The sequence below is a fragment of the Mesorhizobium sp. WSM4828 genome, from assembly GCF_055811175.1.
In genome coordinates this window covers 1-53,504 of the sequence record NZ_JBVVQK010000023.1, presented here as the reverse complement: position 1 = coordinate 53,504, position 53,504 = coordinate 1, and the positions used below count along the sequence as shown (strand labels likewise).

The window sequence follows — 53,504 nt, the reverse complement described above, 5'->3', positions numbered from 1 at the left end:
GGAAGACGAGCCGAAACTGGTCAATGCGGTGCTTGATCGCGTGTCGCGCCGGGTGCGCGGTGAGGGCCGCGGCAAGGACGCCCTATGACTGCCGTCGTCGCCGCTGAGGCGGGCAGGGAAGCGCGTCGCACCGCCTTCATCCTTGCAGCCTCGCAGGCGATCATCGGCTCGGCCGCACCCATCGCCATTTCCATGGGCGGATTGGCCGGGCAGTACCTGCTCGATGCTGACAAGTCGCTGGCAACCGCGCCGATCACCGGTTTCAATGTCGGCGTGGCGCTCGGTTCCCTGCCGGCCGCGGCCATCATCCGCCGGCTCGGCCAGCGCGACGGTTTCATGACCGGCACGGCGGTGACAGCACTTGGCGGCCTGGTCGCCACGTTGGCGTTGTTTCATGCCAGCTTCTGGCTGTTCGCTTTCGGCTTGGCCGTGATCGGGATCGGCGGCGCCTTCGTCCAGCAGTTCCGCTTTGCCGCCGCCGACAATGCGCCGCCTGAATTCAAGGCGCGTGCCATCTCCTTCGTGCTGGCCGGCGGCATCGTCACCGCCATACTCGGGCCGCAGATCGTCATCTTCACCGGCGATCTGTTCTCGCCGGTGAAGTTTGCCGGCTCGTTTGCCTCCATCCTGGTGCTGGCGGGGGTTGGCGCCGCCATTCTCTCTTTGTTGCGCATCCCAGCGAAGGCAACCGAGAAGGTGGAAATTGCCGACAGCGACGCCCGGCCGCTCTCAGAAATCGTCACCAGGCCACGCTTCATCGCGGCGTTGTTTTGCGCCATCGGCAGCTACGCACTGATGAGCTTCGTGATGACCGGCGCGCCGCTGGCCATGGTCGGCTGCGGCCTTTCGACCGACGACGCCACGCTCGGCATTTCCTGGCACGTCATGGCGATGTTCGCGCCGAGCTTCTTCACGGGGTCGCTGATCCATCGTTTTGGCGGGGAACGGATCGTGGCCATCGGCCTGGTGCTGCTCATTGGCTGCGGCATAGTCGCGCTGTCGGGGTTGGCACTGTGGCAGTTCTGGACGACGCTGATCCTGCTCGGCCTTGGCTGGAACTTCAGCTTCATCGGTGCCACCGCCATGGTGGCCGACAGCTACCAGCCATCCGAAAAAGGCAAGGTCCAGGGGTTCCACGATTTCGTCCTGTTCGGCTCCGTCGCCTTCGCCTCGCTGATGTCGGGCGCGGTCTACAATGCCTGGGGCTGGGAGATGCTGAACTGGATGATTTTCCCGGTTGTCGCGCTGTGCTTCGTGGCGCTGGGCGTGTTGAAGATGACGGGCTTGCGCGCGGCCAGCTGACGTCACGCTGTCGGGACGAGGCAACAGCGGAGTCACTCGCATCCGAACAAAATTATTGCGTCCATCCCCCTTCTTATGAAACCGTGTACCCCGACGTGACATCGAAGCCATGCTCATATGCGGCAGCCGTATTCCAGTTCACAGCAAGGGATTTGTGAGATGTTTTCAATCAAGGTTCTGGCCGGCGCTGTACTGGCGCTCGGCATCACGGCAGCCTCGGCAAGCGCCCAGGTGGTGGTGTCGTCGAAGATCGACACCGAGGGCGGCGTGCTCGGCAACATCATCCAGCTGGTGCTGAACGCCAACAATATCCAGACCACCGACCGCATCCAGCTCGGCGGCACGCCCGTGGTACGCAAGGCGATTACAGCCGGCGAGATCGACATCTATCCCGAGTACACCGGCAACGCCGCCTTCTTCTTCGAGAAGGCCGACGATCCGGTGTGGAAAGATGCCGCCAAGGCCTACGAGACTGCCAAGAAGCTCGACTACGACGCCAACAAGATCGTCTGGCTATCCCCGTCACCGGCCAACAATACCTGGGCGATCGCTCTGCGTAAGGAGGTCGCCGATAGCAACAAGCTCGTCACCCTCTCCGACTTCGGCAAATACGCCTCGGGCGGCGGCAAGGTGGTGCTGGCGGCCTCCGCCGAGTTCGTCAATTCGGCGGCCGCGCTGCCCGCTTTCCAGAAGACCTATGGCTTCACGCTGAAACCGGACCAGTTGATCACGCTGTCGGGCGGCGATACGGCGGCCACCATTGCCGCTGCGGCCAACCAGACCAACGGCGCCAACGCCGCCATGGTCTACGGCACCGACGGCGGCATCGCGCCTTCCGGCCTCGTCGTGCTTGAAGACGACAAGGGTGTGCAGCCGGTCTACCAGCCGGCGCCGATCATCCGCGAGGCGGTGCTGAAGGAGCATCCCGAAATCGAGACGCTGCTGAAGCCGGTCTTCGCCAAGCTCGATCTCGTCACGCTGCAGGAGTTGAACGGCCGCGTGCAGGTTGGCGGCGAACCGGTCAAGGGCGTCGCCGAGGACTTTTTGAAGAAGAACGGCTTCCTGAAGTAAGGCGATTCCGACGCGCCGCTTTCGAGGTGCGCCGGATCGGCCGATGGGGGAGGGCGTGCGCATCAGGTTCGACAAGCTCGGCGTGGTCATCGCGGCGATATCGGCCTATGCGGCTTTTGCGGCGCCATTCGCCACCTTCCGCGCCAATCGCATCGTACCTGGCGAGGCTCGCTCGATCCTCGAATCTTTGCCTGCGGCGGTCGGTCCGCTATTGATGGCGATTGTTGTCGCAGCGGCGCTCATTGCGCTGCTGAAAACGCCGCTTGCCCTGCGCCTCGCCGCCAGCGTGGTTGCACTTGCGGCGCTGGCGCTGCTAATCGGCGTTGCCGGCAGCTTCCTGACGCCCGCCGGCAACACCTTCGCCCGTATCTCGCCGGCTTCCGGCTTCTGGCTGCTTATCTTCGCCTTCACGCTTCTGCTCGCCGACGTGCTTACAAGGCTGAACCTGTCGCCGCAGGCACGGGTCGGCGTGCTTGTTGTCGCCGCAGCGGCGATCGGCCTGCTGCTGGTCTCGGGGAGCTGGAACAGCCTGTCGATCCTCAAGGAATATTTCAATCGCGCCGATAGTTTTTGGGCGGAAGGCTCCAAGCACGTGACGTTGGCGCTGGGTTCACTGGCGGCAGCAGTGATTATCGGCCTGCCGCTTGGCATCCTCTGCCACCGCGTTGAGAAATTGCGGGCCGGTGTGCTCAACGTACTGAACGTCATCCAGACCATTCCTTCGATCGCTCTGTTCGGCCTCTTGATCGCACCGCTCGGCTGGGTTGCTTCGCATGTGCCGGGAGCTGCCGCGCTCGGTATTCGCGGCATCGGCACAGCGCCGGCTTTCGTCGCCCTGTTCCTCTATTCGCTGCTGCCGGTGGTGGCCAACACCGTGGTCGGCCTTGCCGGTGTGCCGCGTGCCGCCAACGACGCAGCGCGCGGCATGGGCATGACCGACCGCCAGCGGCTGTTGGACGTCGAGTTTCCGCTGGCCTTCCCGGTGATCCTCACCGGCATCCGCATCGTGCTGGTGCAGAATATCGGCCTCGCCACCATTGCCGCGTTGATCGGCGGCGGCGGCTTTGGCGTATTCGTATTCCAGGGGGTCGGCCAGACGGCGATGGATCTGGTGCTGCTCGGCGCCGTGCCGACGGTGGCGCTGGCCTTCGCCGCCGCCATCATCCTCGATGCAGTCATCGAAATGAGCGCCAGCAAGCGCAGGGTTGAAACGGCATGATCGAGATCGAAGGCATCACCAAGCGCTACGGCGAGACGACAGTGGTCGACGACGTGTCGATAGTGATCGAGCCGCGCAGCATCGCCGTCATCGTCGGCACCTCCGGCTCCGGCAAGACGACGCTGCTTCGCATGATCAACCGGCTGGTCGAGCCGACGTCGGGCGTGATCAAGCTCGACGGCGTAGACAACCGCTCGGTGCCGGATTACGAACTGCGTCGCAGCATCGGCTATGCCATCCAGGGCCACGGCCTGTTTCCGCATCGCACGGTGGCGCAGAACATCGCCACTGTGCCGGTATTGCTTGGCTGGGATGCCAACCGCATCAAGGCTCGAGTCGACGAGCTTATGAGGCTCTACCAACTCGACCCCGAAGCCTACGGGCCACGCTATCCGCATGAGCTTTCTGGCGGCCAGCAGCAGCGCGTCGGCGTCGCCCGCGCGCTTGCCGCGGAACCCAGCGTGCTGTTGATGGACGAGCCGTTCGGCGCGCTCGATCCGATCATCCGCACCAAGGCGCAGGAGGATCTGCTGGCGATCCAGAAGCGCTTCGGCACCACCATCATCCTTGTCACCCATGACATGGAGGAGGCCGTTCACATGGGCGACAAGATCGCTGTGATGGATGGCGGCAAAGTGGTGCAATATGCCGGGCCGGCCGAGATACTGGCAAAACCGGCCAGTGCGTTTGTCGAAACCCTGGTAGGTGCCAGCGAAAAACCGTTTCGACTGTTGTCGCTTGGCCGGGTCCGCGACGCGGTGGAAAAAGGCACCGCCGAAGGTGAGGCGATCCCCGGTGATGCCAGCCAGCGCGACGCGCTCGCCGAACTCCTGTGGTCGGGCCGCCCGGCGCTGCCGGTGAAAGATACCGAAGGCAAGCCGCTTGGCCGCGTTACGGTGGACGGGCTGGTTAAGCGCGCGGCGAGGCCGGCATGAAGGTTTGGCTTCCCTCGCTGCTCAGGCTTGCCCTGGTGGTGGTGCTTATTGCCTTCGTCACCAATCCCGGCTGGTTCGAACCGCTGCTGAAGCCGCTGACAGAGAACAATGCGCCGGTAATCTATAATCAGGGCAGCCTTTTGACGTTGACGCTGCTGCATCTGCGGACCGTCCTGATCGCAACGGTTGCCGCGACGATCGTTGCGGTCGCGCTCGCCATTCTGGTCACCAGGCCAGCCGGCGCCGAATTCCTGCCGCTGTCGCGCAGTCTGGTCAATATAGGCCAGACCTTTCCGCCGGTGGCGGTACTGGCGCTTGCCGTGCCGGCGGTCGGCTTCGGCGAAAAGCCGACGCTGATTGCGCTGTTTCTCTATGGCTTGCTGCCGATCTTCGAGAACGCGCTGACCGGCCTGACGACGCTGCCGGCCAACGTCGTCGAGGCGGCGCGTGGCGCAGGCATGACTGGCTGGCAAAGGCTGGTCAAGGTCGAGCTGCCGCTCAGCGCGCCGATCATTCTCGGCGGTATCCGGCTGTCGGTGGTGATCAGCCTCGCCACCGCAACCATCGGCTCGACGGTGGCGGCGAGGACATTGGGCGAGGTGATCATCGCCGGCCTGCTGTCGAACAACCTCGCCTTCATCCTGCAGGGCGGCCTGATCGTCGCCGCCCTTGCCGTGCTGATCTATGACGGGCTGTCGGCGATCGAGCGCTATACGGCTCGGCGCATGGGGCGCGAGGCCGAGTAGCGTCTCGGGGCGAAGTTCGCTTCTTTCAGCGGCCACTCGAACGCGCCGGATGATCGAGCGTCAGTTCGAGCGCGGTGCCCGTCTCGCCGGCGATCCAGCGGCGGCGGATGATGGCGAAATCGTGCTGTGTGTCGGCTCTAATCACAGAGACCAAGTCGCCCACCGCGCAATCGCTGTCGAGATCGAGGGCTTCGACAGTCTCGGCAATGTCTTGCTTGCCGACATAGTGTCTCGCAATGGCTGTGAGCACGATGATCACTGGCCCACCCGTTGCGCGATCTTCGGGACTCGGCGATTGATGAGTGCGATGCCCCGATCTTTCAGCAGGAGTTCTTGCCATGACCGCGCGTTTCTCCAAGATCGTCATGTGTCTGTGTCTGGCGGCTTTCGCCTTCCTCGTCGCCTTCGGCAACATCACCGATTACGGCTCAAACTTCGCCTTTGTCCAGCATGTGCTGAGCATGGACACGACCTTTCCCGGCAACGCACTGATGTACCGCTCGATCACCAACCCGTCGCTGTGGACGGCTGGCTACTGGCTGATCATCATTGGCGAGGCGCTGACCTGTCTGCTCTACCTGATCGCCGCCTGGCAACTCTGGCAGGCGCGCAACGCCAGCGGACAGGCTTTCAACGACGCCAAGAAGTTCGCCATCATTGCCGCCACCATGGGTTTCCTCGTTTGGTATTTCGGCTTCATGGTCGTTGGCGGCGAGTGGTTCGCCATGTGGCAGTCTTCGACATGGAATGGTCAGGAAGCGGCGTTCAAATTCTACATGACCATGCTGGTGGTGCTGGTCTTCGTCATCCAGCCGGACGGCGACCCGCGCAAAGCCTGACGACCGTTCGCCGATTTCGATCGATCTAACCGGGCGGCAGTGTCGACAGGCGCACTGCCGTCCAGCCTTTTGGACGAAACCCGGGATCTTTTGGGCGAAAGCCGGACAGAAACCGAACAATATCTTGACGTTCCGAGCCCTGTTTCGCATAAGCCGCTGCGAAGGGACGGATTCCGGTTGCGGAAAATTCGTCCCTGTCTCAACGGCCCGGGGAGGGGTTCTTTTGGGCCACCAATCGAGGAAAATTCGGCAATGACCATAATTTCAGCTGTCATCGCCTGCGGTCTGCTTTCAGTCCTTTACGCCATCTGGGCGACACGTTCGGTCCTCGCGGCCGATCAGGGCAATGCACGCATGCAGGAAATTTCCGCGGCCATCCGCGAAGGCGCCCAAGCTTATCTGGCGCGCCAGTACACCACCATCGCCATCGTCGGCGTCGTGGTCCTGCTGCTTGCCTGGTGGCTGCTTTCGATCACCGCCGCCATCGGCTTCCTGATCGGCGCCGTTCTATCGGGTGCCGCCGGCTTCATCGGCATGCACGTCTCGGTGCGCGCCAATGTGCGGACCGCGCAGGCAGCTTCCAACAGCCTCGCTGCCGGCCTCGAGATCGCCTTCAAGTCGGGCGCCATCACCGGCATGCTGGTTGCTGGCCTGGCCCTGCTCGGCGTCTCGATCTACTACCTGATCCTGACCCAGTTCATGGGTCTGCAGCCAAACGATCGCGTCGTCATCGACTCGCTTGTTTCGCTCGGCTTCGGCGCCTCGCTGATCTCGATCTTCGCTCGTCTCGGCGGCGGCATCTTTACAAAAGGCGCCGACGTCGGCGGGGATCTCGTCGGCAAGGTTGAAGCCGGCATTCCCGAAGACGATCCACGCAATCCGGCGACCATTGCCGACAATGTCGGCGACAATGTCGGCGATTGCGCCGGCATGGCCGCCGACCTGTTCGAGACCTATGCGGTGACCGTGGTCGCCACCATGGTTCTCGCTGCCATCTTCTTCGGTGGCACCGCCGTTCTCGGCGCGGCCATGCTCTATCCGCTGGCCATCTGTGGCGCCTGCATTCTCACTTCGATCGTCGGCACCTTCTTCGTCAAGCTCGGTTCCAGCGGATCGATCATGGGCGCGCTCTACAAGGGCCTGATCGTCACCGGCCTGCTGTCGATCGTCGGCCTTGCCGTCGCCACCTCGGCATGCATCGGCTGGGGTGAGATCGGCACCGTCGCCGGCATGGCCATCACCGGCACGAACCTGTTCATCTGCGGCCTCGTCGGCCTTGTGGTGACCGGCCTCATCGTGGTGATCACCGAATATTATACCGGCACCAACAAGCGTCCGGTGAACTCCATCGCCCAGGCCTCGGTCACCGGTCACGGCACCAACGTCATCCAGGGCCTCGCGGTCTCGCTGGAAGCGACGGCGTTGCCGGCGATCGTCATCGTTGGCGGCATCATCTCGACGTACCAGCTCGCCGGCCTCTACGGCACGGCGATCGCGGTGACGACGATGCTTGGCCTCGCCGGCATGATCGTCGCGCTCGATGCCTTCGGCCCGGTCACCGACAATGCCGGCGGCATTGCCGAAATGGCCGGCCTGCCCAAGGAAGTGCGCCAGTCAACCGACGCGCTCGACGCTGTCGGCAACACCACCAAGGCGGTAACCAAGGGCTACGCCATCGGCTCGGCCGGCCTCGGCGCGCTGGTGCTGTTTGCGGCCTACTCTAACGACCTGAAGTTCTTTGCCGCCAATGGCGACAAATACCCGTACTTCCAGGGCATGGGCGACGTCTCCTTCGACCTCTCCAATCCTTACGTCGTCGCCGGCCTGATCTTCGGCGGCCTGATCCCGTATCTGTTCGGCGGCATCGCCATGACCGCGGTCGGCCGCGCCGCGGGCGCTATCGTCCAGGAAGTGCGTAAGCAGTTCCGCGAGGATCCGGGCATTATGGCCGGCACCTCGAAGCCGAACTATGCGCGCGCCGTCGACCTTCTGACCAAGGCAGCGATCCGGGAGATGATCGTTCCGTCATTGCTGCCGGTGCTGGCGCCGCTGGTGGTCTATTTCGGCGTCCTCCTGACCTCCGGTTCGAAGGCATCCGCCTTTGCCGCGCTCGGCGCCTCGCTGCTCGGCGTCATCGTCAACGGCCTGTTCGTTGCCATCTCGATGACCTCCGGCGGCGGTGCCTGGGACAACGCCAAGAAGTCGTTCGAAGACGGTTTCGTCGACAAGGACGGCCTCAAGCACCTCAAGGGCTCCGAAGCGCACAAGGCCTCGGTGACCGGCGACACGGTCGGTGATCCCTACAAGGATACTGCCGGCCCGGCGGTCAACCCGGCGATCAAGATCACCAATATCGTCGCGCTGCTGTTGCTGGCCGTGCTCGCGCACGGCTAAGCTCAGCCGCTACGACTCAAGACAAAACCCGCGGGATCGCTCCCGCGGGTTTTTCATTGCCTGAGATGTGCCGCTTACGGGGAAGCGAAAGGAACGAAAGCCGATACCGCCGGGGTGGATCAGGTGCCGCCGAGCGTGCTGCCGCCGCTGGCGCCGGGAACACCAGGCGCCAGCTTGCTGGCGCCACTGATGATCTGGCTGAGGAAGTTCTGGTCCTTACCGCCGGTCGGCGTGGTGCGCGAGATGAAGTCGAACACCTTGCCGTCCTTCAAGCCGTAGTTGGCGATCTGGGTGACGCGCCCGTCATCGCCAAAATAGACCGCCAGCACATGCTGGTCGACCAGCCGCGGCTTGTCGAAGGCAACATAGCGCTTGCGCGTCTGAGAAATGTAATAAAAGGCCTCGTTATCGAAGGTCGCCTTCGTCGAGGGAGTGCCGAGCGCCAGCAGCACCTGTTCGCGGCTTGAGCCGACCGGCACCAGGTCGATCGACTGCTGGTCGATGACGTAGCCTTGCGTCAGCGTCTCGCTCGGATTGAGATCGCCGATCATCTTGGACGAATTGCAGGCGGAAAGTGCCGCAGCGATCACCAGCAGCGAAACCGCACCGCCGGGCCTGGGCAGGAAAGTCGACTTGAATTTCAGCGCGCGCAACTACAACTCCATAAGCTGGCCGCAACTTGCGCTGGGCCGCAAAACCGGTAAACCAGCTTGCTTGCCGATGCAACAAGGCCACTTCAACAAACGGTCCCGGGAGACCACCCTCTAATGTTCCAGCGCCTCTTTGGCCGCGAACGTCATGCCAACCGCGCTATCACCGAGGCGCTTTACGCACAAATCGTGGCGGCGGCGCGGCAAACGGTGTTTTATTCCGCCTGGAACGTGCCGGACACGCCGCTCGGCCGCTTCGAGATGCTGTCCTTGCACATGTTCCTGTTCCAGCACCGGTTGCGCGGCGAGGGCGGTGCCGCGGCAGAGGTAGCGCAGGTGGTGATCGACGAGTTCTTCATGGATGTCGAACATTCGTTGCGGGAACTTGGCATTGGCGACGTCGGCGTGCCGAAGCGCATGCGGAAACTGGCGAAGATGTTTTATGGCCGTACTGCCGCCTATGATGATGCGCTGCAACGAAATGACCATGATGCGCTTGCCGCCGCCCTTGCCCGCAATGTCCGGCCGGATGCCGGCGCCTGGCCGCAAGCGTCGCAACTGGCACTTTATGCCGCCGATGCATCCAGGCAACTCGCGGAACAGCCGACCGAATCGATCGTTTCCGGCACGGTGGCATTTCCCGTGGCCAACGCTTGAGCGACGGCAGGCCGAATGAAGGTGGCGAAGTGGAGGCGAAGATGAAACATCCTGATACCCACAGCCCAGTGTCATTCCGGGCAAACGTCGCCCGGCTGCCGCAAAAGGGGCTGCCGGTGGTGATCGATGCCGACGCCGGGCAGCGCGCCCTGCTGGCCGCCGAGCACGAGCTGCTTTCGGTCGAAAACTATCGCGTCGAACTCCTGGTCGAGCCCTGGAAGCGCAACGGAGTGAAAGTCAGCGGCCATGTCGAGGCCGATATAACGCAGGCCTGCATCGTCACCCTTGACCCGGTCGAGGCGCATATCGACGAGCCGGTCGAGGCGCTGTTCCTGCCAGAGCAATCCAAGCTCGGGCGGCAAGGTTTCGACGGCGGCGGTGAGATCCTGCTCGACGCCGAAGGCCCGGACAGCCCGGAAACCTTTTCGGGCGATACGATCGACGTCGGGGCGCTTGCCGAGCAGTTCTTTGGCTTGGCGATCGATCCCTATCCGCGCAAGCCCGGTGTGTCGCTGGAAGCAGCCGGCGATGCCGAGCCTGTGGAGAATGAATTCCAGCAGAAGCTCAGATCACTGTTGGGAAAATCCTGATGGCTGACCCAATTTGAGAAAAGTTGGTTGTGCGGCAGCCCAAAACCGTTATTTTCGCCGAACCTTCGCGAGCCCCGTACCTTGGCAAGCCCGCTGGCCAAGCAACCGTGAGATGAACACCGCGTGATCAGGATTTCCATCGATGCCATGGGCGGCGATCACGGGCCAAGCGTGGTCGTCCCGGCGCTCATGACTGTCGCCACCCGCCGTCCGGATATACGCTTCGTCATTTATGGGCGTGAAGAAGTGGTAAGGCCCGAACTCGCCAAATTCCCCAAGCTGGCGGAAGTGAGCGAGTTCATCCATTGCGAGATTGCAGTGCGGATGGACGACAAGCCGAGCCAGGCGCTGCGCCATGGCCGCTGGAAATCATCGATGTGGAAGGCCGTCGAGGCAGTCAAGGCAGGCACTGCCGACGCCTGCATCTCAGCCGGCAATACCGGCGCGCTGATGGCAATGTCGAGATTCTGCCTTCGCACCATGGCGACCATCGATCGCCCGGCAATCGCGGCGCTCTGGCCGACATTGCGCGGCGAAAGCGTGGTGCTGGACGTCGGCGCCACCATCGGCGCGGATGCGCATCAACTGGTTGATTTTGCCATTCTGGGCACCGGCATGGCGCGCTCGGTTTTCGGCATCGAACGGCCGACCGTCGGTCTGCTCAATGTCGGCGTCGAGGAGATCAAGGGTCAGGAGGAGGTCAAGGAGGCGGGCCGTATGCTGCGCGAGGCCAACATGGCCTCGATGAACTACCACGGCTTTGTCGAGGGTGACGACATCGGCAAGGGCAGTGTCGACGTCGTCGTTACCGAAGGATTTGCCGGCAACATCGCGCTGAAGACGGCGGAAGGCACGGTCAGGCAGATCGCCGGCTATCTGCGCGCGGCGATGAACCGGACGCTGATGGCCAGGATCGGCTATATCTTCGCCAAGACCGCCTTCGATCGCCTGCGCGAGAAGATGGATGTCGGCCGCTCCAATGGCGGCGTCTTCCTCGGGTTGAACGGCATCGTGGTGAAAAGCCACGGCGGGGCTGATTCGGATGGCTTTGCGGCGGCGATCGAGCTTGGCTACGACATGGTGCGCAACAATCTGCTTGATCGCATCGAGGCCGATCTCGACCTGTTCCATGCCCGCAATCCGAATGCCCAGACAATCCGGAAATCCGACGTCGTCATCGACGCAAAGGAATAGGAAAGAGCATTGATCAGATCAGTCGTGCGCGGCACGGGCGCCGCGCTGCCCCGCCGCATTATGAAGAATGCCGATTTCGAAGGCATGGTCGAGACGTCGGACGAGTGGATCGTCCAGCGCACCGGCATTCGCCAGCGCCACATTGCGGCCGACGACGAGACGACGGCCTCGCTGGGCGAGGCGGCAGCGCGCGCAGCCCTCGACAGCGCCGGCCTGACGGCTGACGACATCGACCTGATCGTGCTGGCGACCTCGACGCCCAACAACACCTTTCCCGCGACGGCGGTCGAGATCCAGAACCGGCTCGGCATGCACCACGGTTTTGCCTTCGACCTGCAGGCGGTCTGCTCCGGCTTCGTCTATGCTGTGACGACCGCCGACCTCTATATCCGCGGCGGCTTGGCCAGACGGGTGCTGGTGATCGGCTCGGAAACGTTTTCGCGTATTCTCGACTGGAGCGACCGCTCGACCTGTGTCTTGTTCGGCGACGGCGCCGGCGCGATGGTGCTGGAAGCAGGCACGGGGGCAGGCGGCATCGCCGACCGAGGCGTTCTGGCAGCCAGCCTGCGCTCCGACGGCATCCACAAAGACAAGCTTTTCGTCGACGGTGGGCCGTCGACCACAGGAACGGTCGGGCACCTCAGGATGGAAGGCCGCGAAGTGTTCAAGCATGCGGTCGGCATGATCACCGACGTCATCGAGGCGACGTTCGCACAGGCCGGCATCGGCGCCGCCGATCTCGACTGGTTCGTGCCGCATCAAGCCAATAAACGAATTATTGACGCTTCGGCCAAAAAGCTCGGGATAGAGGAGCGGAAGGTGGTGGTGACCGTCGATTTGCACGGTAATACCTCGGCGGCTTCCGTGCCGCTGGCACTGTCCGCGGCCGTCGCCGACGGTCGCATCAAAAAGGGTGACCTGGTGCTGCTCGAGGCGATGGGCGGGGGCTTCACCTGGGGCGCGGTTCTGCTCCGCTGGTAAGTGCCGAACTATCGGGTTCGGGTCCTTGACCTTGACGGATCAATTACTTAGGTTCTGCCGTTGCTTGTATCGATTTATGTTTTTGAGCTGATGGGACGGTTCGTATGGGGGGAAAGACACTTACGCGCGCCGACCTCGCCGAAGCCGTTTACCGCAAGGTTGGGCTGTCACGTACTGAATCGGCCGAGCTTGTCGAGGCGGTGTTGAATGAGATCTGCGAAGCGATCGTTCGCGGCGAGACGGTGAAGCTGTCGTCCTTCGCGACCTTCCATGTCCGCTCCAAGAACGAGCGCATCGGGCGCAATCCAAAGACCGGTGAGGAAGTGCCAATCCTGCCGCGCCGGGTGATGACCTTCAAATCATCGAACGTGCTGAAGAACCGTATCCTGCGCTCCCATCAAAGCAGCAAAGCCAAGGGCAGCAAGTAGACGTCCACTCCCGCTTTGCCGAGAATCATGCTCAAGGCTTCGGTTGAAAAACGAACCCTGCTTTTGCGCCGGGCTTGAATATTGTTTCATAAACCGCTGAAATAAGATGCGATTCGGTAGGCCGGATCGGTATTTGGGTGTGATCCGTTCCGGCGGGACGGGAAGCTGCTCTCCTTGTTAAGCGTGATGTCGCCCGAACCGGTTCCCGCCTTTCGCGATCATGTTCTAGCGTGAGGATTCGCCCATGGACAAGAGCCCCGATGCTTTCCGCACCATCAGCGAAGTCGCGGAGGATCTGGATTTGCCGCAACACGTGCTGCGCTTCTGGGAGACGCGTTTCAACCAGATCAAGCCGATGAAGCGCGGCGGCGGCCGCCGCTACTACCGTCCGCAGGACGTCGAGCTGATCAAGGGTATTCGCCATATGCTCTACGATCAGGGCTATACGATCAAGGGCGTGCAGAAGCTGTTGCGCGAGAACGGCAACCAGTTTCTGATCGCCGTCGGCAGTGGCGACATGGCGGCGGTCGAGGCGATCTCGCAGCGCCGACAGGCTGACACGGTACCGCTGACGCAAGCGGCGCAGCCGCGCGGCCCGGACGACGAAATGCTGGTCGGCCAGCCGAGGGTGAAACCCAGCCGTCGTTTTTTCGGCATAGGCAAGACCGACGAGGAAGGCCCGGTTCCGCCGGACACGTCAAAACTTTCCCGTGACAATCGCGCTTTGCTGCAGGAGGCGCTATTCGACCTCCTGGAATGCAAGCGCCTGCTCGATCAGGTTCGCTAGAGCCCGCCGGGTTGACCGGAACGGTCTTCGGGGTCATGCGTTAGGCTTCCTTCTGCAGATGAAGGAAGTACGTCATGGCATCGCTTCGAGCATCTCCGACACCGATCTGAACAAGCAGGTCGCGGCCTTGACCAGGGAACTGGCCACCTTGAAGAAAGCCGTGTTGAAGCAGGGCGGCGCCTTTTACGAAGACGGGCGCGATACCGCGTCGGATTATTATTCGGATATCACTGAGCGGCTCGGTCACGCCTTGCCGGCAATCAGAAGGCAAGGCCGGGCGATCGAGCAGACCGCCCGAGATCACCCGGCGACAGCGGCCGCTGTCGGGCTGGTTCTGGTCGGGCTCGTCGCCAGTCTGTTCCTCACTGGCCGGCAGCAAAACGCGCCGCGAGCGCGTTCAAGGTCGGCACGTTGAGATAGGCAGACGGCGGTGGTCGGCGGACCGCCGCCATTTTTCGCCGACACGGCAAACCCGGCAAGCGCGCCGCCCTTAATCAAGGACCAGAACGCCTGCTTGCCGGTCGTTCGCCCGAGGGTGTTTTCAGTACTTCTTCGCCACAACCTTCTTGTGGTGGTGGCGGTAGTGGTGGACGCGGTGATGGTAGTGATGGCGGTGATGCTTCTTGACGGTGGTGTGCATCGTCGTTGCATTCGCGCTGCTTGCGCCGATGATCGGCATTGAAAGGGCAAGTGCGATTGCAAGTCCAAGGGCGGAGAGAAGAGGCTTCTTCATGACATCGTTTCCTTTTTGCGCAGGCGGAATTTGAGCGTCACTGATTCAGGTCGGTGACTCGAGCGCTGCAGTTGGGACTATCGCCTTGGAGTTTTTCGGCAGTTTTTCCGGCCTGTAGAATTTTGTTTCCGGACTGTGTCTGCCGACGATCCGGCCAGATGTCGGCTCGCCGGCATCCGCCTTCATTCCGGCGTCGGTTCACGATGCCGTGACGCTATCTTTGATGCTTGGCAAATCACCGGCGAGCGGGCATTCTCCCGATCGTCTCAGGCAACAACATGATTTGATCTAACTCTTTCATCCCACGGAGTTGCCAATGCCCCAAATAGCAAAACGCGAACCTTACTCCGAACTGGCGGCGAGCGCGGTTACGCCTGAACGCAGTGCTGTCCGAACCGCCCGGGAAGCCCGTGGATACAGCATCGAAGAGCTGTCCCTGGCGTGCGGGCTGGCAGCCTATGAGATTGCCGACATTGAAAGCGGCAAGGATGCCGATCCCTCGAAACGTCGGCGTATTGCCTCCGCGCTTCAGTTTCCGGAAAGCGCTCTGTTTGATGAAGCCGTGTTGCCCGCCAAAAGGCGATCCGTGTCGTAGCGGCGTGCCATGCTTTTATTCCACGAGCTCGCCATGGGTCGCCCTGGCGGGCTTCGTTTTTTCGGCCGCGTAGTAGACTTGCCGGCCGCCACGGCGACGCCAGACGGAAATTGCTGGAGATGAGCCTCGAATCCGTTCGCGCCTTCTTCGCCGCCCACGCGCCCGACATTGACGTCATCGTCACGGAGGCAAGCTCGGCGACGGTACCTCTTGCCGCCGAAGCGCATGGCGTAGCGCCGGCGCAGATCGCCAAGACGATCTGCCTGCGCGCCGGCGACCAGACGATGCTGATCGTGGCCGGCGGGGTCTCCAGGCTGGACAACCGCAAGTTCAAGGACCGGTTCGGCGGTAAGGCGCGAATGCTGGACGCCGAGCAGGTGTTCGCCGCGACCGGCCATCCCGTCGGCGGCGTATGTCCGTTCGGCCTGCCGTCACCGCTGCCGGTCTATTGCGACGTCTCGCTGCGCGCCTTTGACGAAGTCGTCCCCGCCGCAGGCGCAACCAACGCCGCCGTGCGGCTCAGCCCGCAACGCATGGCGGAACTCGTTGGCGCCGAATGGGTGGATGTTTGCCAGTAGCCATTTATCTGGGTCGTGGGACCCGCTGAGCGTTACCGCTATTCGGTCTTCTGTGGCTCTTCTTTCTTGATCGTCTGAGCGTCCGTGGCAGTCGACATATCGGCCTTCTCGACGCTCGCTGTCTTCGTCTGCGTGTCAACCGATGCCTGGACCTTGGAATGCGCGGGGCAGTCCGCAGAGGCAGCTGATATGGACATGGTCAGTGCCGCGGCCATTGCGAGGAATGTCTTCATGATCATTCTCCTCTTTCGTTCGATGGGTAAAGTTAGCCCGTCTGGCACCGACCGCAAAATCACATTTGTTCACACGCGCTCTTGCGCACACGGAAGCCTACGCTGGGCCAGTAATTCAAATGGCTGCGCGGATAGCCGCTTGCCGTATCAAAGCCCACCGGCTGCGGCCGGAGGATTCTTGGCGTTAAAGATCTCGCCGCTCAGAGCCAGTCTCAAATCTTCGGCGCTGAGCTGACCACTTTCGAACAAATCCATCACCCTGCGGCCGAGCACGTCTCTGCCTGGATCGCCGTCAGCGAGGCCCAATTCACGGCATCGGGCATCGAGTGCTTTGGTTAACATGGTCAGCTCGGCAGGACAGGCAACTCCTTGAAGCGACATTGCATCTCTCCCGAAAGGGCGAAAGCGCGTGGCATCTTCGAAGCGTCCGCTCGCCCTTGCAACTGCGGACGACGGCGATTCAACTAAAACCAACCTTTTTCGAACTCAACATTCAAACGTACCAAAACGCCGCGCGCTCCAATGGAAGGATCCTGCTACAATACGGTATGGCCGTCCGAATAGCGGTTGTCCTCGCGCTTATTTTCGCCTTTGCCTATGGTTTCGCAAAACTCGCGGAATATTATGGCAGCGTTCGCGACCGGCCCCCTCCGTGTGAAGAATTGCCCTATCCTGATTGTCCTGACCAAAAAGCTCCTCCCCGGGAAGAAACTACGCCTTGAGCGCGCGCCTGTTCAGGCCAGGCCAGCCGTCCGCATTGAATTAGTTCGTTCCAACCGACGGTTGGTGGACGCAATGCAGCTGATGCGCCTAGGGTTCACTACGATCCGCGCGCACCGGGCATGCCCAACCCCCGAGTCACCCCTGCCTGATGCAAGGCGCCTGATCGAGTCCCGCCGTTCTGGCATGTGCGGCGGGACCTTTTTTATTGAACACGGCTCACGGTGAAGGTTACCAAACCATACCTAGCCACTACCGCGCGGTTTCTCGGCGGGCTTTTGGCTAGACTTCAGCATCCCTGCCTCGCGCACGAGTGATGCGTGATCGATTCCTCATGAGATCACGCGCCTGCGTATGCTGCGCTGGCTGCAATGCGGCTATTGTCTGTATAGCCAGTTTGGGGGAAAACTGGCTAAGCCTTTGGATTTTAATGGTCGGAGTGGCCGGATTCGAACCGACGACCCCTTGACCCCCAGTCAAGTGCGCTACCGGGCTGCGCTACACTCCGGACCGGTCGCGATGTATCGTGATAGACCGGCTCCGGTCAACCGAATTCGGTTGCTGTCCTGCCTGAAGCAACAGCAACGGGTATTGCCGGTCGCTGCGCCGCCCGCAACTGCCACTGGTGGCGGTATTCGAGCGCGATGGCACCCCAGATCAGGCCGAGTAGCAGGTAGACATGGCGCCAGTGGTCGATGTCGATGAAGGTGCCGAGCCCGATATTGCCGATGAAGGCGACATAGGCGCATAGAAGATAAGGCTGCCAGGGCCGGTTGCGCAGCAGAATTCGGAAGCCGGCGGCGATCGTCCAGCACGTCAGCGTCAGGAACGACACGAAGCCGAGCCAGCCGTAATCCATCAGCATCTTCAGCCAGATGTCGTGCGTGTCCTCGCCGAACATCTTGCCGAAGACGAGCGGGCCGATGCCGAACGGATGCTCCAGTGCCATCTGAAAGCCGATCGTGTAGCGGGCGAAGCGGCCGAGGCGGGCGGTGTCGTAGCTTTGTTCGAGTTGCGCGCGGTTCGAGAACATCTCCGCGACGCCCGGCAGTTGCAGGATGACGATCATCGCGATGACCAGCAGTCCGACGGCGGCGATGGTCATGACCACAACGCGCAGCCTGAACTTGCCGCTGGCGCTCTGCAGGAACAAGGCACCGGTCAGCAGGATCGCCGAAACGGCGAACATGCCCCAGGCGCCGCGCGAAAAAGAAAAGAAGATGCCGGCGGTGATGATCAGCAGCGGCACCGCCAATAGGGGCATGCGCGCGACCGAGCCGGTAAGCAGCAGGTAGAGCAGGTAGATGCCCGGCAGCACCAGGAAAGGCCCGAACACGTTCGGGTCCTGGAAGGCGCCGGCGGCACGGTCGTATTTGGTGAAGATCTCCGCTCCTGGAAAGGCATGGAAATAGCCGGCTATGCCGACCAGCGAAGTCAGCACCGCCGACACCACATAGGCGACGAAGATCACCCGGTAGAGACTGGGCCGGACGGCCGTTACGGAAGCGAAGAAAACCGCGGTGAGGGCCAGGAACAGCGAGACGGCGAGATAGAGCGGCGTGCCGGCGAGGTCCGACATCTGCGTCATCGAGATCATACCGCCGATGTTCATGATAACCAGCAGCACTAGCAGCGGCACGGCCGCGCGCTGTATCCGCAGGCCGAACAAGGGCCACACCACGATCAGCCCGATCATATAGAGGTCGTACGGCGCGGGCTCGGCAATGACGAAGCCGGACAGGAAGACGCCGAGGAAAACCGCCCCCGACGCAATCAGTGCAATCAGCTTGGCGTTGACCGCCGCCGCCGGCAATTCAGAAGCCGTCGCGCTCAATACGCGTTTTCCGTATTGAGCAGGCGGATCGGCGTCAGGCACAGGATTTTTAAGTCGAACAGGAGCGACCAGTTCTCGATGTAATAGAGGTCGTATTCCGTCCGCATGCGAATCTTCTCGTTGGTGTCCATCTCGCCGCGCCAGCCATTGATCTGCGCCCAGCCAGTCACACCGGGCTTGACCTTGTGACGGGCGAAATAGCCGTCGACCACCTCATTGTAGAGGAGGTTGTGCGACTGCGCGGCAATGGCGTGCGGACGCGGCCCGACCAGCGACAGCGAACCGAACAGCGAATTGAAGAACTGCGGCAGTTCGTCGATCGAGGTCTTGCGGATGAAGCGGCCGACGCGGGTGACGCGTGGATCGTTCTTGGTCACGGTCTGCTTCGCCGTCGGGTCCGCCTTGTCGGTGTACATCGACCGGAACTTGTAGACGTCGATGATCTCGTTGTTGAAGCCGTGCCGCTTCTGGTGGAACAGCACCGGCCCCTTGCTGTCGAGTTTGATCGCGATTGCGGTCGCCAGCATCACCGGCGAGAACACGATGATGCCGATGATCGAAAAGACGATGTCGAACGCGCGCTTGGCGACCGAATCCCAGTCGTTGATCGGCTTGTCGAAGATATCGAGCATCGGCACCGAGCCGATGTAGGAATAGGCGCGCGGCCTGAACTGCAGCGCGTTCGAATGCGCCGATAGCCGGATGTCGACCGGCAGCACCCACAGCTTCTTCAATAACTGCAGCACGCGCGATTCGGCGGTCAGCGGCAGCGATACGATCAGCATGTCGATGCGCGCGATGCGGGCAAATTCGATGAGTTCGGAAATCGTGCCGAGCTTGGGATAACCGGCGACAACCGGCGGCGACCGCTTGTCGCCGCGGTCGTCGAAGATGCCGCAGATGCGGATGTCGTTGTAGGGCTGCCTTTCCACCGAGCGGATCAGTACCTCCGCCGCCTTGCCGCCGCCGACGATGACGGCGCGGCGCTCCATCCGCCCGTCGCGCGCCCAGCGCCTGATCAGCTTCGACATCACCAGGCGGAGACCCAGGATCAACACGAAACCGACGACGAACCACGTGCCGAAGAGCAGGCGCGAATAGTCTTCCGACATTTTCATGGTGAAGGCGGTGAGCGCCATCAAGGCGAATGTTCCGGCCCAGACCAGCAGGAGACGGCCGAAATTGGCGATCGGCCGCATCAGCGCGACGATCTGGTAGCAGTCTGTGACGTCGAACAGAACGACCGCGAGGAACGAGGTGGCGGCGATCGTCAGTGAGTATTGCCAGGCAAGATAGTTGAAAAAACCGACATAGTAGAAATAGACGGCAAGACCTGACACCATCAGCAGCGCGAATTCCACCATGCGCAGGACGCCGCTCACCATGATCGGCGACATCGTATCGCGCCGGTATTGCGAGGCGACCTGGCGGGCAACATCGTTCATGCCGCCGGCCGTATTGTTCTCGGCAGGGGCGTCGAATTTGCGCACCGCGTCTAGCGAAAAACGGCGCGCGGGGTCGATTTCGTTCATGGGGCGTCCGTAGGTTTCCCTCAGGTGAATAGCAAAAGAGAGCTAAGAAACCCTTGAAACAACAGATGGCTTTGGAGACGCTTTCACCAGGAGCAGCCCGGTGGAAACCCGTTGCTCTATTTTTTGAGCGCGGCGAAATAAGCCTTTTCGATTTCGGCGGCCATTACATCGGCGCCGAAGCGTGCTTTGAGGTCGGTGAGGCCGGGCATCAGGCCTCTGTAGGTGTCGAGATCGGCCAATGCGGCGCTTATCTTATCGGCAAGTTCGCGCGGGTCGGGCCGGATCAGGGCAGGCGAGCCGGTGTCGAAGATTTCCGGTATGCCGCCGACCGACGTCGCGATGATCGGCTTGCCGGCGGCGAGCGCTTCCAGAACGATATAGGGCATGGCTTCCGCGCGCGAGGGAACGACGACCAGTTCGGCCAGCGTGAAGGCGAGCCTGGCCGGCATCGGCGCCAGGAACCCGACGTCCAGGCCGAGCTGATTTACCTGGGCGCGATAGCGCGGCAGGTCGTCGCCGTCGCCGACCATCAGCGCCGTCAACGGGCGACCAAGTCGGGTCGCGGCTAGCCCCAGCGCATCGATGAAGATGTCCGGGCCTTTGAGGTCTCGCATCATGCCGATATAGAGGAGATCAGCCGCCTTGTGCTCGGTCCGCACCAGCTCGAACTCGGCGGCGCGCAGGCCGTTGTGGACGAGAGCGTTCGGAATGGGCGGCTCGCCGATCTTCCGGCGATAAGTCCGCCGCTCATAATCGGAAACAAACAGCAGGCAATCGGTGAAGCGAGCCATGAAGCGCTCGAGCGCGAAGAACAGCTTCCCCATGGCGGTGGTCTCGTCATAGTGAAGCGAGCCGCCATGCGGCGAATAAAGGCGGGCTACGCGAGACCTGGATACCCGCAACAATGAGCCGAACAGACGGGCATAGGCGCCACCTTTGGCGCCATGCCCGTGCAGCACGTCCGGCCGCAATTCTTTTATGATCCTGTAGGTGCGCCGGGCCGAGGCGAGATCGCCTGGCCCGACATGCCGCTGCATCGGCGTGCGGTGAATGCCGAGCGCCAGGCTGTCTTTCATCTGTTCGAACAGCCGTTCCTCGAAATCGCCGCCCGTCGTCGAATCGCAGACGATGCCGACGGCATGGCCGGCGGCGACCTGAGCCTCGGTCAGGTCGCGCACATGCCGGAAGATGCCTCCGACCGGTGAGCGAAAGCAGTGGACGATCCTGAGTGTGTCCGCCACTTGGTCAGCACATCAAAACAGGCGTTCGCGAACATAGACTGTATCGCCGGGCAACAGCGGGTCGGAGGTCACCACGCGTCCGGTTATTACCTTGCCGTTGATGTCGCGGGTAATGTCGACGCTTTCCTGGTTGGCGCGCGGCGTGAACCCGCCGGCGATGGCGACGGCTTTCTGCACGGTCAGGCCTGGAACATAGGAATACTGCCCCGCCGCACCCACTTCACCCATGACGAAGATCGGCCGGTAGCGATCGATTTCGACCGAAACATCGGGATCCCGCAAATAACCCTGGCGCAGTTTCTCGGCGATCTCGCCCTCGAGCTGCTGGGCGGTGTGGCCGCGCGCCGGCACGTTGCCGACCAGCGGCAGCGAGAGATAGCCGGACTGGTCGACGCTGTAGGTATTGGTCAGTCCTTCCTGCTCGAACACGGTTACGCGGACACGGTCGCCGGCGCCGAGGCGATAAGGCTGGTCGAGAACTTCATGGAATGCGGCCGGCGTCGGCCGGTAGCTGGAGCAGCCCGAAAGCATCGATACGGCAAGCAGCGCGCGGAAAAGGGGAGCAGTGCTTTTCATGAGCGGACACGTACCTTTGAATAGCCGGCGACTCTGCGGCAAACCTTAACGATCGAGCTCGGTTATCATCCTGTTAGGGTTAATGGCCGGTAAAGGCGCGCGGCCGATACGGGCCGGATCGACAAATGCAGATGGTTTTCAGCCTCTTGTTTGCGGCTTGTTAGTAGAGCCTGACAGGTTCTTACCGCGATATTAACGGCTGAGTTACCATAGTTGTTTACGGTGCATGCTGACTCAGTACCGGAGCAGGGATGCATGTCCGTTCAATCCGCGGCCGCAGATGTCGACGTCGATCTCAGGCAGCTTTTCGCCAGCCTGGCGCGAAACTGGCTGCGGATCCTTTTCGTCGCGCTGGTTGTAACCGGCCTGGCCTTTGCGCTCGCCTGGCTTGCAACGCCCGAATACAAGGCGGCAGCCAAGCTGGAGATCGGGCCTCGAGAATCGGAGTTCACGCGGCCAGCCGGGGCCAACGGCAACGAGCGGTCGATTCCCGACGAAGAGGCTGTGGCCACCGAGGTCCAGATCATCTCGTCCCCCGACATCCTCAAGCAGGTGGCGACGAAGCTCAACCTGGCGAAATTGCCCGAATTCGACGAGGCGCTGAAGATGTCGACGCTGAGCCGCGCCCTTGTCCTTGTAGGCTTGAAAAGCGATCCGTTCGAGATTCCGCTGGAAGAGCGCGTGCTGGACGCAATGCATGAGAAGCTCAACGTCTATGGCGTTGAAAAAACCCGCGCGATCGCAATCGAGTTCTCGTCAGAGGATCCAAAGCTTGCCGCCGCGATCCCGAACGCCATTGCAAACGCCTATATCGCCTCCAAGGGCAATGCCAAGCTCGAATCGAATTCCGCCGCCACCGACTTTCTGGCGCCTGAAATCGCGGATCTGCAGAACCGGGTGAAGGAGGCGGAAGCCAAGGTTGCCGCATTCCGTGCGCAGTCCGATCTTTTGATGGGCGGCAACAATTCGGTGCTTGCCACTCAGCAGCTGTCCGAATTGTCGAGCGAACTGTCACGGGTGCGCGCCAACCGCGCTTCGGCGGAAGCGACCGCTGACGGCGTGCGTAGGGCGTTGCGCAATGGCGGCTCGCTGGATGCCGTTCCGGAGGTGTTGTCTTCCGAACTGATCCAGCGCCTGCGCGAGCGGCAAGTCGAACTCAAGAATAACATCGCCGACCTTTCCACCACCTTGCTCGACAACCATCCGCGCATCCGCGCGCTGAAGTCGCAGCTCGCCGATCTCGACCGCCAGATCCGCAACGAAGCGGAAAAGATCATGAAGGGTCTGATGGCGCAGGCCGAGACGGCGAAGGCGCGAGAGGCTCAACTCGTGGCAGACGTTAACACGCTGAAGGCGGCGTCCGCCCGCGCCGGCGAAGAGCAGGTGGAACTCGATGCGCTGCAGCGTGATGCCGCGACCAAGCGTCAGCAGCTCGATCTCTATTCGTCCAGCTATCTCCAGGCGGCCGCACGCAAGGATCGCAACTACCTGCCCGTCGACGCTCGCGTATTTTCGGAGGCCCAGGTGCCGGCCGAACCCTATTTCCCCAAGATTGGTCCGATTGTCAGTGCGGCCTTTGTCGGCTCGTTGCTCATCATGGCGATCGTCACGCTGCTGCAGGAACTGTTTTCCGGCCGCGCCATGCGTCCGGCCGCCGGTGCCCATTTCGAGCGCATCGAGCAGGTTGCGATGCCGGCTGTCCAGGCCGAACGCGTAATGGCCGAGCCCGACCCACCGATTGCCCGGCCCGAACCGGCAGCCGCCGAGATCGATGAGACCGACGACGACAAGATTATCGAGACCAAAGTGGAGCCGGAACCCGTCGCGGTGGCGGAAGCGGCTGCCGAGAAAATCGAACCGGAGTACTCTGAAATGGCTGCTGCAGACATTGAACCGGCACGTTCTGTCCTCGGCGAGGTCGACATCGACAAGGCCGCGGAAAAACTGATCGCCACCGGTGCCGCCCGCGCCATATTCGTGTCGCCGGAAGGCGACGAGGCGGCCGCCTCGGCGGTGCTGGTGGCGCGCGCAGTCTCCGACGCCGGGCTACGTGTGCTGCTGCTTGATCTCACCGCTTCGGGTGCCGCCTCGCGGCCGATGCTGGACAGCGGGCTGTTTCCGGGCATCACCGATCTGCTCGCCTCGCAAGCGCAGTTCAGCGATGTGATCCACCCCGATCTCTATTCGGACTGCCACGTTATTCCGGTCGGCACAGCCGATCCGGTCCGCGCCATGCGCGCCGCCGACCGGCTGCCGATCATCATGCAGTCGCTGACCACCGCCTATGATCTGGTCGTGGTCGAATGCGGGCCGGCCGACGCGCAAGGCATCAGCCGCCTGGTGGGCGAGGGGACCGAGGTCCTGCTCTCCATGCTGGAGCCGGACGACGAGGTGACGCAGGCCGCGGTCGCGCTCATCGAGAGCGGCTATCCCGACCTGACGCTGGTCACACCGATCGGCCATGTGGCGCCGGGGCCAATGCCGGGACGGCGCTCGGCCGCCTGAGGTAGTTTTCTCAAATCGAAATCAGCTGTCGTCTTCGCCTGCGGCCGGTGCTGTCCGCCCCACCGCTTTGCGGCGCAGCAGCTTGGTCAGCTTCCAGACCATTGGGCTGTGCTTGATGAATGCCTTCAGGCTTGCGCCGTGCCTGAGCGCAAGCGCCAGCGCACGACCCTTCAGCGTCAGCGGAACCAGCACCTCGAAATGCTGCGTTTCGACATCGCACCACAATCGCTTGTAGGGTTCGTCGCCGACCGAGAAATCATAGATTTTGAAACCCGCCTCGCAGGCTTCCTGGATGTTCTCGAAGAACAGGAAGTCGCCCGGGCTGGTGTGTGCGAGGTCATCCTCGGCGATCGCCCCGAATTCGCAGATCAGCCGCTTGCCCGAGCGGCTCGATCCGGTGACAGCACGGAGCTTGCCGGCGACTTCCAGCCCATGCAGGACGAAGGACGGATCTTCTTCTTGAAGCGCGTCGGTAAACAGCGAGCGGAAAAAAGCGCGCACCTCCGCTTCACCGAAAACATTGGCGATACCCATCTTGCGAAAGCGGAATTCCTTCATCTCGAAAAAGGCATCGAGCAGCATGTGCACCTCGTCCGCGGTCCTCGCCTCGATGCGACGATAGCTGCCGACGGCCTCGAACTTGCGCGCCTGCGAGCGATGCTTCTTGCGCCTGCGCTTGCCGCTCACGCGGGTGAGCAGCGCATCAAATCCTCCTACAAGACTGGCGGCCAGCGACAGATTGGGGCTCGAAAAATGCGGCAAGGCGGAGAGCGGGTTGGCAACGCCGTCGAGATCGGGCAGCAGCCGCTCCAGCGCGACAAGATCGATGTCGCGCCGCGCCTTGGCAATCGCAGCCAGCATCGAGCGGATCGCCGCACTATCGGCATTCGCCAGCCATTGCGGGTCGGCGGCGGCAAAATTGCCGTTAGCATGGCGGCCGCCCATGAAGCGGGCGATGCGGAACGCTCCACTGTGGGTGACCTCCAGCGCCAACGAGAAGACCGGCCTGTCGTCGGCGCGCAGCGTCGCAACGACAACGTCGGCGCCGGTATGTGCGGCCCAGTTCAGGATCCAGCCTGCGCTCTGCGCCGGGGCAAAAAGCGCCGAATGGCAGAATTCTGCGTACGCCGCCAGCGCCGCACCATCGGCGACCGAGGTTGACAGGCCGGCCTTGCCGGCCGGCAAGGCACACGGCGACGCCTCGCTGCTTGCCAGCCGATTGCCGTCAAATGACGCGGTGGCGTCAACCATACCTCAATCCTTAGGGCGTATTCGTCGCGATTGGGGGTCCGCGCAGGCGCATTCCATGCTTGATGAGCTTAGGCGCAAAAGGTGAATGAATGATCGACGGGGGCGAGGCAATCCGCAAACTGGCGCTCAATCTCGCCCGTTATTCCGGTCTCGCTCCGCTGGCTAAACCATTTATCGGCGGCCTCGGCGCCATCCTGATGCTGCATCGGGTCACCGCGACGCCGGAAAAGCCGAACGGCGTCAACCGCCACTTGAACATCGCGCCTGGGTTTCTCGACGCCGTGATCGCCGACATGAAGGCGAACGGCTACAGTTTCGTCACGCTGGACGAGGCCATCGAGCGCATCAAGGCTGGCGACAAGGACGGCCAGTTTGCGACGATCACCGCCGACGACGCCTATCGAGACAACATGACCGAGGCGCTGCCGGTGCTGGAGAAACACGGCGCGCCGATCACCATCTATGTCGCGCCGGGACTCATCGACGGCGCTGCCGATTTGTGGTGGGACGTGGTCGAGGACATCGTCAATGCGCGCGATCGCCTGACTCTGACGACGCCGGATGGCGCAGTGACGATCGACTGCTCGAGTCCCGGAAAAAAGGTCCAGGCCAATGCGCGCCTGCACGCTCATCTGACGCTGAAGGTGCGCGAGCAGGACCAGCGCGCGGTGTTGCGGGATCTGGCGCGCTCGAACGGCATCGTGTTGGGTGGTCCGCGCCCGAGCACGCTGATGAACTGGGACGAGATCCGCACCATGGCCGAGCACCCGCTGGTGACGATCGGCGCACATAGCGTCAATCACTGCAATCTGAAGCGGCTTTCCGAGAGCGATGCGCGACATGAGATCGGCGACGTCAAGCGCATATTGCAGGCCAAACTCGGCGAGGAGCCGCGCCATTTCGCCTATCCCTACGGTTATGCCAGCGCCGTCGGCCGCCGCGAAGTCGGCCTAGTCCGCGATGCCGGCTATGCCTCGGCGGTGACGACCCGCCACGGCATACTCCGCGCCGAGCATGCCGGCTTCCTGCATGCCCTGCCGCGCATTTCGGTCAATGGCCGCTATCAGAGCGTCGCCCACATCCGAACAATGTTGTCGGGCGTCACGACGCCGCTGGCCAATGCCGGCAAGACGGTTGTGACGATCTAACTGTTGCCTCGCCCCTTCGGCCGCGGCTCCAGGATCAGCCATTTGATGATGCCCATCGCCGGCAGCACCCACAAAAACCCGCTGAGCAGGAAGAAGAGGAAGTGCGCCAGCGGCCCGGACTGCGACAACTGCGCAACCGCCACGATCGAGGCGACCAGCGCATAGACTGTGACCAGCACTACCAGCAGGAAGCTTCCGATCAGCTTTTTCAGGCGAATGGGCATGGCGCGATCTCGTTGACCGCTATCGCTTAGGCCGAACATTCGATGCGCGCAACCCGCCGGAAACGGCGCGACGGCGTGCCGCGCTGTCTGGTCTTGCAAGCCGGGTTGCGATGGTTCACCAATCCGCGACTTCAACTGCCGGGACAAATCCATGGCTGCTGCCATATCCGATGCCGCGCCTTTCGCCGCCCGCGATCGCGACCTTCGCAACCGCGCGCTGGTACGCGGTTGGCTCTATGTCGTGCTCCTAGTGCTGTTTGCGCTGGTACTGGTCGGCGGCGCTACAAGGCTAACCAATTCCGGCCTGTCGATCACCGAATGGCAGCCGATACACGGCGTCATCCCGCCGCTCAATGATGCGGAGTGGCAGGAGGAGTTCCTGCGCTACCAGCAGATCCCACAATATGCCGAACTCAACAAGGGCATGAGCATCGAGGCGTTCAAATCGATCTTCTGGTGGGAATGGGTGCACCGCATCCTGGCGCGTAGTGTCGGCGTGGTCTTCGCCTTGCCGCTGCTGTTCTTCTGGGCGACGCGCCGCATCGAGCGGGGCCTCGGCACGAAATTGTCGGGCATCCTCCTTCTCGGCGCCCTGCAGGGCGCGATAGGCTGGTGGATGGTGGCGTCCGGGTTGGCTGACCGCGTTTCGGTCAGCCAATACCGGCTGGCGATGCATCTGACGTTGGCGGCACTTATCTTCACGGCGACCATGGTGGTCGCGCGTGGGCTGGCGCCGCACTCGGAACCTGCCGCCGACCGCTCGACGCAACGTCTGGCCGGCGTCCTGGTGCTGCTGGCGCTGGTCCAGATCTATCTCGGCGGGCTGGTCGCCGGGCTAGACGCCGGCTTGAGCTACAACACCTGGCCGCTGATGGACGGCAAGCTGGTGCCCGGCGACCTGCTGCTGCTCGAGCCGGCATGGCGCAATTTCTTCGAAAATCCGAAGACGGTGCAGTTCGTCCACCGGGCCGGCGCCGAAACGATCTTCGCGGTCGCGCTCTGGCACATGATTGCAACACGCCGGCGCCTGCCGGGCACGACGCATGCCCGGCGTGCGACGCTGCTGTTCCTGATTGTCGTGGTGCAGGCGTCGATCGGCATCGGCACCCTATTGATGCAGGTGCCGCTCCACATGGCCTTGGCGCATCAGGCATTCGCGCTGGTTCTGCTCGGCTTCGCCGCCGCGCATTGGCGCGGTACCAGGGGCGCTTACCCGCTGCCCCACGAGATTGCTCTCAGAGGCTGAGCCGCACCCGCCGGATTGCCGCGGCAATCGCCAGCTCGCGGTTTTCGTCGACCGCGTTGCGATCTTCATGGTGCCATGCAGCCGACAGGCAGCCAAAGGCGATAGCGTGGTCCAGTATGGCGGGCGCCGTCTGGCCGAGCGTTGCTGCAAAGACTTGCGCCATATGGGCGATCCGCCGCGGATCGAGGCAAAGATCGTCTCGGTCGAGTGGGTTGTAGAACATGTTGGCGGCATCAAAGCCCGGGTCGCCGAAAACGCCCTTCGGATCGATCGCCAGCCAGCCACGTGGACCGTGCATGATGTTGTCGTGATGCAGGTCGCCATGCAACGGCCGCGCGTCATGCGGATTGGACAACAGCCGTTCCGCGATTTCGGCAGCTTCGACATACAGGCTCTTTTCGCCGGCGGCGCGATCGGCCTTCGCCTTTTGGAACAGGCTGAAAAACCGTGTCCGCAGCGGCTGAAGGTCAGGCGGGGCAGGGTGCGTCGACGGCGACAGCAGCTTGGCCATCACCTCCGCCGCGATGGCGGTGGCGGCATTGTCGTCCTCATCCGCAATGATCTGTGACAGCGAGGTTTCGCCGGCGTATTCGAGCAGCATGCGGTGGCCGTCGCTGCCGAGCAGCCGCACCGCGCCTTCGCCGCATCGCCAGGCGAGGAAATGCTCGCCACGCAACTCGTCCTCGACATCGTCGAAAGGCTTTAGATCCTTGACGATTGCCGGCGAGCCGTCCTCACGCGCGACCTTCCAGACGCGGCTGCTGAACGTTTCGGCGACGAGTTCGGGCGCGCCGACCTTCCAGCGCTTTGGAAATGCCGGCGCATCCATTCAGAGGCCGAGCATCAGATCCATGTTCTGCACGGCGGCGCCCGAGGCGCCCTTGCCGAGATTGTCGTAGACCGCAAGCAGCAGCGCCTGCGCTCGATCGTCATTGGCGAAGACGTAGAGCTTCATCCGGTTGGTGCCATTATAGATCTCCGGATCGATGTCAGGCATGCGTTCCTGATGCAGATACGGCGCCACCTCGACCACGCCGCCATCGATGGAAGCGAAATGATCGGCGATCGCCGCATGCAGCTCGGCGCCGGTCGGCACATGGTCGAGGCCGCCGAGTTGCAGCGGCACCACCGTGATCATGCCTTGCGCGAAATTGCCGACCGCCGGCTGCATGATCGGATCGTGCGAAAGCTTGGCATAGGTCCTGAGCTCAGGCACGTGCTTGTGCTGCAGCGTCAGCCCGTAGGGCAGGAATTCCGGCGCATCCTCCCCCTTGGCGACATAATCCTCGATCATCGGCCGGCCGCCGCCGGAATAGCCGGAAATGCCGTTGACGGTGACCGGAAAATCGGCCGGCAACAGCCCCGCCGCAACCAGCGGCCGCAGCGTCGCGATCGGTCCTTGCGGCCAGCAGCCCGGATTGGCGACGCGCTTCGCCGAAGCGATCTTCCTCGCCTGGTCCTTGTCCATTTCGGCGAAACCGTATTCCCAGCCATCGGCAACACGATGCGCCGTCGAGGCGTCGATCACCTTGGTGGTGTCATTGGCGATCAGCGAAACGCTTTCCTTGGCGGCCGCGTCCGGTAGGCAGAGGATCGCGACATCGGCGGCGTTGAGGAACTCGGCGCGCGCTGCCGTCTCCTTGCGGCGCTCGGTCGGGATGGAGATGATTTCCAGGTCGCCGCGCTCGGCAAGCAGCGCCCTTATCTGCAGACCGGTGGTGCCGTGCTCGCCGTCGATGAAGATTTTCGGTTTCATTGCTTGCCAAAATTCCTGTTATCTCAAAGCTATATGCCGCTTGCCAGATTCAATCCGGCAACGCTGTGATTGCCCTGGTTCATTTCCTCGAGCCGCGCCTTTCGTTCCGCCAGCAGCCCGAGATAGTGCATGGCCACCATCGACCCGGCAATTGCCGTTATATCGGCGTGATCATAGGCTGGCGCAACCTCGACGACGTCGGCGCCGACGATATCGATCTGGTTGATCTGGCGCAGCACCGACAGGATCTTTGCCGAAGATGGGCCTCCCGCGACCGGCGTTCCGGTGCCGGGCGCAAAAGCCGGATCCAGGCAATCGATGTCGAAAGTGACGTAGGTCTTCTTGCCGCCGGTACGGTCGACGATGGCATAGGCGATGTCGGACGCACGCATTTCCTCCACTTCATGGCCATACAGGATCTTGATGCCGAACGTGTCGGGCGCATGGGTGCGGATGCCGATCTGGATCGACCGGTCGGGGTCGATGATGCCCTCCTTGACCGCACGGCCGACGAAGGAGCCGTGATCGATGCGCTTGCCGTCGTCGGGCCAGGTGTCCTGGTGTGCGTCGAACTGCACCAGAGCCAGCGGGCCATGGATGGCGGCATGCGCCTTGAGCAGCGGCCAGGTGACGAAGTGATCGCCGCCGAGTGACAGCAGAAAGGCGCCGGATTTCAGGATCTTCGCTGCCTCGCGCTCGATTGTAGCAGGCGTCTTCTGGTGATTGCCGCTGTCGAGCAGGCAATCGCCATAATCCACCACGGCGAGACGTTCGAACAGGTCGCGCGAAAACGGGTATTGCGGGTCGTTGTCGAGGATGGCCGAGGCGCGGCGAATCGCCTGCGGTCCGAAACGCGCGCCCGGCCGATTGGTGACCGCGGCGTCAAAGGGAATGCCCCACACCACTGCATCGGCGCCCTTCACGTCCTTCGAATATTTGCGCCGCATGAACGACAGCGCGCCGGCATAGGTCGGCTCGAACGACGCACCCGTCCTGGAGCGGGTGGTGAAGGCGTGATCGATGGTCCTTGGCGGCATGAAGCGATCTCCTGTGCGTCGGCGCGCAACCTTATTGGACATAATTCTCAGAATTGCGACCCCTGCGGAGGATCATGGCCATTCGATCCGGTCACAAATCCTTGCTCGCCAGGCAAACCCCGCATGGCTGGCCAGGAGACTGCCTGGCAAACAACCGAAAGTAGCCGCCGACGGCTGCTTCGGCCGGCGCTGACCTGATTTTCCGGCATTTTGCAAGCCGGCTTCGTTCACCTGCCTGTCACGGGCATCGCTTAACGGGGGGTGCGATCCCGGTACGGAGCGATTCTCATGCGAACGATTTGGCTGAGCCTTCTGCTTTCCGCGGCGTTGGCGGTCTCCCTTGGTCATGCATCGGCAGGCGAAACGCGCGCCAGGCAGATTCTTGAGCGGTTCGAGCACGCCAACCAATGGCGCGACCATGTGATCGTGGCCGCGCACCGCGCAGGTGGCATGCAGGCCGGCAAGACGCTCTATCCCGAAAACTCGATCGCCGCCGTCGAGGCGTCGATCGCAATGGGCGCCGAAATCGTCGAGGTCGACATCAGGCGCTCGAAGGACGGCGAATTCGTCGTCATGCATGACAGCTGGCTCGACCGCACCACGAATTGTAGGGGCGAGGTGGTCAAGCGGACGCTGGCCGAACTCAAGACCTGCCGGCTGGTGATCGAAGGCACCGGCGCCGTTACGGGCGAGACGGTCTCGACGTTGGGGGAAATGTTGATGGCGACCAGGGACAGGATCCTCGTCAATCTCGACAACAAGCTCGATGTCGATAGCCTGGCGGGCATGATTGCGGTTGCGCGCGACCTCGGCATGGCCGAACAGGTGATCGTCAAGGAGAACCTGTGGAATGCGGAGCGGATCACTACGGTCAGGGCTGCCATGGACGCGATCGGCAGCGGCTTCCAGTTCATGCCGATCATCGCCGATGACGCGGTTCGCGACGCCATGTTTGCCGAGAAAGTCAGCCGGGCCTTCCCGGTGCGCGCGGTCGAGATGATCAACTGGCGCGCAGGATCAGAGACGCTGACCGAGAACGGCGGTCCGCTGTTCAGCCCGCACATGCGCGCGCTGGCGGTGAGGGGCGACTGGCACATCTGGGCCGACACCTACGCCATCGTCAACAAGCCGGGCGGCTTCCTCGCCGGTGGCCGCGGCGACGAGCTGGCGGTCGCGGCCAGCCTGCCGCGCGAGACCTACGGCTTCTGGGTCGAGCGCGGCGCCACCATCATCCAGACCGACGAACCGAGGGCCGCCATCGGTTGGCTGGCGGCGAACGGTTTTCGCGTGCCCTATGCCGGTGAGAAGCGCCCGGCCGAGCCGGCGAATACGGCCAGCATTAACTAGGAGCGGCGGTCGCGCTGCCAATCTCCCCACGAGGGGGGAGATTGGCTCATCACCGCCTTCGCCAGTCTCCAACACCGGCTGGAGGCACCTCGAGCCTCGTCCGCAGGTCAAGCGGCCATCGCCACGCCATCCAGCTCCTTGAGAACATCGTCCGACAGTTCGAGTTCCGCCGCGGCGAGGTTCTCCCCGAGATGCGCAACTGAAGACGTGCCGGGAATCAGAAGAATGTTCGGCGCGCGGCGAAGCAGCCAGGCGAGCGCGACCTGCATGGGCGTGGCGCCGAGGCGTGCCGCGACCTTGGACAAGGTCGACGATTGCAGCGGGTTGAAGCCGCCAAGCGGGAAGAACGGCACATAGGCGATGCCGTCGCGGGCCAGATCGTCGATCAAGGTATCGTCGCCCCGATGCGCCAGATTGTATTGGTTCTGCACGCACACGATCCTGCAGATCCTGCGGCCTTCGGCGATCTGCGCAGCGGTGACGTTGCTCAGCCCGATGTGACGCACAAGGCCCTGGCGCTGGAGCTCGGCCAGCGTCGCAAGCGGCGCCTCGATCGACCCTTCGGCGGGGCCATGCGCGTCGAACATGACCCGAAGGTTGACCACCTCCAGCACGTCGAGTCCGAGATTGTGCAGATTGTCGTGCACGGCCTTGGCGAGTTCCTGGGCCGAGAAGGCCGGCAACCACGATCCGTCCTTGCCGCGCCGGGCGCCGATCTTGGTGACGATAACGAGGTCGTCGGGATAGGGTGCGAGCGCTTCGCGGATCAACAGGTTGGTTACGTGCGGGCCATAGAAGTCGCTGGTGTCGATGTGATTGACGCCTTGCGCGACGGCTTCGCGCAGCACGGCCAATGCCGCGTCGCGGTCTTTTGGTGGGCCGAAGACGCCGGGCCCTGCGAGCTGCATGGCGCCGTAGCCGAGCCGTCTCACTCTGCGGTCGCCGAGGATGAATGTGCCGGACTGGTCGACGCTGGACATGGTCTTTCTCCTTCAGGAATGGTGCACAGATAGACGCTGTCCGATCTCATGATAATTGGGTACAATTCGCACGGGCTGTGCGGAATGACGAACAATGCAGATCGATCTCGGGGATCTTAACGCCTTCGTGGCCGTAGCGCGCGCCCGAGGTTTTCGGGATGCGGCACGCGCCAGCGGCGGCAGTGCGTCCGGCTTGAGCGAGGCTGTGCGGCGCCTGGAGACGCAGCTCGGTGTCAGGCTGCTCAACCGGACGACCCGCAGCGTTGTCCTGACGGAAGCCGGCGAAGGCCTGCTGGCGCGGCTCGGTCCTGCCTTGATCGAGGTGGAATCGGCCCTCGACGTGGTGAACGGCTTTCGCGACAGGCCGGCAGGTACGCTGCGCCTCAATGTGCCGGTCAGCGCGGCGCGGCTGGTCCTGCCCGGCATCGTCCCGCGGTTCCTTGCCGCCTATCCCGGCATCCGGCTGGAGGTGATCGCCGAGGAAAGCTTTGTCGATGTGCTGGCGGCGGGGTGCGACGCCGGCATCCGCTATGACGAGCGGCTGGAGCAGGACATGATCGCCGTGCCGATCGGACCGCGCGTGCAGCGCTTCGCTACAGCCGCCAGCCCTGCCTACCTGGATCGTCATGGCCGGCCGCAACACCCGAGCGACCTGCTCGGCCACGCCTGCCTGCGCGGCCGCTTTGCCAGCCGTGCGATGCCGCCGTGGGAGTTCGAGCGCGACGGCGAGGTGGTGCGGGTCGACCCAAGTGGGCCGCTTCTCGTGACCCTGGGCGGGGCGACCGACCTCAAGGTCGATGCAGCCATCGCCGGCACAGGCATCGTCAGCCTGTTTGAGGATTGGCTGCGCCCTCACTTCGAGAGCGGGGCGCTCGAACCGGTGCTTGAACCGTGGTGGCAGAGCTTCTCCGGGCCGTTCCTTTATTATCCTGGCCGGCGCCTCGTACCGGCGCCGCTGCGGGCGTTTATCGATTTCATCAAGGTATCGGCCGGCCAGCCCTGACATCCGGGAGAGCCGCGCCCGAAAATAAGCGCGGCTCCCTTCCCTCAGGTGACCTCCCGCTATGCTTCGCGGCAGGTCTTGCTTGGACTATTTGACCGGGATCATCAGGTGCGCGTACGGCGTACCGGGGAACATGACATATGGCTGCGTCGGACTCGGCTCGTGGGGATACAACGCCATCAAGTCCGGTGCATTCATGACCATCACGTGCGGACCGTCATGCAGCCATTTGGCCCCTTCCGGCGGCTTGGTTGCAAAGGGATCGGTATTGCTGGCCGCATCGCCTCCCTTCAGCATATAGGCGAAGGCAACCTTTCCTGCTGGCGGCTCCTTCTTGGACATGATCGCGTGCATCCACGCCATGCCGTTCTCATCCGTGCACATTGGGTCGTCTGCGGGAGTGCCAGGGTCGTCCGGGATGCAAGTGAAGCCGTTGGTGCCCTTCCTCAACGTCTTCATCTCCCAATTCACGACGGCGGCGTTTTTGCCGACAGCCTCCGGTGCCGCTGTAATCGCATTCTCGATCAGCTGCTCGTCGCTTTTATCGGCCGCAGGCGCGGCGAATGCCCAAGTCACGGCGACAGCTGCTAGAAATACACTGCTGGAATGGATGCGCATTGCCTCCTCCTTCGCGAGCGTCAGGTTGCCGGCGCGTCGCAACGTGCACAGCTCCCGCTCTTTGAAGTTGGCTGCTGCCCTGGGGTCTGGAACGCACCTGTAATTAAGATACTACTAATATTACTTTGGGTCACCTGAAGATGCGGGATTGCCATGTCGACAAACAAAAGGGGCTGCGAATACGCAGCCCCTTTGAAAAATCGATAGAAAATAGGGTATTTAGCGCTTCGAGAACTGGAAGCTCCGGCGGGCCTTCGCCTTGCCGTACTTCTTGCGCTCGACGACGCGGCTGTCGCGGGTCAGGAAGCCGCCCTTCTTGAGCACGGCGCGCAGCGCCGGCTCGTAATAGGTCAGCGCCTTGGAGATGCCGTGGCGCACGGCACCGGCCTGGCCGGAAAGGCCGCCGCCGATGACGGTGGCAACGATGTCGTACTGGCCGGCGCGGTTGGCGGCGATGATCGGCTGGTTGAGGATCATCTGCAGGACCGGGCGTGCGAAATATTCGGCGAACACCTTGTCGTTGACGACGATCTTGCCGGAGCCGGGCTTCACCCAGACACGGGCGATGGCGTTCTTGCGCTTGCCGGTGGCATAGGCGCGGCCCGATTTGTCGAGCTTCTGGACATGGACGGGTGCTGCCGGCTGGGTGTTGGTGTTGCCGGTGGCAGTTCCGAGTTCTGCGAGCGAGGAAAGCTCAGCCATCTTACGAAACCTTCTTGTTCTTGGCGTTCAGCTTGGCCACGTCGAGGACGACGGGCTGCTGGGCGACATGCGGATGTTCCGTGCCTGCGTAGACGCGGAGGTTCTTCATCTGGCGACGGCCGAGTGGGCCACGCGGGATCATGCGTTCGACGGCCTTCTCCACGACACGCTCGGGGAAACGACCCTCGAGCAGCTGGCGCGCGGTGCGCTCCTTGACGCCGCCGGGGTGGCCGGTGTGCCAGTAATAGACCTTGTCGGTGAACTTCTTGCCGGTGAACACCACCTTGTCGGCATTGATGACGATGACGTTGTCGCCGTCGTCGACGTGCGGGGTGAAGGTGGGCTTGTGCTTGCCGCGAAGATGATTGGCGATGACAGTGGCGAGACGGCCGACGACGAGACCCTCGGCGTCGATCAGCACCCACTTCTTCACCACATCCGCAGGCTTCTGCGAAAAGGTTGCCATGGATTGTTGCTTTCGGTTCGGACCTTCAAAAGAAGGCGTTTCTTGTTGCTTGGATTGGCAAAGGCACTTGCCGTCGCCAATAACAAAACGGCGGCCTTTGCGGGCCGCTGTTCCGTGAGGGCTTATAGGGGAGGGTGGTTATCGCGTCAAGGCGCGTGAAATGCCTGCCAGAAGATAAAGCTAAACAAAAACAAATACTTGAGTTAAAGGTATCATTTTACCACATCACGACTTGGCTCTGTGTCAGACAAATCTCAGTGCTTTGCCTCGATTTCCTTGCGAGCTGCGCTGGAGAGGAATGCAGATCGCGTTATGCCTCGGTCGCGCGCCGCAGCGTCGATCGCCCGCAAGACGCCGCGCTCGAAAGTTACATTCGCCCTCACGACGGCGCTGTCATTGTCGATGAGTGGTACCGACACCAGATAGCCTCCTTCAGCAAGTGCTTTGCGTATATCCGCAAGCGCGACGATCGCCTCATGGCTGGACGGTTCGGGAACAGGCATGTCCTCCGCCCACAACTGCAACGCTTGGACTGCATTCGGTACGATGTCTTCCGCCTCGTCCGCGGCTGAAAAGCAGCCCGGAATGTCTGGAAAGCGAATGCCGAACGCGCTGTCGGGATCTTTATCGATCAACGCGAAATAGTTCTTCATCTCGGCCTCCAAGACGCTTCAGGTCACCTATATCCAGCCCGCTTGTTTGGCGATGGCGCGAGCTGTACCGGTTGGTAGATCCTTCTCCGGATGCGGAACGATCACCACGATCTCGCCCTTTCGGAACTTGTGATGCGAGCCGCGTACGGAAACCAGCTCGAAACCATCATCCTTGAGACGCTTCACGATTTTGCGGCTGTCACGCTCAAGCAAATATCACCTATGCGCACATATATACACATCAACAAAAAAATTCAATAGAAAGCATTAGGCCGGAATCCGCCTTGGCGGGATCGAATAGGTGCCCGTTGCGTGCGCTACCGTGTGTCCCTCCGGGCCGGCGACGATGTCGATATCGAACACCATCAGGTTCTTGCCCAGCTTCAGGATGCGGCAATGGCCGTCGATCGGCCCGGCCTCGGCCTTGCGGACAAAATTGATGTTGAGACTGGTAGTAACCGAAAGCGCATCCGGCCCGGCATGCGAGAGCACACAGACATAGCCACCTATGTCGGCCAGCGTGAACAGCGCCGAACCCGACACAGTGTCGCCGGGACGCAAATGGCGCTCGTCGGCATTCAGCCGCACGACACAGCCGCCTGGAAACACCTCCAACGCCTCGTAGAAGGTGAACTGGTCGTTGAGCTGCGGGAAAACGGTCGCCATCAGCGCGTTGATTTCGGCAGCCGTCAGCATCGGTTTGAGATTGCTTTGGGCAGGCATGTCAGTCTCTCGTTTGCGCCTGCCTGTATGAGCGCAGCCTGCGGTTTCTGGCAACAGCCATTCATTATGGCAGAAGCGGAGTGTTGGACGAAGCGAGACCCGCATACTAGATTAGTCGATCACCGATCCGGAATCGCGGAGGAACGACCCATGGCCGAAATCGTCGCCATCAAGCCTGCCGTTGCCGAAGGGCCGGTCGCCGCCCGGCTGGACAAGGGCGTGCTGCGCCTGACGCTCACCAATCCGCCTGCCAATGCTCTTTCGCTCGCTGTGATGGCGGCGCTGACGACGGAACTCGACCGCGCCAAGGCCGACAAGTCCGTCCGCGTCATCGTTCTTGGGGCGGCCGGCAAAGTGTTCTGCGCCGGGCATGACCTCAAGGAGTTGAGCACGCATCGCGCCGATGCCGATCGCGGCAGGGCCTTCTTCGAAAAGACGTTTTCCGCCTGCGCCTCACTGATGCAGGCAATCGTTCGCCATCCTAAGCCGGTGATCGCTGAAGTCGACGGCTTGGCGACGGCGGCCGGGTTGCAGCTGGTCGCCAGCTGCGATCTCGCAATCGCCTCGCACGAAGCGACCTTCTGCACGCCTGGTGTCAATATCGGACTGTTCTGCTCGACGCCGATGGTGGCGCTGTCGCGCAACGTCTCGCGCAAGCACGCCATGGAGATGCTTTTGACCGGCGAGACGATCGATGCGGCAACCGCCAAGGAATTCGGCTTGGTCAACCGCGTCGTGCCGCGCGAATATCTGAATCAGATTGTCACCAAATACGCGCAAACCATTGCGTCCAAATCCTCCTTGGTCGTCAAGATCGGCAAGGAAGCCTTCTACGAGCAGGCGGAAATGGGGCTGGCCGAGGCCTATGATTACACCGGGCGCGTCATGGTCGAGAATATGCTGGCGCGCGATGCGGAAGAAGGCATTGGCGCCTTCATCGGCAAGCGCAAGCCGGAATGGCCGGAGGAATAGGAGGCGGATATGGAACCGCGCATCTCCATCATCACCATCGCCACCGACGATCTCGAGCGCGCGACGCGCTTCTATGAGGCGATGGGCCTGACCCGCCATGCCGGGATCACCGACGGCGTTGCCTTCTTCCAGATGGGCGGTGCCATTCTTGGCTTGTTTCCGCGCCCAAGCGCCGAAGAGGATTCGGGCGTTACCTTCTCCAAGGCGCCGTCGGCGATCTACCTTGCCTACAACACCCGCTCCGACGCCGAAGTCGACGAAGTGCTGGCGATGGCAGAGAAGGCCGGCGGCAAGATCGTCAAGCCGGCCGGGCGCGCTTTCTGGGGTGGCTGGTACGGCTATTTCGCCGATGCGGACGGGCATATCTGGGAAGTCGCGCACAATCCGGCCTTTCCGATCTCGGAAGACGGATCGATTTCGCTGCCGGCCTGACGAGGTTCCCCTCTGGCTCATCGCAAGCAACTGACGCGGCTGAAGGCGCCCTATCTCAAACGCATCCTGATCGAGCCCAGCCGGGTCGTCGATTGGGAAAAATATCCCTGGAACCTGCCGATCTTTCACGGCCATGAATTCGAGCTCGAATTCACCACGCCGATCACCATCATCGTCGGCGAGAACGGCACCGGCAAATCGACGCTGCTCGAGGCGATCGGCGCGCTGGCCGGCTACGATGAAGCCGACGGCGGCAAGGGCTACATGCCGGTCGACCACTCCCGCGCCATCGACAAGAGCGGCGCGGCGCTGGCGGCAACGTTGCGCGGTCACTGGCTGCCGAAGGTCACCGCAGGCTGGTTCTTTCGCGCCGAATCCTTCTATTCGGTCGCCCGCTATCTCGATCAGGCTGCCATCGACGCACATGAGGCGCCGCCCGACTTCCTGTCCTGGTCGCATGGCGAGGGCTTCATCAGATTCTTCGAGGAGCGCTGCCGCCGGCAAGGCATTTACATCCTGGACGAGCCCGAAAGCGCCTTGTCGCCGACGCGGCAGATCGAGCTTCTCAAGATGCTGCGGCGGATGGAGGAGTCCGGCACGGCACAGGTGATCATGGCGACGCATTCGCCGCTGCTGATGGCCTGTCCCGGCGCGCGGCTGTTCCGCATCGGCCGGTCCGGGCTCGACCCCACCGATCTTAGCGATACCGACCATTTCCGCATGATGCGCAATTTTTGCAATGATCCAGATGGTTTTCTCGCCGAAGCGCTGTATGAGGACGAGGCATGAACCACGACGCCTACGACAACGCCTACATCGCCGGCATCCTCAATTCGGTGAAGACCATCGCCATGGTCGGCGCGTCGGCCAATGACGTGCGGCCGAGCTACTTCGTGCTGAAATATCTGCTCGGCAAGGGGTTTTCGGTGTTCCCGATCAATCCCGGCCAGGCTGGCAAGGAGATCCTCGGACAGATGACCTATGCGAGGGTCGCCGACGTTCCGCGACCTGTCGACATGATCGACGTGTTTCGCGCTTCCTCTGCCGTGCCGGGCATTGTCGACGAGGTGTTGCGGCTCGATCCCTTGCCGAAGGTCATCTGGATGCAGCTTGGCATACGCCATGACGAGGCGGCCGCACGCGCCGAAGCCGCCGGCATCAAGGTGGTGATGAACCGTTGCCCCAAGATCGAATATGGCAAGCTGTCCGGCGAGATCGGCTGGACCGGCGTCAATTCAGGCGTGCTGTCGTCGAAGAAGCCGCTGATGCGGCCGGGGTTCCAGAGTTTCGGCGTTCGCCAGAAGTAGGTAGTGAATAGTGAAAGGTGAATAGAAGGATTTTTCTGAAAGGCGGGCCACGCGGCATATGAGCCGCTTGCAATCAGGGTGGGGCTGGCCGACTTTGCCATTCACCATTCACCATTCACCATTCACCATTCACCATTCACCATTCACCATTGAGGGAGGTTTTCGATGGCCCGCACGCCCGGTTTCAACACGCTCGCCGTCCATGCCGGCGCCAAGCCGGATCCGGCGACCGGTGCGCGAGCGACGCCGATCTACCAGACGACCTCCTTCGTCTTCGACGATGCCGACCATGCCGCCTCGCTGTTCGGGCTGAAAGCGTTCGGCAACATCTACACCCGCATCATGAACCCGACCCAGGCGGTGCTGGAAGAGCGCATCGCGGCACTCGAAGGCGGCACGGCAGGCCTTGCGGTCGCCTCCGGCCATGCTGCGCAGGTGCTGGTCTTCCACAATCTGATGCAGCCCGGCGACAATTTTGTTTCGGCGACAAAACTTTACGGCGGCTCGATCAACCAGTTCGGCCACGCCTTCAAGAATTTCGGTTGGCAGGTGCGCTGGGCCGACACCAACGACATCTCGACCTTCGAGAGCCAGATCGACGACAGGACCAAGGCGATTTTTATCGAAAGCCTGGCCAATCCGGGCGGCGTCTTCGTCGACATCGAGAAAATCGGCGACATTGCCCGCAAGCACGGCCTGCCGCTGATCGTGGACAACACGCTGGCCTCCCCCTATCTGCTGCGGCCGATCGAACATGGCGCCGACATCGTCGTGCATTCGCTGACCAAGTTCATCGGCGGTCACGGCAATTCCATCGGCGGCGCCATCGTCGACGGCGGCACGTTCGATTGGTCGAAGTCGGGCAAGTATCCGATGCTGTCGGAGCCGCGCCCCGAATATGGCGGCCTCGTCCTGCACGAAACCTTCGGCAATTTCGCCTTTGCCATCGCCGCCCGTGTGCTCGGCTTGCGCGACATCGGCGCGGCGATTTCGCCGTTCAACGCTTTCCTGATCCTGACCGGCCTGGAAACCTTGCCGCTCAGGATGCAGCGCCACTGCGACAATGCGGCGGCGGTCGCCGGATGGCTCTCCAACCATCCCAAGGTCGCCTGGGTGTCCTATCCCGGCCTGCCCGGCGACAAGAACAATGCGCTGCAGAAGAAGTACTCGCCGCTCGGCGCCGGCGCGGTGTTCACCTTCGGGTTGAAGGGCGGCTACGCGGCGGGCATCAAATTCGTCGAAGCGCTCGAACTGTTCTCGCACCTGGCCAATGTCGGCGACACCAAGTCGCTGGTCATCCACCCGGCATCGACCACGCATCGCCAGCTTTCCGACGAGCAGAAGATCAACGCCGGGGCAGGGCCGGACACGGTCAGGCTTTCGGTCGGTATCGAGGACGTCAACGACATCGTCGCCGATCTGGAACAGGCCCTCGCCAAGGTTTGATCGCCATGGCAACGCCGAAATTTCTGTCCGTCGGCGTCGACACAGTCGAGCCGGAACTTGGCGCGCCGGCGCCGGATCGCCTGATTTCGGGCGATCCGAAATTCCGCACCTGGAATGTCGAGGAACAGGACGGCCGCCTCTTTGCCGGCGTCTGGGAAGCAACGCCGGGCAAATGGCGCATCGAATATGATGAGTGGGAGTTCTGCCACATCCTGTCAGGGGTTTCGGTGATCGCCGAAGACGGCGGCGATGCGCGCACTGTCAAGGCCGACGACAGTTTCGTGCTGAGGCCGGGCTTTAAGGGCAGCTGGGAAGTGCTTGAAACGACTCGCAAGGAGTATGTGATCAAGCTTTGATCACCCCTGCGGCTGAGCCTGCCGGACCGAATGCTCAAAAGCGCACGGCGAGCGTCTCCAGCCCATGGAAATGATAGGTGTCGCGCAAGCGCGGCTGTTCGGCAAGATGCAACTGCGGTAGCCGGTCGAACAGGGTTTTCAGCGACACCTGCAATTCGAGCCGGGCGAGCGGCGCGCCGATACAGAAATGAATGCCGGCGCCGAACGATACGTTCTTCTGGTCGGCACGGTCCGGCCTGAAGGCGAAGGGCTCGGCAAAGGCCACCGGGTCGTGATTGGCCATGCCGAGCAGCAGGCCGATCGTCTCGCCAGGGCGCACGATGACCCCGGGGCCGGCCTCGATCTCTTCATAGGCATAACGCGTGAACATGTGGAGCGGCGCGTCGAAGCGCAGGCACTCTTCGACTGTCGCGGCTGTTGCTTCCGGCGAGGTGGAGAAGCGGCGCGGGTCGCCGCCTTGCGCAAGGATCGAGCGCACCGCATTGCCGGTCTGGTGGACAGTTGCCTCATGGCCGGCATTGAGCAAAAGGATTGCCGAGGACACCAGTTCGTCCTCCGACAGTTTCTGGCCGTCGTCCTGTGCCGCAATCAGCAGCGACAGAAGATCCTCGCCCGGCCTCTTTCGCCGCTCGGCGACGTAGCCGCGCAGAAAATCGGAAAAGTCGCGCGCGGCGCGATTGGCTGTCTCTTCCGTCTCGCGGGTGCGGCCATGCATGTACATGGCGACCATCCGATGCGACCAGTCGAGCAGCTGCGGCCCCATGTCGACCGGCACGCCGAGCATTTCCGCAATGATGGTGATCGGCAAGGGAGCGGCGAACGCCGGCAGCAGGTCGACTCCTCCTGGTTCGAAACGGTCGATCAATTCATTGGCCAGCGCCTCGACGCGCGGCCTGAGCCGCTCGACCTGGCGCGAGACGAAGGCGCGGTTGACCAGCGTTCTGAGCCGTGTGTGGACGGGCGGCTCCAGCTCCAGCATCGAATTGGCCTCGGCGCCGTCGAAGGCGCTGAGATGCGTGCGGTCCTGGCCGACGCCCCGGCTGTCCGGAATGCCGGTCGGGTTCTGGCGGCCGAAGCGGCGATCGCGCAACAGACGGTTGACGTCGTCGAAGCCGCCAAAGCACCAGAAACCAAATTCTTCCCAGAAGAGGGCGTTCGATGCGCCGTGCAGGAAGGCATAGGCCTCGTATGGATTCTGGAAAAAGGCCGGCTCGTGCGGATCGAGCCGCAGGCGACGTGTGGCTGGATCAAAGGCAAGGTAGGGCGGCTTCAATTCGGTCATGCCAGATCATTAGCGCGGCTTGCCAGTCTGGTGCCAGACCGTATGTTGGCCCTCCCGTGAGGTGAGCCGCGGAGCGGTTGCGGAAGGACGGTTGTCATGAATGTGATCGTGGTCGGTGCGGGCATTGCCGGGCTTTCGACGGCGTGGTCGCTGGTCAAGGCCGGTCACCTCGTCTCGATCGTCGAGCAGGGACCGATTCCTAATCCGCTTGCAGCGTCGGGCGACCATCATCGCATTATCCGCCGCGCCTACCGGGCCGGAACGGGCTACGGCCGGCTGATCACCGAAGCCTATGAAGCATGGGACGAGATGTGGGCCGATCTCGGCGAAAGCCATCTCGATCCGCGCGGCTTCATCTGTATTTCGCGGGAGCCGGGAGATGAGGCGGAGGAATACCGCGAGGGCATGGAAACGGGAAATTATCCGTTCGAATTGTTCGAACCGGACGCCGCGGTCGAACGCTGGCCGTTCCTACAGCCCGGTTCGTTCCGCTATGCGTATTTTTCGCCGGACGGTGGCGCGTTGCATTGCCGCAAGATCGCCTCGGGCCTCGCCCGATGGCTGCGCGCGAATGGCGCCAATGTCTACGAAAACAGCAAGGTGGTCGAGATCGACGCCGACGCCGGACATGTCGTGCTTGCGAGCGGCGAAACGATGCAGGCCGACCGGATCGTCGTCGCTGCCGGCGCCTGGGTGCTAAAACTGTTCCCAGAGCTGGATGGCGAACTGAAAACCTGGCGCACCGCGCTCGCCTATGTCGAACCGCCGGCGGATTTGAAAGCAGCCTGGCAGGCAGCACCCGTTGTGCTCGACGTCGGCGGCACTGTCGACGGCTATGCTATCCCGCCCACAGGCGGCGCCGGCATGAAATTCGGCTCGGGCCTGCACAGGGTGCCGACCAGCGATGCCGACTGGAACCGCCAGCCGGTGCCGGGCGAGGGTGAGGCGATCCGCAACCTGTTTTCGCCGCCGATTGCCCGCATCGCGGAGTACAAGGTCACCGAAGTGGTCACCTGCGCCTACACCTTCACCGCCGACGAGAAGTTCCTGGCCCACCGGAAAGGCAAATGCCTGGTCGCCTCGGCCTGCTCCGGCCACGGCTACAAGTTCGGCGCGGCAGTTGGCAAAAGGGTTGCGGCCTGCGTCGGCAATGGCGATGTCGACGGCCTGAAGAAATGGCTCAGGGCCGAGGCGGCCTGAGCGCCTAGTATCGGCAATGCCTCGGAATATGCACGCGCCGCCAGCTCGATGAGCCCTCCCTGACCACCACGCGGCGAGCCACTGTCTGATAGGACGCCGGAATGTCGATGATGCGTCGCTGCTCCGGCCGCACCAGCACCTCTTCGGCGACGCTCTCGTATTCGGCGGGGAGGACAACGCGCCGCCGGCGTTCCGGCTCAACCACGACGATTTCAGCCACGCGTTCATAGCGCGCCTTGTGCCTGACCTTGCACAGCACCTTGCGGCCATGAATGATGCGCCATTCCCAGGAATAGCCGCCGTCATCGACCCTCACGGAGCGGTAGATCGTGCGGGTAATGGCGGGCACGATCTCGTAGCTGACGCGCGCCGGCGCGATTTGCACCACGCGCTCACGCGTCCCGTAGATTGGCGCCTCGTATTCCACCTGCTGGCCGGCTGGGCTGACGAGCACGTCCTCGTAGACCGTGTCGTAGACGGCCGGCCTGTTGACCTCCTCGTAGCATTCGACCGCGCGTCCGCCGGCAGCCGTTTCGGACGCCGTGCCGAGAACGGTGATGCCGGTAAGGGCCAAGGAAGCAGCTTTCCTGATCATCGCACTCCCCCTGTTTGAACTGCGTGAAGCGAGTTCAACGTTGAATTGTAGGGTAAGCCGTGGCCGGAAAAAGCGGTTTCACCACTTTTCGTTAAGCGATGTGGTTAAGAAACTGCTAAATAACGACCAGCATGAGCGCCCCGTCCCACGGCAGGATAGGGCTGCCGGCACGGCGACGGGCGAAACTTGCTTTGGAAACCTTGATTCGACTTAACCGGATGGCTAGGAGAGGCGGCCTTGCGCTAGGGTGAGCCGGCATCCTATTTACACAATAACGATCCAGAACCGATTCTGCCCGATTGCAAATCTCCGGCGCCGGAATCCCATCCTCAAAAAGGGATAGTCCATGAAGAACCCCGTCGAAACCTACATGAACCTCGTTCCGATGGTGGTCGAACAGACCAATCGCGGCGAGCGGGCCTACGACATTTTCTCGCGGCTCCTCAAGGAGCGTATCATTTTCATCACCGGCCCGGTCGAGGACGGCATGGCGACGCTGGTCTGCGCGCAACTGCTGTTCCTCGAGGCGGAGAATCCGAAGAAGGAAATCAACCTCTATATCAACTCACCCGGCGGCGTCGTCACCTCCGGCATGGCGATCTACGACACCATGCAGTTCATCAAGCCTGCCGTGTCGACGCTGTGCATCGGCCAGGCCGCATCGATGGGTTCGCTGCTCCTGACTGCCGGCCACAAGGACATGCGCTTTGCCACGCCGAACGCCCGCATCATGGTCCACCAGCCTTCCGGCGGCTTCCAGGGCCAGGCCTCCGACATCGAGCGCCATGCCCAGGACATCATCAAGCTGAAGCGCCGCCTCAACGAGGTTTACGTCAAGCACACCGGCAAGAGCTACGATGAGATTGAAAAAACGCTCGACCGTGACCATTTCATGACTGCCGACGAGGCCAGGGATTTCGGTCTCATCGACAAGGTCATTTCGTCACGTGAGCCGGTCGAAGGTATTGCCTTATAGGTCCGCGGTGGCCCCGCGGTGGCAATGAGTGGCGGGATCACGCGCTTTTGGCGCAGCTTGCGGCATTTCGGCCACAATTGGCTGTTCCCTCGACGGGTGCAATTGCCTACGTTAAGGCTATGTTGATTTTCGACGGCTTAGCTTTGCGTGGGGTTGTTCGAATCATTGCCCCGTTTTCCGATTTGTGTTTCGTACGGAATGCGTTGCGGGAGCCGGGGCACTGGCGGCAGCGGATTCCCGCGATAGATTGAATATGCGCCCTTTCAACCAGACCATCGGCGGGCGGCCATGAAAGGACAGGAAAATGAGCAAGGTCGGCAACAACAGCGGTGATTCCAAGAACACGCTTTATTGCTCGTTTTGCGGCAAAAGCCAGCACGAAGTGCGCAAGCTGATCGCCGGGCCGACGGTGTTCATCTGCGACGAATGCGTCGAACTGTGCATGGACATCATCCGCGAGGAGAACAAGACCTCGATGGTGAAGTCGCGCGAGGGCGTGCCGACCCCGCAGGAAATCCTCAAGGTTCTCGACGACTACGTCATCGGCCAGCCCTACGCCAAGCGCGTGCTGTCGGTGGCCGTCCACAACCACTACAAGCGCCTCGCCCATGCCGGCAAGAACAACGACGTCGAGCTGGCGAAGTCCAACATCCTGCTGATCGGCCCGACCGGTTGCGGCAAGACGCTGCTGGCGCAGACGCTGGCCCGCATCATCGACGTCCCCTTCACCATGGCCGATGCGACGACGTTGACCGAGGCCGGCTATGTCGGCGAGGACGTCGAGAACATCATCCTGAAGCTGTTGCAGTCGGCCGACTACAACGTCGAGCGCGCCCAGCGCGGCATCGTCTATATCGACGAGATCGACAAGATCTCGCGCAAGTCGGACAATCCCTCGATCACCCGCGACGTGTCGGGCGAGGGCGTGCAGCAGGCACTTTTGAAGATCATGGAAGGCACTGTCGCCTCCGTGCCGCCGCAGGGCGGCAGGAAGCATCCGCAGCAGGAATTCCTGCAGGTCGACACCGCCAACATCCTGTTTATCTGCGGCGGCGCTTTTGCCGGCCTGGACAAGATCATCTCGGATCGCGGCAGGAAAACCTCGATCGGTTTCGGCGCCATCGTCGCTTCGCCCGAGGATCGCCGCACCGGCGATGTTTTCCGCCTGGTCGAGCCTGAGGATCTCTTGAAGTTCGGCCTCATTCCCGAGTTCGTCGGTCGTCTGCCTGTCCTGGCGACGCTGGAGGATCTCGACGAGCCGGCACTGATCCAGATCCTGACCGAGCCGAAGAACGCTCTGGTCAAGCAGTATCAGCGGCTGTTCGAGATGGAGAATGTCGACCTGACCTTCCACGAGAACGCGCTGTCGGCGATCGCCAAGCGCGCCATCGAGCGCAAGACCGGCGCTCGTGGCCTGCGGTCGATCATGGAAGCGATCCTGCTCGACACCATGTTCGAGCTGCCGGCGCTGGAAGGCGTGCGCGAAGTGGTTATTTCGGAAGAGGTGGTGTCAGGCAACGCCAGGCCGCTCTACATCTATTCCGAGCAGAAGGAAAAGAAGGGCAACGTCAGCGCCTGACGTGAGCCGGCAATGGATTTTTCTGAAACGGCGCCGCAGGGCGCCGTTTTGCTGTCGCACACAGCCTACGGCGCCGCGTAATGGCCGCGGATTGGAGGGACGGACCGTGTTGACCCTTGATCTTTACCCCCTGTGCCTCCAACTAATGGCAGAAGGCCGTGGTGCCGAATTCTGTGCTGTAAAACTCCCGTCACAAACGGTGGTAGGCGGAACGATCCCCGGTCGTTAATATGAGATTCGCGGTTGGCCGATTGGCGGCCGCGACATGAAAGGTTGGACAATGGCCAAATTATCCAAGGCTCCCAGCGACGGCGTCTTCGCAGTCCTCCCACTGCGCGACATCGTGGTGTTCCCGCACATGATCGTTCCGCTCTTTGTCGGGCGTGAGAAATCGATCAAGGCGCTGGAAGAAGTGATGGGTCAGGAAAAGCAGATCCTGCTCGCGACCCAGATGAATGCCGCCGACGACGATCCGGAGCCCGATGCCATCTTTGACATCGGCACGCTCGCCAACGTGCTGCAATTGCTGAAACTGCCGGACGGCACCGTGAAGGTGCTGGTCGAAGGTGCATCGCGCGCGAAAATCGTCGCGTTCACCGACCGTCCCGATTTCCATGAAGCCCGTGCTGCGGCGCTGGTCGAACCGGATGAGGAAGAGGTCGAGGTCGAGGCGCTGGCACGTTCCGTGGTCACCGACTTCGAGAACTACGTCAAGCTGAACAAGAAGATCTCGCCCGAAGTGGTGGGTGCCGCCAGCCAGATCGACGACTATTCCAAGCTCGCCGACACGGTCGCTTCGCATCTTGCCATCAAGATCCCCGAGAAGCAGGAGATGCTCGCCACGCTGTCCGTCAAGGAACGGCTGGAAAAGGCGATGGGCTTCATGGAAGCCGAAATCTCGGTGCTGCAGGTCGAGAAGCGCATCCGCTCGCGCGTCAAGCGCCAGATGGAGAAGACGCAGCGCGAATACTACCTCAACGAGCAGATGAAGGCGATCCAGAAGGAGCTCGGCGAAGGCGAGGACGGCCGCGACGAGGCCGCCGAGATCGAGGCGCGCATCAAGAAAACCAAGCTCTCCAAGGAGGCCCGCGAAAAGGCGGAAGCCGAACTGAAGAAGCTGCGGACGATGTCGCCGATGTCGGCTGAATCGACCGTCGTGCGCAACTATCTCGACTGGCTGCTGTCGATCCCGTGGGGCAGGAACTCCAAGGTCAAGCAGGATCTGGCCTTTGCCCAGAACGTGCTCGATACGGATCATTTCGGCCTCGACAAGGTCAAGGACCGCATTGTCGAATACCTCGCCGTGCAGAGCCGCCAGAAGAAGCTGAAGGGGCCGATCCTGTGCCTCGTCGGACCTCCCGGCGTCGGCAAGACCTCGCTCGGCAAGTCGATCGCTAAGGCGACCGGCCGCGAGTTCATCCGCATGGCGCTGGGGGGCGTGCGCGACGAGGCCGAGATACGTGGCCACCGCCGCACCTATATCGGCTCGATGCCCGGCAAGGTCATCCAGTCGATGAAGAAGGCGAAGAAATCCAACCCGCTCTTCCTGCTCGACGAGATCGACAAGATGGGCCAGGATTTCCGCGGCGATCCGTCATCGGCTTTGCTCGAGGTGCTCGATCCCGAGCAGAACTCGACGTTCATGGACCATTACCTCGAGGTCGAATACGACCTGTCGAGCGTGATGTTCGTGACGACGGCGAACACGCTGAACATTCCTGCGCCCTTGATGGACCGCATGGAGATCATCCGTATCGCCGGCTACACCGAGGACGAGAAGATCGAGATCGCCAAGCGTCACCTGATGCCCAAGGTGATCCGCGACCACGCGTTGCAGCCGAAGGAGTTCTCCGTCGGCGAGGACGCGATCCGCGGCATCATCCAGACCTACACCCGTGAAGCGGGCGTCAGGAGCCTGGAACGCGAGCTGATGAAGCTCGGGCGCAAGGCGGTGACCGAGATCCTGAAGACGAAGAAGAAGACGATCAACATCACGGCGGACAATCTTGCCGATTACCTTGGTGTTCCGCGCTTCCGCTTCGGCCAGGTCGAGAGCGACGATCAGGTCGGCGTGGTCACCGGGCTCGCCTGGACGGAAGTCGGCGGCGAGCTGTTGACGGTGGAAGGCGTCATGATGCCCGGCAAGGGCCGCATGACGGTGACCGGCAATCTGCGCGACGTGATGAAGGAATCGATCTCTGCGGCGGCCTCTTACGTCCGCTCGCGGGCCATCGATTTCGGTGTCGAGCCGCCGCTGTTCGACAAGCGCGATATCCACGTCCACGTACCAGAGGGCGCAACCCCGAAGGACGGACCGTCGGCTGGCGTGGCGATGGCGACGGCGATCGTCTCTGTGCTGACCGGTATCCCGGTCAGGGCCGATGTGGCGATGACCGGCGAGATCACGCTGCGCGGCAGGGTGCTGCCGATCGGCGGCCTTAAGGAAAAGCTGCTTGCCGCGCTGCGCGGCGGCATCAAGAAGGTGCTGATCCCGGAAGAGAACGCCAAGGATCTGGCGGAGATTCCGGAAAACGTGAAGAGCGGCATGGAAATCATTCCGGTCTCACGCGTTGGCGAAGTGTTGCGCCATGCGCTGGTGCGCATGCCGGAACCGATCCAGTGGGTCGAACCCGTTAATGCGCCGGCCGTGGTCGATGTCGGAGACGAGGCTGGTAAATCGCTGGCGCATTAGCGCGTGCTAAAGTTGCAATGCACAAAGAGAGAGCCGGGCCTTGAGCCCGGCTTTTTCATGTGAAGAACCGCGGATTTCCGGGCTTTTTTCGACTTTCTTGGCGCTTTTCGACTTGGTTGCCGGAGCGCTTCTTTCTAAAGTCCGTTTCCTGCCGGATGAGTCGAGTATTCCGGTTTTCTCATGGAAGGGAATTTTTATGAACAAGAACGAACTGGTATCCGCTGTCGCCGATGCCGCGAGTATTTCGAAGGGTGACGCGCAGTCGGCGGTTGATGCGGTGTTTTCCGTCATCACCGGCGAACTGAAAAAGGGCGGCGATGTCCGGCTTGTCGGCTTCGGAAATTTCACCGTGTCAAAACGCGCCGCGTCGACCGGCCGCAATCCGCAGACCGGTGCGGAAGTGAAGATCCCGGCGCGCACCGTGCCGAAGTTCTCGGCCGGCAAGGGCCTCAAGGACGCGGTCAACTAAGCGCCTCCTTAAGTCTTTCAGAGAAAAGAAAAGCCGGCATATCCGGTTTTTCTTTTCTGTTGGAAAAAGCGGCGCTATGCCGTCGGCGCGTCAGTGCGCATCAAGCCTTCTTTCTTGAGATCGGCCCACAGCGCCGATGGCAGCTTCGCGTCGAGCAGCGAGCGATTGCTTTCGACTTCGCCCGGCCGCTGGCCGCCGGGGATTACCGAGACAACGGAACGATGCAGCAGCGGGAACTGCAGCGCCGCCTCGATCAGGCGCACGCCGTGGCGCTTGCAGACGGCCTCGATGCGGGTGACGTGGTCGATGATGTCCTGCGGCGCCTCTGAATAGTTGTAGTAGGCGCCGGGCTTCGGCCCGGTTGCCAGGATGCCGGAATTGTAAGGCCCGCCGAGAACGATGCCGATGCCGCGTTGCTGGCATAGCGGCAGGAAAGACTGCAGCGCTTCCTGCTCCAGCAGCGTGTAACGCCCGGCAAGCAGGAACAGATCGAAATCGCCGCGCTCGACCAGCGTCTGGGCAACCTGCCACTCGTTGATGCCGCCGCCGAATGCCTTGATCACGCCCTGGTCGCGCAACGCCAGCAATCCGTAGTAGCCGGAGCTCATGAATTCCTGGATCCGCTGGTCCGAGGCTTCCTTGCTGCCATGGGTGAAGATGTCGACATCGTGCACGAAGAGGATGTCGATGCGGTCGACGCCGAGCCGTTCCAGCGAGGCTTCGAAGGAGCGCATGACGCCGTCATAGCTGTAATCGTAGACCTCGCGGCGCGATGGGGTGTCGAAGAATTTGCCGATGCCGGTGCGCTGTTCCGGCGGGCAGGCGCGCATGATGCGCCCGACTTTGCTGGACAGCACGTAGTCGTCGCGCTTCTTCGAACGCAGGAACGGATTGAGCCGCGTTTCGGCAAGGCCCAGCCCATAAAGCGGCGCGGTGTCGAAGTAGCGGCAGCCGACCCGCCATGCCGTCTCCAGCGTGGCATTGGCATCCTCGTCGGAGACGGCGCGGTAGAGATTGCCGAGCGGCGCGGTGCCGAAGCCGAGCTCGGTGAAGTTGATGCCGCCATTGCCGATGCGGTCGAAATGCCGTGTCTTCATATGCTGTCGTTTCCTCATTTGCGATTTGCCGTGACACTATCACGGCTGTGGCGCATCAAAAGCACTGCGTGTCGTTGGACACCGATTTTCGCGGTGATAGCATGAATGAAAACAAGCTGTTCGGGGCAGATGTGACTGAGATATTCAAGTGGTTCTCCGGCACCTGCAAGCTGGTGCAAATGTCATGACGGACGCCGGCGAAAATCTGTTTGGGATTGCGCTGAACGAGCTTGGCACCGTGCTGGAGCGTATCGACGAAAGCCGCATCGACGCCGCTTGTGCCATCCTGGCCGGTGCGAAAAAGATCGTCACCTATGGCTGCGGCCGCGAGGCGCTGCAGGTCCAGGGTTTTGCCATGCGGCTCTACCATCTCGGTCTGCCGGTGTCCGTCGTCGGCGACATGACCACGCCGCCGCTGGGCGCGGGCGATGTCTTCCTCTGCAGTTCCGGCCCGGGCGAGACCTCGACCGTGCTGACTTTGATGCGGGTCGCACGCGATGCCGGTGCCACCGTCCTGCTGCTCACCGCGCAAGCCGACAGCACTGCCGCGAAGCTGGCCGACTTCACACTGCTTATCCCGGCTCAGACCATGGCCGACGACCAGGGCCTGGAAAAGACATCCGTGCTGCCGATGGGCTCGGTTTTCGAAGGCGCGCTGTTCGTCCTCTTCGAAGTGATGGTGCTGAAGCTCAGGGATCTGACCGGCGTCTCGCCGGAAGCGATGCGCGCCCGCCACACCAATATGGAGTAGGTGTCATGCGCTACGAATTGATGCTGCCGCACCAGATCCGCAAGGCGATCGCCGAGAACCGGCCGGTCGTGTTGCCGCTCGGTGTGCTCGAATATCATGGCGAGCACATGGCCGTCGGAATGGACACGCTGGCGGTGGTCAAGAGCCTGGAACTGTTCGAAAAAGAAGCCGAGATCGTCATTCTGCCGCCCTTCTATTACGGCGCGGCGAGCTATGCGGTTGCAGCACCGGAGGGCAGCGGCTCGGTGCAGGTCGGCGGCAATGTGCTGGCGCCATTTGCGGAAGAACTGTTCTATAGCCTGCTGCGCATCGGCTTCCGCAACATCCACGCCATCATTCACCACCAGACCGAAAATTTTGCCGCCGGCATGCCAACCGATCTCGCCTTCAAGGCCGCCGGCCGGCAGGCGATCTTCCGCTTCCTGGAGAAAGACCGCGGCGAAGGCTGGTGGGGCTCTGCGGCGATGGCCGACTATTATGCCGCCCACGCCGAGGGCAGCAATTTCTTCAACTGGGTGCAGGTGCATCCGCTGATGCCGGCCTCAATGCACAGCCAGTATCCGTTCGATCATGCCGGCACCGGCGAGACGTCACTGATGCTGGCGCTGTGCCCGGAAGCGGTCGATGCCGATCGCTTCGCCGACAACACCGGCTGGTACACGGCAAGCGCCTCCGAAGCCTCGGCGGAACTGGGGCAAAAAGGGGTTGCCATGATCCTCGAGCATTTGCGGGCAACACTTTCGGGTTAGCGCGCTTTCCCCTTCTCCCCTTGTTGTGGACTATCGGATTCACACATTTTGCAGATTGAGTTTGGTTCCGTACTTGATGGCGTGGAATTCGGCGAGGCCGATGCGCA

The 53,504-nt window shown here is 62.3% G+C and carries 59 protein-coding genes and 1 tRNA gene (1 of these 60 running past the window's edge); 35 read left to right on the top strand and 25 right to left on the bottom strand.

Annotated elements, in window-relative coordinates:
- From nusB to AC0L2X_RS23450, 6 genes are all read left to right on the top strand, one after another.
- Positions 1–88 carry the 3' portion of a transcription antitermination factor NusB gene (nusB, locus tag AC0L2X_RS23475; RefSeq protein ID WP_352465538.1) on the top strand. It extends 413 nt beyond the left edge of the window, so only the last 88 of its 501 coding nucleotides appear in the window; its start codon lies off the left edge, out of view; the stop codon is at positions 86–88.
- Positions 85–1,302 (top strand): MFS transporter, encoded by a 1,218-nt coding sequence (locus AC0L2X_RS23470; protein ID WP_473600404.1) that lies wholly within the window; start codon positions 85–87, stop codon positions 1,300–1,302. Before nusB ends, AC0L2X_RS23470 begins: the two co-directional genes overlap by 4 nt.
- A 159-nt stretch (positions 1,303–1,461) precedes the next feature.
- Positions 1,462–2,373, top strand: coding sequence for a glycine betaine ABC transporter substrate-binding protein OsmF (gene osmF / locus AC0L2X_RS23465; protein WP_473555990.1), 912 nt, complete (start codon positions 1,462–1,464; stop codon positions 2,371–2,373).
- 43 nt (positions 2,374–2,416) lie between these two features.
- Positions 2,417–3,592 carry an ABC transporter permease gene (locus tag AC0L2X_RS23460; protein WP_352491866.1) on the top strand — a complete coding sequence of 392 codons (1,176 nt, stop codon included), beginning with the start codon at positions 2,417–2,419 and terminating at the stop codon, positions 3,590–3,592.
- Positions 3,589–4,527, top strand: coding sequence for an ABC transporter ATP-binding protein (locus tag AC0L2X_RS23455; protein WP_473555987.1), 939 nt, complete (start codon positions 3,589–3,591; stop codon positions 4,525–4,527). The genes AC0L2X_RS23460 and AC0L2X_RS23455 overlap by 4 nt, the downstream gene beginning before the upstream one ends.
- Positions 4,524–5,273: an ABC transporter permease gene (locus AC0L2X_RS23450; protein ID WP_473555985.1), complete on the top strand. Its 750-nt coding sequence runs from the start codon at positions 4,524–4,526 to the stop codon at positions 5,271–5,273. The genes AC0L2X_RS23455 and AC0L2X_RS23450 overlap by 4 nt, the downstream gene beginning before the upstream one ends.
- Before the next feature lie 25 nt (positions 5,274–5,298).
- Here the strand turns inward: AC0L2X_RS23450 and AC0L2X_RS23445 are convergent, their stop codons facing one another.
- The gene (locus tag AC0L2X_RS23445; RefSeq protein WP_352491869.1) at positions 5,299–5,532 is read right to left on the bottom strand and encodes a hypothetical protein; all 234 of its coding nucleotides are present in this window, start codon (positions 5,530–5,532) and stop codon (positions 5,299–5,301) included.
- 79 nt (positions 5,533–5,611) lie between these two features.
- Here AC0L2X_RS23445 and AC0L2X_RS23440 point away from each other — a divergent pair, with 79 nt between their 5' ends.
- The gene (locus tag AC0L2X_RS23440; protein WP_473555982.1) at positions 5,612–6,112 is read left to right on the top strand and encodes a DUF2165 family protein; all 501 of its coding nucleotides are present in this window, start codon (positions 5,612–5,614) and stop codon (positions 6,110–6,112) included.
- A 252-nt stretch (positions 6,113–6,364) separates the two neighbouring features.
- Positions 6,365–8,506 carry a sodium-translocating pyrophosphatase gene (locus tag AC0L2X_RS23435; protein WP_473555980.1) on the top strand — a complete coding sequence of 714 codons (2,142 nt, stop codon included), beginning with the start codon at positions 6,365–6,367 and terminating at the stop codon, positions 8,504–8,506.
- Positions 8,507–8,625: 119 nt separating this feature from the next.
- Here the strand turns inward: AC0L2X_RS23435 and AC0L2X_RS23430 are convergent, their stop codons facing one another.
- Positions 8,626–9,159 (bottom strand): outer membrane protein assembly factor BamE, encoded by a 534-nt coding sequence (locus tag AC0L2X_RS23430; RefSeq protein WP_352491872.1) that lies wholly within the window; start codon positions 9,157–9,159, stop codon positions 8,626–8,628.
- A gap of 114 nt (positions 9,160–9,273) precedes the next feature.
- On the opposite strand from AC0L2X_RS23430, the gene AC0L2X_RS23425 reads away from it, so the two are divergent.
- From AC0L2X_RS23425 to AC0L2X_RS23395, 7 genes are all read left to right on the top strand, one after another.
- Positions 9,274–9,813, top strand: coding sequence for a ubiquinol-cytochrome C chaperone family protein (locus tag AC0L2X_RS23425; RefSeq protein WP_473555978.1), 540 nt, complete (start codon positions 9,274–9,276; stop codon positions 9,811–9,813).
- 41 nt (positions 9,814–9,854) lie between these two features.
- Complete coding sequence (locus tag AC0L2X_RS23420; protein WP_352491873.1) at positions 9,855–10,403, top strand: YceD family protein; 549 nt, start codon at positions 9,855–9,857, stop codon at positions 10,401–10,403.
- 123 nt (positions 10,404–10,526) lie between these two features.
- Positions 10,527–11,597 (top strand): phosphate acyltransferase PlsX, encoded by a 1,071-nt coding sequence (plsX, locus tag AC0L2X_RS23415; protein WP_352491874.1) that lies wholly within the window; start codon positions 10,527–10,529, stop codon positions 11,595–11,597.
- Between the two features lie 9 nt (positions 11,598–11,606).
- Positions 11,607–12,578, top strand: coding sequence for a beta-ketoacyl-ACP synthase III (locus AC0L2X_RS23410; RefSeq protein ID WP_352491875.1), 972 nt, complete (start codon positions 11,607–11,609; stop codon positions 12,576–12,578).
- A 104-nt stretch (positions 12,579–12,682) separates the two neighbouring features.
- The gene (locus AC0L2X_RS23405) at positions 12,683–13,006 is read left to right on the top strand and encodes an integration host factor subunit alpha (protein WP_352662763.1); all 324 of its coding nucleotides are present in this window, start codon (positions 12,683–12,685) and stop codon (positions 13,004–13,006) included.
- A 244-nt stretch (positions 13,007–13,250) separates the two neighbouring features.
- Entirely contained in the window at positions 13,251–13,793 is a 543-nt protein-coding gene (locus AC0L2X_RS23400) for a MerR family transcriptional regulator (protein WP_023674511.1), read from the top strand.
- A 58-nt stretch (positions 13,794–13,851) separates the two neighbouring features.
- Positions 13,852–14,208 (top strand): hypothetical protein, encoded by a 357-nt coding sequence (locus AC0L2X_RS23395; protein WP_473600403.1) that lies wholly within the window; start codon positions 13,852–13,854, stop codon positions 14,206–14,208.
- A gap of 126 nt (positions 14,209–14,334) precedes the next feature.
- On the opposite strand, the gene AC0L2X_RS23390 is transcribed toward AC0L2X_RS23395, so the two are convergent.
- Positions 14,335–14,526 carry a hypothetical protein gene (locus tag AC0L2X_RS23390; RefSeq protein ID WP_023674514.1) on the bottom strand — a complete coding sequence of 64 codons (192 nt, stop codon included), beginning with the start codon at positions 14,524–14,526 and terminating at the stop codon, positions 14,335–14,337.
- A 316-nt stretch (positions 14,527–14,842) separates the two neighbouring features.
- On the opposite strand from AC0L2X_RS23390, the gene AC0L2X_RS23385 reads away from it, so the two are divergent.
- Both AC0L2X_RS23385 and AC0L2X_RS23380 read left to right on the top strand, forming a co-directional pair.
- Positions 14,843–15,121: a helix-turn-helix domain-containing protein gene (locus AC0L2X_RS23385; protein ID WP_352566102.1), complete on the top strand. Its 279-nt coding sequence runs from the start codon at positions 14,843–14,845 to the stop codon at positions 15,119–15,121.
- Between the two features lie 119 nt (positions 15,122–15,240).
- Positions 15,241–15,699, top strand: coding sequence for a YbaK/EbsC family protein (locus AC0L2X_RS23380; protein ID WP_292658621.1), 459 nt, complete (start codon positions 15,241–15,243; stop codon positions 15,697–15,699).
- A gap of 38 nt (positions 15,700–15,737) precedes the next feature.
- Here AC0L2X_RS23380 and AC0L2X_RS23375 read toward each other — a convergent pair whose 3' ends face one another.
- The 7 genes from AC0L2X_RS23375 to AC0L2X_RS23345 form a co-directional block, all read right to left on the bottom strand.
- The gene (locus AC0L2X_RS23375) at positions 15,738–15,932 is read right to left on the bottom strand and encodes a hypothetical protein (RefSeq protein WP_473555973.1); all 195 of its coding nucleotides are present in this window, start codon (positions 15,930–15,932) and stop codon (positions 15,738–15,740) included.
- A 147-nt stretch (positions 15,933–16,079) separates the two neighbouring features.
- On the bottom strand, positions 16,080–16,313 hold the full coding sequence (locus AC0L2X_RS23370) for a hypothetical protein (protein WP_473555970.1): 234 nt from the start codon (positions 16,311–16,313) through the stop codon (positions 16,080–16,082).
- 770 nt (positions 16,314–17,083) lie between these two features.
- Positions 17,084–17,160, bottom strand: a tRNA-Pro gene (locus tag AC0L2X_RS23365).
- A gap of 36 nt (positions 17,161–17,196) precedes the next feature.
- A complete protein-coding gene (locus AC0L2X_RS23360; RefSeq protein WP_473555969.1) occupies positions 17,197–18,486 on the bottom strand; it encodes an O-antigen ligase family protein in 1,290 nt (429 codons plus the stop codon).
- On the bottom strand, positions 18,483–20,018 hold the full coding sequence (locus tag AC0L2X_RS23355) for an undecaprenyl-phosphate glucose phosphotransferase (RefSeq protein WP_473555967.1): 1,536 nt from the start codon (positions 20,016–20,018) through the stop codon (positions 18,483–18,485). The genes AC0L2X_RS23360 and AC0L2X_RS23355 overlap by 4 nt, the downstream gene beginning before the upstream one ends.
- Positions 20,019–20,134: 116 nt before the next feature.
- The gene (locus AC0L2X_RS23350) at positions 20,135–21,259 is read right to left on the bottom strand and encodes a glycosyltransferase (RefSeq protein ID WP_473555964.1); all 1,125 of its coding nucleotides are present in this window, start codon (positions 21,257–21,259) and stop codon (positions 20,135–20,137) included.
- A 12-nt stretch (positions 21,260–21,271) separates the two neighbouring features.
- Complete coding sequence (locus AC0L2X_RS23345; protein ID WP_254817578.1) at positions 21,272–21,835, bottom strand: polysaccharide biosynthesis/export family protein; 564 nt, start codon at positions 21,833–21,835, stop codon at positions 21,272–21,274.
- A 255-nt stretch (positions 21,836–22,090) separates the two neighbouring features.
- Between AC0L2X_RS23345 and AC0L2X_RS23340 the strand changes: the two genes are divergently transcribed.
- The gene (locus tag AC0L2X_RS23340; protein ID WP_473555961.1) at positions 22,091–24,340 is read left to right on the top strand and encodes a GumC family protein; all 2,250 of its coding nucleotides are present in this window, start codon (positions 22,091–22,093) and stop codon (positions 24,338–24,340) included.
- A 21-nt stretch (positions 24,341–24,361) separates the two neighbouring features.
- Here AC0L2X_RS23340 and AC0L2X_RS23335 read toward each other — a convergent pair whose 3' ends face one another.
- On the bottom strand, positions 24,362–25,591 hold the full coding sequence (locus AC0L2X_RS23335; RefSeq protein ID WP_473555959.1) for a GNAT family N-acetyltransferase: 1,230 nt from the start codon (positions 25,589–25,591) through the stop codon (positions 24,362–24,364).
- A gap of 89 nt (positions 25,592–25,680) precedes the next feature.
- Between AC0L2X_RS23335 and AC0L2X_RS23330 the strand changes: the two genes are divergently transcribed.
- Complete coding sequence (locus AC0L2X_RS23330; RefSeq protein WP_352566117.1) at positions 25,681–26,739, top strand: polysaccharide deacetylase family protein; 1,059 nt, start codon at positions 25,681–25,683, stop codon at positions 26,737–26,739.
- Here AC0L2X_RS23330 and AC0L2X_RS23325 read toward each other — a convergent pair.
- Positions 26,736–26,963, bottom strand: coding sequence for a DUF2842 domain-containing protein (locus AC0L2X_RS23325; protein WP_473555957.1), 228 nt, complete (start codon positions 26,961–26,963; stop codon positions 26,736–26,738). The genes AC0L2X_RS23330 and AC0L2X_RS23325 overlap by 4 nt on opposite strands.
- 151 nt (positions 26,964–27,114) lie before the next feature.
- On the opposite strand from AC0L2X_RS23325, the gene AC0L2X_RS23320 reads away from it, so the two are divergent.
- Entirely contained in the window at positions 27,115–28,209 is a 1,095-nt protein-coding gene (locus tag AC0L2X_RS23320; protein WP_473555955.1) for a COX15/CtaA family protein, read from the top strand.
- Here AC0L2X_RS23320 and AC0L2X_RS23315 read toward each other — a convergent pair.
- The 3 genes from AC0L2X_RS23315 to speB are packed head-to-tail and all read right to left on the bottom strand — an operon-like array spanning position 28,199 to position 31,002.
- Positions 28,199–29,038, bottom strand: coding sequence for an aminoglycoside phosphotransferase family protein (locus tag AC0L2X_RS23315; protein WP_473555953.1), 840 nt, complete (start codon positions 29,036–29,038; stop codon positions 28,199–28,201). The genes AC0L2X_RS23320 and AC0L2X_RS23315 overlap by 11 nt on opposite strands.
- Positions 29,039–29,965, bottom strand: coding sequence for an N-acetyl-gamma-glutamyl-phosphate reductase (gene argC, locus AC0L2X_RS23310; protein WP_473555950.1), 927 nt, complete (start codon positions 29,963–29,965; stop codon positions 29,039–29,041).
- 29 nt (positions 29,966–29,994) lie between these two features.
- A complete protein-coding gene (speB, locus tag AC0L2X_RS23305; protein WP_473555949.1) occupies positions 29,995–31,002 on the bottom strand; it encodes an agmatinase in 1,008 nt (335 codons plus the stop codon).
- Between the two features lie 288 nt (positions 31,003–31,290).
- On the opposite strand from speB, the gene AC0L2X_RS23300 reads away from it, so the two are divergent.
- On the top strand, positions 31,291–32,349 hold the full coding sequence (locus AC0L2X_RS23300) for a glycerophosphodiester phosphodiesterase family protein (protein ID WP_352491890.1): 1,059 nt from the start codon (positions 31,291–31,293) through the stop codon (positions 32,347–32,349).
- A gap of 107 nt (positions 32,350–32,456) precedes the next feature.
- Here AC0L2X_RS23300 and AC0L2X_RS23295 read toward each other — a convergent pair whose 3' ends face one another.
- A complete protein-coding gene (locus AC0L2X_RS23295; RefSeq protein ID WP_473555945.1) occupies positions 32,457–33,329 on the bottom strand; it encodes an aldo/keto reductase family oxidoreductase in 873 nt (290 codons plus the stop codon).
- A gap of 94 nt (positions 33,330–33,423) precedes the next feature.
- On the opposite strand from AC0L2X_RS23295, the gene AC0L2X_RS23290 reads away from it, so the two are divergent.
- Positions 33,424–34,332, top strand: a complete 909-nt coding sequence (locus tag AC0L2X_RS23290) for a LysR family transcriptional regulator (protein WP_473555943.1) — start codon at positions 33,424–33,426, stop codon at positions 34,330–34,332.
- 87 nt (positions 34,333–34,419) lie between these two features.
- On the opposite strand, the gene AC0L2X_RS23285 is transcribed toward AC0L2X_RS23290, so the two are convergent.
- The 6 genes from AC0L2X_RS23285 to AC0L2X_RS23260 all read right to left on the bottom strand — a co-directional run bounded on the left by AC0L2X_RS23285 (position 34,420) and on the right by AC0L2X_RS23260 (position 37,494).
- Positions 34,420–34,950 (bottom strand): hypothetical protein, encoded by a 531-nt coding sequence (locus AC0L2X_RS23285; protein WP_352491892.1) that lies wholly within the window; start codon positions 34,948–34,950, stop codon positions 34,420–34,422.
- A 219-nt stretch (positions 34,951–35,169) separates the two neighbouring features.
- The gene (gene rpsI / locus AC0L2X_RS23280; RefSeq protein WP_023717316.1) at positions 35,170–35,652 is read right to left on the bottom strand and encodes a 30S ribosomal protein S9; all 483 of its coding nucleotides are present in this window, start codon (positions 35,650–35,652) and stop codon (positions 35,170–35,172) included.
- 1 nt (position 35,653) lies between these two features.
- Positions 35,654–36,118, bottom strand: a complete 465-nt coding sequence (rplM, locus tag AC0L2X_RS23275; RefSeq protein ID WP_023674645.1) for a 50S ribosomal protein L13 — start codon at positions 36,116–36,118, stop codon at positions 35,654–35,656.
- Between the two features lie 254 nt (positions 36,119–36,372).
- Positions 36,373–36,771: a type II toxin-antitoxin system HicB family antitoxin gene (locus AC0L2X_RS23270; RefSeq protein WP_473556081.1), complete on the bottom strand. Its 399-nt coding sequence runs from the start codon at positions 36,769–36,771 to the stop codon at positions 36,373–36,375.
- 27 nt (positions 36,772–36,798) lie between these two features.
- Positions 36,799–36,984 (bottom strand): type II toxin-antitoxin system HicA family toxin, encoded by a 186-nt coding sequence (locus tag AC0L2X_RS23265; RefSeq protein ID WP_352491894.1) that lies wholly within the window; start codon positions 36,982–36,984, stop codon positions 36,799–36,801.
- A 54-nt stretch (positions 36,985–37,038) separates the two neighbouring features.
- On the bottom strand, positions 37,039–37,494 hold the full coding sequence (locus tag AC0L2X_RS23260) for a PaaI family thioesterase (protein ID WP_473555940.1): 456 nt from the start codon (positions 37,492–37,494) through the stop codon (positions 37,039–37,041).
- A gap of 150 nt (positions 37,495–37,644) precedes the next feature.
- Here AC0L2X_RS23260 and AC0L2X_RS23255 point away from each other — a divergent pair, with 150 nt between their 5' ends.
- The 6 genes from AC0L2X_RS23255 to AC0L2X_RS23230 all read left to right on the top strand — a co-directional run bounded on the left by AC0L2X_RS23255 (position 37,645) and on the right by AC0L2X_RS23230 (position 42,007).
- Positions 37,645–38,466: an enoyl-CoA hydratase gene (locus AC0L2X_RS23255; protein ID WP_473555938.1), complete on the top strand. Its 822-nt coding sequence runs from the start codon at positions 37,645–37,647 to the stop codon at positions 38,464–38,466.
- Positions 38,467–38,475: 9 nt separating this feature from the next.
- Entirely contained in the window at positions 38,476–38,898 is a 423-nt protein-coding gene (locus tag AC0L2X_RS23250) for a VOC family protein (RefSeq protein ID WP_473555937.1), read from the top strand.
- 12 nt (positions 38,899–38,910) lie between these two features.
- The gene (locus AC0L2X_RS23245; protein WP_473556079.1) at positions 38,911–39,687 is read left to right on the top strand and encodes an AAA family ATPase; all 777 of its coding nucleotides are present in this window, start codon (positions 38,911–38,913) and stop codon (positions 39,685–39,687) included.
- Positions 39,684–40,205, top strand: coding sequence for a CoA-binding protein (locus tag AC0L2X_RS23240; RefSeq protein ID WP_473555934.1), 522 nt, complete (start codon positions 39,684–39,686; stop codon positions 40,203–40,205). Before AC0L2X_RS23245 ends, AC0L2X_RS23240 begins: the two co-directional genes overlap by 4 nt.
- Positions 40,206–40,370: 165 nt before the next feature.
- On the top strand, positions 40,371–41,651 hold the full coding sequence (locus AC0L2X_RS23235) for an O-acetylhomoserine aminocarboxypropyltransferase (RefSeq protein ID WP_352491898.1): 1,281 nt from the start codon (positions 40,371–40,373) through the stop codon (positions 41,649–41,651).
- Positions 41,652–41,656: 5 nt separating this feature from the next.
- Positions 41,657–42,007 (top strand): cupin domain-containing protein, encoded by a 351-nt coding sequence (locus tag AC0L2X_RS23230; protein ID WP_473555933.1) that lies wholly within the window; start codon positions 41,657–41,659, stop codon positions 42,005–42,007.
- Between the two features lie 34 nt (positions 42,008–42,041).
- Here AC0L2X_RS23230 and AC0L2X_RS23225 read toward each other — a convergent pair whose 3' ends face one another.
- The gene (locus AC0L2X_RS23225; protein WP_473555932.1) at positions 42,042–43,289 is read right to left on the bottom strand and encodes a cytochrome P450; all 1,248 of its coding nucleotides are present in this window, start codon (positions 43,287–43,289) and stop codon (positions 42,042–42,044) included.
- 96 nt (positions 43,290–43,385) lie between these two features.
- Here AC0L2X_RS23225 and AC0L2X_RS23220 point away from each other — a divergent pair, with 96 nt between their 5' ends.
- On the top strand, positions 43,386–44,489 hold the full coding sequence (locus AC0L2X_RS23220) for an NAD(P)/FAD-dependent oxidoreductase (RefSeq protein ID WP_473600402.1): 1,104 nt from the start codon (positions 43,386–43,388) through the stop codon (positions 44,487–44,489).
- A gap of 4 nt (positions 44,490–44,493) precedes the next feature.
- Here AC0L2X_RS23220 and AC0L2X_RS23215 read toward each other — a convergent pair whose 3' ends face one another.
- Positions 44,494–45,084 (bottom strand): hypothetical protein, encoded by a 591-nt coding sequence (locus AC0L2X_RS23215; RefSeq protein ID WP_473555928.1) that lies wholly within the window; start codon positions 45,082–45,084, stop codon positions 44,494–44,496.
- Positions 45,085–45,430: 346 nt separating this feature from the next.
- Between AC0L2X_RS23215 and AC0L2X_RS23210 the strand changes: the two genes are divergently transcribed.
- The 4 genes from AC0L2X_RS23210 to AC0L2X_RS23195 all read left to right on the top strand — a co-directional run bounded on the left by AC0L2X_RS23210 (position 45,431) and on the right by AC0L2X_RS23195 (position 50,800).
- Complete coding sequence (locus tag AC0L2X_RS23210; RefSeq protein WP_023674655.1) at positions 45,431–46,060, top strand: ATP-dependent Clp protease proteolytic subunit; 630 nt, start codon at positions 45,431–45,433, stop codon at positions 46,058–46,060.
- A 304-nt stretch (positions 46,061–46,364) separates the two neighbouring features.
- A complete protein-coding gene (gene clpX, locus AC0L2X_RS23205) occupies positions 46,365–47,639 on the top strand; it encodes an ATP-dependent Clp protease ATP-binding subunit ClpX (protein WP_006332719.1) in 1,275 nt (424 codons plus the stop codon).
- Positions 47,640–47,919: 280 nt separating this feature from the next.
- Positions 47,920–50,331 carry an endopeptidase La gene (lon, locus tag AC0L2X_RS23200; protein ID WP_352491903.1) on the top strand — a complete coding sequence of 804 codons (2,412 nt, stop codon included), beginning with the start codon at positions 47,920–47,922 and terminating at the stop codon, positions 50,329–50,331.
- A gap of 196 nt (positions 50,332–50,527) precedes the next feature.
- The gene (locus tag AC0L2X_RS23195; RefSeq protein ID WP_006201846.1) at positions 50,528–50,800 is read left to right on the top strand and encodes an HU family DNA-binding protein; all 273 of its coding nucleotides are present in this window, start codon (positions 50,528–50,530) and stop codon (positions 50,798–50,800) included.
- A 74-nt stretch (positions 50,801–50,874) separates the two neighbouring features.
- Here AC0L2X_RS23195 and AC0L2X_RS23190 read toward each other — a convergent pair whose 3' ends face one another.
- Positions 50,875–51,897, bottom strand: coding sequence for an aldo/keto reductase (locus AC0L2X_RS23190; protein ID WP_473600401.1), 1,023 nt, complete (start codon positions 51,895–51,897; stop codon positions 50,875–50,877).
- 184 nt (positions 51,898–52,081) lie between these two features.
- Here AC0L2X_RS23190 and hxlB point away from each other — a divergent pair, with 184 nt between their 5' ends.
- Positions 52,082–52,648, top strand: coding sequence for a 6-phospho-3-hexuloisomerase (hxlB, locus tag AC0L2X_RS23185; protein WP_473555923.1), 567 nt, complete (start codon positions 52,082–52,084; stop codon positions 52,646–52,648).
- A 5-nt stretch (positions 52,649–52,653) separates the two neighbouring features.
- A complete protein-coding gene (locus AC0L2X_RS23180) occupies positions 52,654–53,397 on the top strand; it encodes a creatininase family protein (protein ID WP_473555922.1) in 744 nt (247 codons plus the stop codon).
- Positions 53,398–53,504: the final 107 nt, after the last annotated feature.

What these genes read in the sequence shown, in the direction of transcription:
- AC0L2X_RS23470 (WP_473600404.1), top strand. Translation starts at nt 85, where the DNA reads ATGACTGCCGTCGTCGCCGCTGAGGCGGGCAGGGAAGCGCGTCGCACC.
- osmF (WP_473555990.1), top strand. Translation starts at nt 1,462, where the DNA reads ATGTTTTCAATCAAGGTTCTGGCCGGCGCTGTACTGGCGCTCGGCATC.
- AC0L2X_RS23460 (WP_352491866.1), top strand. Translation starts at nt 2,417, where the DNA reads ATGGGGGAGGGCGTGCGCATCAGGTTCGACAAGCTCGGCGTGGTCATC.
- AC0L2X_RS23455 (WP_473555987.1), top strand. Translation starts at nt 3,589, where the DNA reads ATGATCGAGATCGAAGGCATCACCAAGCGCTACGGCGAGACGACAGTG.
- AC0L2X_RS23450 (WP_473555985.1), top strand. Translation starts at nt 4,524, where the DNA reads ATGAAGGTTTGGCTTCCCTCGCTGCTCAGGCTTGCCCTGGTGGTGGTG.
- AC0L2X_RS23440 (WP_473555982.1), top strand. Translation starts at nt 5,612, where the DNA reads ATGACCGCGCGTTTCTCCAAGATCGTCATGTGTCTGTGTCTGGCGGCT.
- AC0L2X_RS23435 (WP_473555980.1), top strand. Translation starts at nt 6,365, where the DNA reads ATGACCATAATTTCAGCTGTCATCGCCTGCGGTCTGCTTTCAGTCCTT.
- AC0L2X_RS23425 (WP_473555978.1), top strand. Translation starts at nt 9,274, where the DNA reads ATGTTCCAGCGCCTCTTTGGCCGCGAACGTCATGCCAACCGCGCTATC.
- AC0L2X_RS23420 (WP_352491873.1), top strand. Translation starts at nt 9,855, where the DNA reads ATGAAACATCCTGATACCCACAGCCCAGTGTCATTCCGGGCAAACGTC.
- AC0L2X_RS23405 (WP_352662763.1), top strand. Translation starts at nt 12,683, where the DNA reads ATGGGGGGAAAGACACTTACGCGCGCCGACCTCGCCGAAGCCGTTTAC.
- AC0L2X_RS23400 (WP_023674511.1), top strand. Translation starts at nt 13,251, where the DNA reads ATGGACAAGAGCCCCGATGCTTTCCGCACCATCAGCGAAGTCGCGGAG.
- AC0L2X_RS23395 (WP_473600403.1), top strand. Translation starts at nt 13,852, where the DNA reads ATGAAGGAAGTACGTCATGGCATCGCTTCGAGCATCTCCGACACCGAT.
- AC0L2X_RS23390 (WP_023674514.1), bottom strand. Translation starts at nt 14,526, where the DNA reads ATGAAGAAGCCTCTTCTCTCCGCCCTTGGACTTGCAATCGCACTTGCC.
- AC0L2X_RS23385 (WP_352566102.1), top strand. Translation starts at nt 14,843, where the DNA reads ATGCCCCAAATAGCAAAACGCGAACCTTACTCCGAACTGGCGGCGAGC.
- AC0L2X_RS23380 (WP_292658621.1), top strand. Translation starts at nt 15,241, where the DNA reads ATGAGCCTCGAATCCGTTCGCGCCTTCTTCGCCGCCCACGCGCCCGAC.
- AC0L2X_RS23375 (WP_473555973.1), bottom strand. Translation starts at nt 15,932, where the DNA reads ATGAAGACATTCCTCGCAATGGCCGCGGCACTGACCATGTCCATATCA.
- AC0L2X_RS23370 (WP_473555970.1), bottom strand. Translation starts at nt 16,313, where the DNA reads ATGTCGCTTCAAGGAGTTGCCTGTCCTGCCGAGCTGACCATGTTAACC.
- AC0L2X_RS23355 (WP_473555967.1), bottom strand. Translation starts at nt 20,018, where the DNA reads ATGAACGAAATCGACCCCGCGCGCCGTTTTTCGCTAGACGCGGTGCGC.
- AC0L2X_RS23345 (WP_254817578.1), bottom strand. Translation starts at nt 21,835, where the DNA reads ATGAAAAGCACTGCTCCCCTTTTCCGCGCGCTGCTTGCCGTATCGATG.
- AC0L2X_RS23340 (WP_473555961.1), top strand. Translation starts at nt 22,091, where the DNA reads ATGTCCGTTCAATCCGCGGCCGCAGATGTCGACGTCGATCTCAGGCAG.
- AC0L2X_RS23335 (WP_473555959.1), bottom strand. Translation starts at nt 25,591, where the DNA reads ATGGTTGACGCCACCGCGTCATTTGACGGCAATCGGCTGGCAAGCAGC.
- AC0L2X_RS23330 (WP_352566117.1), top strand. Translation starts at nt 25,681, where the DNA reads ATGATCGACGGGGGCGAGGCAATCCGCAAACTGGCGCTCAATCTCGCC.
- AC0L2X_RS23325 (WP_473555957.1), bottom strand. Translation starts at nt 26,963, where the DNA reads ATGCCCATTCGCCTGAAAAAGCTGATCGGAAGCTTCCTGCTGGTAGTG.
- AC0L2X_RS23320 (WP_473555955.1), top strand. Translation starts at nt 27,115, where the DNA reads ATGGCTGCTGCCATATCCGATGCCGCGCCTTTCGCCGCCCGCGATCGC.
- AC0L2X_RS23315 (WP_473555953.1), bottom strand. Translation starts at nt 29,038, where the DNA reads ATGGATGCGCCGGCATTTCCAAAGCGCTGGAAGGTCGGCGCGCCCGAA.
- argC (WP_473555950.1), bottom strand. Translation starts at nt 29,965, where the DNA reads ATGAAACCGAAAATCTTCATCGACGGCGAGCACGGCACCACCGGTCTG.
- speB (WP_473555949.1), bottom strand. Translation starts at nt 31,002, where the DNA reads ATGCCGCCAAGGACCATCGATCACGCCTTCACCACCCGCTCCAGGACG.
- AC0L2X_RS23300 (WP_352491890.1), top strand. Translation starts at nt 31,291, where the DNA reads ATGCGAACGATTTGGCTGAGCCTTCTGCTTTCCGCGGCGTTGGCGGTC.
- AC0L2X_RS23295 (WP_473555945.1), bottom strand. Translation starts at nt 33,329, where the DNA reads ATGTCCAGCGTCGACCAGTCCGGCACATTCATCCTCGGCGACCGCAGA.
- AC0L2X_RS23290 (WP_473555943.1), top strand. Translation starts at nt 33,424, where the DNA reads ATGCAGATCGATCTCGGGGATCTTAACGCCTTCGTGGCCGTAGCGCGC.
- AC0L2X_RS23285 (WP_352491892.1), bottom strand. Translation starts at nt 34,950, where the DNA reads ATGCGCATCCATTCCAGCAGTGTATTTCTAGCAGCTGTCGCCGTGACT.
- rpsI (WP_023717316.1), bottom strand. Translation starts at nt 35,652, where the DNA reads ATGGCTGAGCTTTCCTCGCTCGCAGAACTCGGAACTGCCACCGGCAAC.
- rplM (WP_023674645.1), bottom strand. Translation starts at nt 36,118, where the DNA reads ATGGCAACCTTTTCGCAGAAGCCTGCGGATGTGGTGAAGAAGTGGGTG.
- AC0L2X_RS23270 (WP_473556081.1), bottom strand. Translation starts at nt 36,771, where the DNA reads ATGAAGAACTATTTCGCGTTGATCGATAAAGATCCCGACAGCGCGTTC.
- AC0L2X_RS23260 (WP_473555940.1), bottom strand. Translation starts at nt 37,494, where the DNA reads ATGCCTGCCCAAAGCAATCTCAAACCGATGCTGACGGCTGCCGAAATC.
- AC0L2X_RS23255 (WP_473555938.1), top strand. Translation starts at nt 37,645, where the DNA reads ATGGCCGAAATCGTCGCCATCAAGCCTGCCGTTGCCGAAGGGCCGGTC.
- AC0L2X_RS23250 (WP_473555937.1), top strand. Translation starts at nt 38,476, where the DNA reads ATGGAACCGCGCATCTCCATCATCACCATCGCCACCGACGATCTCGAG.
- AC0L2X_RS23240 (WP_473555934.1), top strand. Translation starts at nt 39,684, where the DNA reads ATGAACCACGACGCCTACGACAACGCCTACATCGCCGGCATCCTCAAT.
- AC0L2X_RS23235 (WP_352491898.1), top strand. Translation starts at nt 40,371, where the DNA reads ATGGCCCGCACGCCCGGTTTCAACACGCTCGCCGTCCATGCCGGCGCC.
- AC0L2X_RS23230 (WP_473555933.1), top strand. Translation starts at nt 41,657, where the DNA reads ATGGCAACGCCGAAATTTCTGTCCGTCGGCGTCGACACAGTCGAGCCG.
- AC0L2X_RS23225 (WP_473555932.1), bottom strand. Translation starts at nt 43,289, where the DNA reads ATGACCGAATTGAAGCCGCCCTACCTTGCCTTTGATCCAGCCACACGT.
- AC0L2X_RS23220 (WP_473600402.1), top strand. Translation starts at nt 43,386, where the DNA reads ATGAATGTGATCGTGGTCGGTGCGGGCATTGCCGGGCTTTCGACGGCG.
- AC0L2X_RS23215 (WP_473555928.1), bottom strand. Translation starts at nt 45,084, where the DNA reads ATGATCAGGAAAGCTGCTTCCTTGGCCCTTACCGGCATCACCGTTCTC.
- AC0L2X_RS23210 (WP_023674655.1), top strand. Translation starts at nt 45,431, where the DNA reads ATGAAGAACCCCGTCGAAACCTACATGAACCTCGTTCCGATGGTGGTC.
- clpX (WP_006332719.1), top strand. Translation starts at nt 46,365, where the DNA reads ATGAGCAAGGTCGGCAACAACAGCGGTGATTCCAAGAACACGCTTTAT.
- lon (WP_352491903.1), top strand. Translation starts at nt 47,920, where the DNA reads ATGGCCAAATTATCCAAGGCTCCCAGCGACGGCGTCTTCGCAGTCCTC.
- AC0L2X_RS23195 (WP_006201846.1), top strand. Translation starts at nt 50,528, where the DNA reads ATGAACAAGAACGAACTGGTATCCGCTGTCGCCGATGCCGCGAGTATT.
- AC0L2X_RS23190 (WP_473600401.1), bottom strand. Translation starts at nt 51,897, where the DNA reads ATGAAGACACGGCATTTCGACCGCATCGGCAATGGCGGCATCAACTTC.
- hxlB (WP_473555923.1), top strand. Translation starts at nt 52,082, where the DNA reads ATGACGGACGCCGGCGAAAATCTGTTTGGGATTGCGCTGAACGAGCTT.
- AC0L2X_RS23180 (WP_473555922.1), top strand. Translation starts at nt 52,654, where the DNA reads ATGCGCTACGAATTGATGCTGCCGCACCAGATCCGCAAGGCGATCGCC.